Genomic DNA, 57671 nt, shown 5'->3' on the forward strand with positions numbered 1-57671 from the left:
AGTGCTTTGAATTCCTCGTGCATCATCTCGAGTTGCTTTAATCTTCTCGGGCCGGGATCTCTTGGATTGCCAGAAAGATGAAATTCACCCTGATGCATGATGGTAACTCCCAGTTCCCTCATCACTCTAACGTGACCTGGAATATCCGGCAGCGGTCTATGATTGATAATATCGGTAATATGCTCGGTATGAAAATGGCTGGCCATTGTTTTATGTCCGTCAAGAGGCCGGTATGAATCACCATTCGTAAATTCTTTCACCTCTTCAAGCACCTGACCATCTTTTTCGGTGCTAAGAACTGTGAAGAAACTCAATCGCTGGTCTGTGTCGGGCGGAGCGTTAAACCAAGGCACATGACGCATGTCGCCCATCAGGTCATGCCGAATGCCGATTCCGTATCCAGGAACCAAATCTCGATAATTACTGCCATACCAGGTAAAGTTGAGATTGAAGGCGTTATCGAGTGGATAAAAGTACTGGTGCGGGGGTGGAAATACGGCAATACTTCCTTCCTCGCTTTCACCAATGACGGTCCGGTATTTTACTTTCAGGTTTTTGCTTTTATCACCGGCATCAACTTTAGCAGACCTGATATGATCTTCGGTATCTGCCCAATAAATTTCATTCCAGATAGGATTTTCGGGATCACTACTTACCAAGCCTGCATCATAAATAATAGCCGTCGAATCTTTTTGCGTACTCATTACCGCTTCGGTCTTCATCAAGGGACTGCCGTTATACAGTGTTATTTCCAAATTCCCGGAAAACTGTCCCGCCTCAGCCTGAGAAATTTCAATTTTAGTTCGGGATCCGCCAGTACTCACTTTAGCATCCCGTCTATCCAATTTCACGGTATTTGCTTCATAAGGCCGGTAAGCAGTCCTGTCGAAAAAGGTATTCCAGCCATTTCTATCCAAATTTCTTTGTCCCTCGGTTAGCACAAAAACCGGATCCAGGTTTGATGCTATCTCAGCAGATTTCTCTCCGTTGCTTAATTTAATACTGCTAAACAACGGACTTCCATTATCAAGATTGATCTTGATTTTCCCCTGCTGATTGTTTCCGGCAGGCCAGGTAATATCAAGTACGTTTCCACTGACAACAGCCGAGGCTTCACCGTTTTTATCAAAATCAGAAAAATCTACTGGTATCTGGGCATTCACGGTGCTACCTATCAACAACAATATAAGAATAGACTTAACAAGCCCTGTCCCCCACTTTGAGCTCTTTATTACTGATTGATATAAAATATTTTTCCTCATTTCCATCGGTTACAAGATCTATTCTTGTTCAATTGCTGCCGGAGCCTGGAAAATTTCGCGCAGACGTTCGGCATCAAATTTCAATTCGCGGTCGTAGGTATAAATTCCGTTAACCTCCTGCTCGATATCGGTAAGCTGGGTGTATGTGAAACCGGAGATATTGGGATTATTAACCAACACTTGGGTCAAATCTTCAATTAGATCTTCAACTTCGTCGGCCGTCTTACCGTATCCCCAGAAGGGACGACGTTCGCCAAATTTTTCAGGCTGATCGGTATGTTCCTTGGTCCAGTACGTCCCCCCGTACTCATCCACCATGTACGGTTCTCCCGAATATGGCACAGCCAGTTCCGGCGCTTGGTTGGGATAACCCCGCCAGGCCTCTTCGGGATTTTCAAGCGATACACTCTCGTAACGCTCCCGAAATTGATCAGGATCCTGCTCGTAATCGTGAATCGTGTAGATGTCCGTGTTAACATGCACGTATCCGCTCACATCATTAACCGGACGCGTGGGGTCCAGGGACTTCGTAATATTATAGAGGCTTTTGGCCACTTCCCTGTAATTGTTGAGATCTTCTTCAGCCGCATTATGAGTCTCGTTGAGCGGCGTCCAGGCGATAATGGAAGGATGATTGCGATCGCGCTTCACGATCTCCGCCCACTCACGCTCCATACGAACGACCCCCAGCTGATTAGTGAACTCGAGAAAGTCAAAATGTCCCCAGTCATAGAATTCGCCCCATGTGAGGTAGCCAAGCTTATCTGCCCAGTAATGAAACCGCTCTTCAAATACTTTTTGGTGCAGACGAGCCCCGTCAAATCCAACTTTCTGTGCCAGCTCAATATCACGCTTCAAGGCTTCATCGGATGGAGCTGTCCATATGCCTTCGGGATAAAACCCCTGATCTAATACCAATCGAAGAAAAATCGGGTCATTATTCAGATAAAATTTATTGCCTTCAATATGAAATTTTCGAAGTCCGGCATAGCTATTCACATGATCTACAGGTTCCCCATTTTCGAGCAGCTCAAAATCAATGTCATAGAGATACGGATTCTCCGGACTCCAGGCTTGGGGATCGGTCAACTCTACTGTAACAGGTCCTCCATTTTCGGCGGGTACTGTTTTGGATGTAACCTGATCTCCTTCAGGGGATTTGAGCGTAATTCTGAATTCATGGTCACGGGTGGCACTTTTAAATTCCGGTGTAAAGACAAAAGAGTCGGAATCAAACTTGGGAACAATGTGTACCGATTTGATATGGCTCTCAGGACGGGCTTCTAGCCAAACAGTTTGCCAGATACCGGTTACGCGGCTATAACTGCAGCAACGAAAATGATCATAAGTTGGACTTTGCTTGCCCATGGGCTGCTTTCCTTCCCGCATCTCATCAACCACATGCAGCGTTAGGGAATTTGATCCATCTGAAAGATGATCGGTGATATCAAAACTGAACGAGCTGCTGCCTCCAACGTGTCGGCCCGCTCGCTCACCGTTGATCCAAACTGTTGCTTCATAGTCCACGGCTCCGAAATGTAAAAATACACGTTCTTCATCCCATTCAGCCGGCACTTCAAATTCGCGTCGGTACCAGACCGATTCCATAAAGTCCTTGTGTTCGATACCCGACATCTTGCTTTCGGGTGGAAATGGAACCGTAATCTCCTTATCGAACGGTTTCTTCTTCTGATGCCAATCCCGCTCTGCACCCGACTTCCCATGGTCGAATGTAAAAGCCCAATGACCATTTAGATTTTTCCAGTTCTCGCGCTCAAACTGTGGTTTTGGATGCTCGGACCTCGGAATGTCACCTTCTGTTCTTACTTGGGATTTAAGTTCTGCCGTTGATCCGAGTACAAGAACAAAAGCTAATACTGCTGCAATGTTATTATAAACACTTGATTTCATATCAGTCTTCTTTTAATGTGATTTACTCCTTTTCCCAGTATTTGGCCTCGGCCGATGAATTAGCAATCGTCTCATCAAACCAATTCAGTACTTTATTAGTTAGATCTTCTGTTATTTCAGGAAGATCTCCTGCCAGATTGATCGTTTCTCCGGGATTCTCATCCAGGTTATAAAGTTCAGGCTCACTGCCATCCGTTTCGACCAATAGTTTCCATTTGCCATTTCTTATTGCAAGATCTTTGCGTTCAGTAAGATCCTTCCAGTTTCCGTTGGGATTAAAATCGGGGGGACGAATCCACATAACGGGTTCAGACCGCTGACTTTCGGATCGACCGAGCATCTCTTCGCTCATATCCAGCCCGTCAAACTGTATTGAATCCGGTGCCTCAATCCCTGCAATTGAAAGTAATGTCGGAGGCAAATCCATGCCCGCCATAATGGTATTATCATTGGTCATATTTTCGTGAGATTCCTCAATAAATCCAGGTCCCCACACGATAAACGGTTCGCGAATACCGCCTTCGTAAAGACTGCCTTTATGAGCTCGTAAACCTCCGGTCATACCAATTTCCTGACTCGGTCCGTTATCGCTGGCAAAAACAATCAGCGTATTATATCTCAGCTCCGGATCATTCCGGATATGATCTAACAATCGCCCTATTTGGGTGTCCAGATCGCTGATTACGCCAAAATAATTTGCTCGCTGTGATCCATCGCCTCTTAACTCGGGCGGAGCTTCCAGCGGAGTATGCACGGCATCGGTCCATAAGTTAATATAGAAAGGCTGATCATTTTCTCCTGCTCTTTGTATCTCTTCGATCGTCCGATCGACATAAATTCTGGGCTGATTATGTCGCTTTACCCAGCGAATATCACCGCGACCGAGGTTAGCCTGTTTTACACTGTGGAAAAACCGATTGCTACCGTTCCACTGTTTTGTTTCAAATTCTATTCCGAGTCGTTCCCCCAATCCCTCAAAAGAGGTGAGCGAAGTATCGAAACCGAATTCGGTAATCAATGGAGCACCTTCCACTTCACGCTGTCCGCCCATATGCCATTTTCCAACATGGGCAGTATAATAGCCGGAATCTTGAAAAAATCGCGCAAGACTGGGAGCATTTACATCCAGATAATGATCCATTCCGCGATTTATATTTCGCGCGCTATCGGCCAGGAAAGAGGTGATATTCCACCGCAGCGGATATTGTCCTGTGGTAACGGCTACACGAGATGGTGAGCAGATAGGAGAATTTACATAGAAATTGGTGAAACGAATTCCCTCTTCTGCCATTCTATCAATATTCGGTGTACTTACCCCGGCGTTTCCATACTGGGGCAGATCGCCATATCCCATATCATCAACAAATACGAAAATGATATTAGGGGCATCTGAGTTATTCTGATCTCCAGCGGCTCTTTCACAACTGCCGGTGAAGAGCATTAGCAGGCTGACCAATATTATGAGAATAATCCTGTACATGGAGATTGTATTAGTTTTAGAAATCCGTCTAGTTTTAGTCACTGTCATCCCCCTTTCACGGAAAAGCATCGTGATTTCCCCCTTCGAAGGGGGACAGGGAGATGATTGCCCTTTACTAGTATCTATTTAATTTATCCGAAATTTTAGAATAAGAATTTTATTGAAGTTAATTTCTCCTCTGGGCCTCAAACCAGTTTGAGAGATCCGCATCAGGATTTTTTTTCGGCATCGGTGCATCAACCTCCTTCAGCATCTGTTTAAGATTGTTAAGCATTTCATCAGCTAACTGAGGTCGTTTTTCTGAAAGATCATATTGTTCGTGCGGATCATTATTTAAATCAAAAAGCTCAACCCGTTCACCGAGCCTTAATTCACCATACGGCTCGCCGCGTAGCGGCAAATGCTCCTGTGTTTCCAGATAGTCACCGTAATAGTATATGAGTTTGTAGTCTCCTTTGCGGATAGCACTGCTCGGAGTTTTTCCATAATCGGGGATGTAATGCGGATGGTGCCAATATATGGCTCTGCTGTTATCCGGATTCTCCTGTCCTGTTAACAACGGCATCAGATTCGCTCCATCGAGTTTCTTGTCTTCGGGGATGTCGCCACCCGCAAGCTCTTTGAAGGTGGCAAACATATCGACGATATGGACAGGGACATCAGACTTGCTTTCCAACTCTACTTCTCCGGGCCAGCTGACAATCAAAGGCACACGAATTCCACCTTCATATAGCATTCCCTTCGCACCGCGCAGCGGGTAATTATCCCATGCCCGGTTTAGTCCGCCGTTGTCAGACATGAAAACAATCATTGTTTCATCGGATAATCCTTTTTCATCCAGATCATTCAGCAATTTACCAATGGAATGATCCAAAAATTTAACCATAGCCGCATAATTTGCGGTGGGCTTTACCGCAGCATCACCAAAAAGTTCTGTGGATGTTGGGAATCCATTCTCCGAATAATTTTCAACCAGCGAATCGGGGGCTACAATCGGTGTATGGGGACTAAAAAACGACAGATAAGCAAACAGCGGTTTATCTTCATTTTGCCCGGCAAAACGGAAGAAATCATTTATAATATCCAGATTTGCTTTTTCTTTATCCTCTTCCTTATAGACTTCATGATCTCGCGACCACTCCCGTTCTACCGCATCGCCCGCAAAATCAAAGCCGTACTGCTCGAAAAATTCCATGCCTCGATTTTCTTTTATATCGGCAACACGTCCCCCGCCCAGATGCCACTTTCCGCTAACCATGGTAGCATAGCCGGCATCCTTGAGCATGTTAGCGATGGTATAATTATCCTCCGGCAGTTTACCGGTTACTTCCGGCTCTGTCATTGGTGCATTTGGATACGTACGCCTTATATGCACCTGAGTTATACCAGTTCGGGCGGTAAACTGACCTGAAATTAATTCACCGCGGGTAGGAGTGCATTCGGGAGATACATAGGCGTTGGTAAATTTCATCCCCTGGTCAGCCAGTCGATCAATATTGGGAGTTTCAACATGCCGGTTTCCATAGCTGCTTATCCCGTTCCATCCCATATCATCAACCAGAATGAAAATGATATTTGGTTTTTCCGACTGCTGTTTCTGTCCGTTTGATTCAAAAGTCAGCAAAAAACAAATTCCCAATAACAGCAATAATCCCTTGAATACTAAACGAGAGAGAGCTTTCCACAAAATCTTTATGTAACTCCTGCTATTAGTTAGGATCATAGTAGCTATTCCTTTAGCCAATTATGCACTAAGTGATGCCGTGGACTTCTGTATTTTTTGCTGATTCTGCTTTATCCCGTCCCCTTAAACGTTATTCGGGAAAACATCTAAAAATAATGTTATCGATAACATTCTGAAATATAATAGATTAGTAAGCATTATCAAGTACCATCATTAAATTATTCTTCTATTCCTCTGGTTTTGGGAAAATATCTTGATTATTCATACAACGGTCCAAAATTCTTACATGCCCGGTAATCAGCATCCTCTAAATTTTTGGTACCGAACCCCGCCCAGGCGCTGGGGCGGAAAATCCGCTCCCGGGGCACGTTGTGCATGTTTACCGGAATGCGCAGCATCGAAGCCAGCGTAATAAAATCGTCGCCAACATGGCCGTAGCTAAGCACGCCGTGGTTGGCGCCCCAGTTATTCATTACCGAATACACATCCTTAAAGACATCTTCGTCCGTAAGTCTCGGGACAAACCACGTGGTCGGCCAGGTCGGATCGGTCCGCCGATTCAAGGTTTCATGGACCTCTCCGGGAAGCGCTACGGTATGTCCTTCAGCGATTTGAAGCACCGGCCCCAGTCCTTTGATAATATTGATGCGGGTCATCGTCACCGGCATGCCGCCTTTCGTTAAAAACTGCGAAGAAAATCCGCCGCCGCGGAAATATTCCAGGTTGGCCGGACACCAGTTGGTAGCTTCAAGACATGCCTCAGCCTCCTCAGGCTGAATCTCCCAGAATGGTTTCATGACCGGCTCCCCGTCCTCGGATTGCTGGCCGGTTCCATCCAGAGCCGCCGAACCTGAATTCAGGAAATGGATAATCCCGTTTTCGGCCCTGCCGGAAAGGGTGTGTCCGGTCACCCGCTCCACAGACTCCGGACTCCAATACGTACGAATATCCCCAAACACCTGGGCCGTATTGGTCAACTGTTGACCAAACAGCATACAGGCAGCATTCAACGTGTCATTTTCGGTGGCCACGACATACGGTTCTCGAATGCCGTTCCAATCAAACGAGGAGTTCAGTATCGCCTCCGAAAAATCGCCATTGGGAAAATGGTCGGTCCACTGCCGCTGTCCCTGGAATCCGCCGGCAATGGCGTTGCGGCCGAGAGCTTCCTCTCCGTACCCGATCTCCTCCAGTTTCGGATTGCCGACCATCAGGTCGCGGATGATCAGCGTCATCTTCACCACCGTCTCCCAGTTCCGGTCTTTCTCTTCCCGGCTCAGCTGCTTGTTCTTGGGATTGATGTCTTCGCCTTCGGTGCAGTAATTACGGACCCACTGCATCGCCCGTTCAAACTCTTCCTTATCGTAAATCTCCTCTTCGATTCGGCGGGTCAGCTCAGACATATCAACCGCCTCGCAGCGCATGCCCAGGTAATCCTCGAAAAAATCCTCCTGAATCATCGAGCCGGCAATGCCCATCGACACGGACCCGACCGACAGATATGACTTGCCGCGCATCTCGGCTACGGCCAGTCCGGCCCGTACAAACCGCAGGATCTTTTCCCGGACATCCTCCGGAATACCTTCATAATCCTTATCTCGTACTTCGCTGCCGTAAATACTGAAGACCGGCAGTCCCTTCTGGTCATGGGCCGCTTTCGTGGCCGCCAGATACACCGCTCCGGGACGTTCGCTCCCGTTGAATCCCCAGATCGCTTTGGGATACCAAGGGTTCATATCCATCGTCTCCGACCCGTAACACCAGCAGGGCGTGACGGTCAGAGAGAGCCCGACCCCCTCCTGCTCAAACTTTTCGGCAGCTTGTGCGGCTTCTGCCACCCCGCCGATACAGCTGTCAGCAATCACGCATTCGACCGGCTGCCCATTGGTGTCTCGCACGTTTTCTGAGATAAACTCAGCGGCCCGTCGGGCCATGGCCATCGTTTGATCTTCAAGGGATTCCCGAACGCCTTCGCGGCGGCCGTCAATTGCCGGTCGGATGCCCACTTTCGGGACTCTTCCAATCAATCGTCGTTCTTGGTCTTGTGGCGCAACCGCCTCAAATACATCTTGGTCACTCATATTCAATATCGTTTGGTTTAAAAATTAGTTCCTAATTAATGCTTAATTCATACATCCTATGAAACGCCGCTGTCTTCCATTATGTCAAAGTATGAGATCTCATCCTGATACATCTTGTGAAAGATCCTGTATTTGGCATCATGATATTCTGCCAACCGCCCGTTCTGCGGCTCGATTATGTCGCCGGCATGATTCATGTTCTCCATCGCCTCCAGCACCGTCGGATACTGCCCGCCGGCCACGGCGCCCAGTACGGCGCTGCCCAGTAGCACCGCCTCGTCTTCGCGGGGCAGGACGATCTCGCACCCGCAGATATCGGCGTGTTCTTTCAGAAACAGTGCGTTTTTGGTACCTCCGCCCGTCGCCATAATCTGCTGGATCCGATAGCCTTCTTCATTCAGCGTTTCGATGATATGACGCGTGCCGTAGGCGACAGATTGAATAGTGGCCAAATACAACAGAGCCAAATCATCCAGCGTCGAGGAGAGCGTGAGTCCGCAGATGCTGCCGACCAGCGAGGGATTGGCCCGCGGAGACCGGTTGCCGTGAAAGTAAGGAAGCACGTGCAGGTCTCTCGTCAACAGGCTCACATCAGCAAGACCTTGATCTTCGGCCAGTTGATGAACCCGTTCATTGAGGATATCATACACTGTCCGGTTTTCCTGTTCGGCCTGCTGCTCCAGTTCTACCGACTGTTTCGAAGAAAAAATAACGTGATCGATCAGGGCTCCTGTCGCCGACTGCCCTCCTTCGGTCAGCCACATATTGGGGACCATCGCCGAATAGTACGGCCCCCAGACGCCGTCGATAAATCTAGGCTCTTCGGAGACCGCCATATGGCAACTCGATGTGCCGCCGATCAGCGCAATACGATTTTCGAGTTTCTTTGCTTCCTCTGATTCTGTTCCCATTCCCAGCAGACCGAGGCCGCCGGCATGCGCATCAATAATGGATACAGCCACCGGCGTGCCCGGATTCAAATCTAATTCTCCAGCGGCTTCCTCGGTTAATCCCTGGCCCACCGGTTCGCCGACCGGGCGTACGATCCGGCCAATTCGGGCGAAATTTTCATCCACCAGATCACCGAGGCCGATCTCTTCAAAGTAAGAGCTCTCCCACCGCCCAACACTTTTCTCTGTCGTGCTGGTCTCATGGGCCAGATAGGTCCACTTGCAGGTCGTCGTGCAGACTGATCGCACGTCGGTGCCGGTGGCGCGGTAGACCAGAAAGTCCGGCAGGTCGAACAATTTGGCAGCGCGCTTCCAGGTTTCCGGTTTATTCCTTTTCAACCAGAGCAGCTTTGGCGTTTCCATCTCCGGGCTGATTTTCCCGCCGACATATTGAAGTACCTCGTGCCCCTTCTCGTTAATCTCCTCGGCTTCCCCTATCGAACGATGATCCATCCAGACAATGATATTTTGCTCGGCGGAATCATCGGGACTAACCGTAACCGGCTTATCGTCTTCATCCAACACCACCAGTGAGCAGGTTGCATCGAAACCAATGCCTTGAACCTGGTCGGGGCTTATACCTGCCTCACCAATCACTTGTTTGATAGACCTGCAGCAGGCCTGCCAGATATCCTCGGAGGATTGCTCTACGAAATCCGGCTTGGGCTTCCACATTTTAATCGGATGAGTTTGCATCGACAACATCTTTCCATGCGGGTCAAACACACCCGCTCGTGCCGACCCGGTACCTACGTCACAGCCGATATAATATTGATCATCCATGGTTAAAAAGTCAGTATAGATTCTAAAAAGCTGATTTAATCTCTTCGATCTCCACCCCCAACACATCCCGGGAGATCTGATTGAGCGCCTGATCATCACCCGTAAAATGGAAAACCCGGTGGTGGTGAGTCAGCGACTCATTCGGCTCGAGAAAAGCAGCCGGAGACGAACTCTCCAGCTCATAAAAAGGTCCCAGCTGACTGCCATCTTCGAGCGGCCCGTCGTTATAGGCAAACACAGCATTCCCGCCGTAAGGCTCGTCCTGGTGCTCCCAAAGCTGATTCACATAGTCGGTGTTATTTCCGGGGAACGAATAATGGATGAGGGTCAGGATCTGGTTGGTCTCATCGTAACTTCCGGCCACCGGCAGGGCTCGTCGTGGCGATACGCCCAATTTGCGACGCTGCTCGCCGTCCACCTTGAAATAGATAATGCCTTCATCGGTTTTTAGCCGCTCGGAACTGATTTCCCCGAAGTAGTCGGTCGTTACCCCCGGTCCCAGCTCATCCTCGGGTCCTTCTTTGTAGGGAATAGCAACCGTAATACCGGGTGCGGGCGTAAACATGCTTAGGATCCAGATTGCCGGAGCGCCGGTCTGCCTCGTCCACCGGTTGTCCCCGCTATTTTCGATGGTATTCTCCGTTTCAAATGCCACCTGTTGAATCCCCTCAGGCAGCTGTATTTCAAGAAGATCTTCGGTTTGGCCTTGATCCAAAAGATTTACCGATCTCGTCACGTGTATATCATATTCTGTATTGGAATAGTTGGTCAATGCCAGGTCGGTCTCGACGATCACCTGGTTTTCGCTGGACTCCACCAGCTCCCATGGGTCGGTATTGATGCCGGATGGCACAAACCAATTCTCGAAGACCATCTCCTCACCGGGGGTGATAAACACCGAATACTGGCCGCCTTCCGGGCCGATCCAGAAGCGGTCTTCACCGCCATAAGCCGTAAAATGTTCATCAATTTCTCCCGATTCTATAATATCACGGTTGATCCACCCCAGGCTTTTGCCTTCGTCCCCTGCTACCGAACTGGTCATCACCCGGCCCTGCATCTGCGGGGTGACAAGCACCTTGCCCTGTCCGTCATTGCCTTCCAGCACAACTACATCGGTATATTCTTTTAAAAATTCTACATTATAGCCGAACGTTTCTTCTTCTGTCATTGATTTATCCTGTTTTGATGAACCGTCGGAATTACAAGCTATCATCAACAAAGTTATCAGCAGTATAAAGCCTGCTGATATTAATTTTTGAATAGCCATTTTCGATTGTCTGTAAACATTTTGCCTTTTAGCTTCCATTGTATCAGATCTAATTTCAGTTAATATCATTTACTGTTTTTGTACCCATACGAAATCAAGGCCGACATCTGCTTGATCCCTGTTACTATCGTCATCATATCTGACGTTTATTATATGTTTTCCCGGCTCCAGGGATAAATTTTCAGATCGGTAGTTCCTCAACAACTTCCGATCTTCATTATTCAAATCTATTAGCCCATCAGGACCACCAAAACCTGCTTCACGATTGTTTATCTGTATCGAAATTGCACCGGAATTTTTAAAATGGGCAGCTGTCAACCAGATAGCATAGGTGCCTTCCTCATCTATCTCTACCGGAATCTCAAGTTCCTCTCCCTTTGTTTTTGGATTCCAGACAAACAGTTCACCCTCTGCCCATAGATTATCCTCTTTTAAATCATAATTGTCTTCATTTATATCAATAAGACCTTCTACCTGATAAAAAACAGAGTTGCTGGCAGCACCTTTGGCCTTGGGTGACCAGTAGTTATGCTCAAGATGACGAATGTCATCATGAGAAATCGGTACATGATCATCGATAAGCCCGGGACGAGAATAAAAATAGCTCATACGTGCATAAGAAAATCCTTTTACCCCGTTATGCGGGAAGAACTCCATATAAAAATGCAGATCACTATTAAACGGCAGAGGATCTACAACATGCCACCGGTGATTGGTTACAAATCCACGTGTGGCGGGACCGTCATTCCTGGGCTGACCCGAATAAGGCGTCTGAAAGATATCGGAGGATGACCAGGAGTAGTTATAGTAATCTTCCGAACCGGTTCCAAACGTGGAGGGAAATTCTTCATCATCGACAAATATTTTTTCATCCCCTTCGCCCCACCAGTTGCCTCCGGCAGTAGGTATTTCTATAGGGTTAAAAAGAAGTGAAGACGTCCCGACATAAACGCCTTCCCCCCTTGCAATTACAAAGGGCAGATCGTACGGAGTCTGTTCATTCATATTATGATCCACTCTCCAGCGCGCCCGCAGGTGCATCGACCGATCCGGATTCCAATCATAATCGGAATGAGTAATTGATCCATCTATTTTAATCTGCTGATCTCCCATGTTACGGATTTTTATCCGTACAGAATTTTCAAAAGGCATCAAAAAGCGGGAGATCATCGTACCGTCCGATTTCACGGTAAATGGCAGCGAGACATATGGATTGATTCCCGGGGCAGCTCCGAAGAAATCACCAACCGGCGCCTGTATCTGTCCCCGGGGAGCATCATCAAAATGAATAGTAAGTATTGTCTGCCGGAGAGCTCTGTCCATATCCTCAGCATTCAGCTTCAAAACCAGCCGGCGGATTGCCCCCTCATCTTCAAGTGTAAATACCTCCTCTTCGTCCCCGGCCGCCAGATCAGCAGAAATTGCTTCCTCAGTACCTTGACGGGATTGAGCATAGTTATCCGGGTTATTCAATACCTCGGCTGTATGTTTTATCTCATCCCGATATGTCTGCAGGTCTTCCGGTTGAAATGTTTGCACCCTTGCTTCTTCGTTGTATTTCCGGACCTGTAATTCATAAAAATGAAGTTTATCCAGGTTGCCGGTCCACTCTACTCGCAGATGATCGGAAAACGGGATGGGGAAATAGCCGGCATCGCGCTGGCTGAACGCTTCTTCAAAAATATTAGCATCGAGGTCCGTAGCTTCTAAAAAAGAATCATAGCTGTTACGAAAAAAAGATTCGGCGGGTCCGTCATAAATGGGAGTTTCCGACTTATCCAGATAAACCTTCAACGAACCATTAATTCTGGCCGTCCATCCGCGGACAATCGCACCAGGACCATCCAAATCGCAGAGCAAATAGGTGCCAATTCCATCTTCTCCGGGTTCTTCTATTACATCTTGAAAATTAGGAATCGGCTCTCCACCGAAACCGTCGGAGTTCTCCAGCCAACCCGGTCCGTCGGGCTGATCACTGCGGCGATCGTAGGAGGAAAATTGTATGGTCCGGTAAAACGGTTCCGGATGTTCTGTCAAATGCTCTAGGCTAGCCATCTCTTCTATGAGCGTACCCGTAGTTATATTTTGACTGATTCCGGCAGATGAGAAAAATAATAGCAACAAAATTCCCACTGCCACATTAGATGTTAATTTTTTGAGAAAACTATTCATATCAAGAGTAATTATTTGTTCGTATTCATCAAGCGGTCACGAGACTCTCTTTCTTATGGTAGAGGCCGTATAACATTACAACGATAAAGCAAAGCAGCGGTACCCAGTAAGCTATATGTATGCTGCCGGTATAATCTGAAATTAATCCCATAACAGCGGGCAGGGCAGCCCCGCCGCCGATTGCCATAATCAAACCGGAACTACCCAACTTGGTGTCTTTCCCGAGACCTTCCGAGGCAAGACCGAAAATAGTGGGAAACATCAGTGACATAAATCCGGAAATAGCCACCAAGGCTATAACTCCGACATACCCGCTTCCCGTGATGACCAGGAATGTACTCACTATTCCAAGCAGGGATGACAACGCCAGTAAATCAGCCGGTTTGAACCAGCTCATCAAACTTGTATTGATAAACCTGAACAGGGTGAATAAAATCAACGATGCTATATAGTAGCTGGATGCTTCGGCCTCAACAACATTCAGCTCTTCCATCACATAGCGGATGATAAACGACCAGACGCAAATTTGGGCTCCCACATAGAAGAACTGGGCAACAACACCGAATACATAATTTTTATTTTTCACCAGCCTTTTTACCGTAGACCAAAAATTGATTTTAGTTTCTTCAGTAGAGACCTTAGGCATTTTGGTAAAGTAGATGACTATCCCCAATACCAGCAGCAGAATTCCAACGGCTACATAAGGTCCCATTACAGCATCGAGCTCGGCTTCCTGAATTTTACTCAGTTCCTGGGCCGTCATTTCTGCTCTTTCTTTGGCGCTTGACAAATCGAGCTGAGAAAGGATATAAAATTTACTGATAACAACACCCGATATAGAACCAAGCGGATTGAATGACTGTGCCAGATTCAACCTCCTTGTGCCGGTAGCCTCATCTCCCATCGCAATGATATAGGGATTAGCGGTAGTTTCCAGCACAGTCAACCCACCGGCCAGGATATAAAGTGCAATCAGGAAAAAACCGTATTGCAGACTGATACTTGCCGGGTAAAAAAGCAGAGCCCCTGTGGCATACATCCCCAGCCCGAGAAGTACTCCTGATTTATAGGAGAATTTTTTAATGAAAATAGCCGCTGGTATAGCCAGCGAAAAATATGACCCGTAAAACGCGATCTGAATCCAGGAAGTTTGGAAGTCAGTAAGGCTCATTATTCTCTTGAAAGCCGCTAACAGGGTATCGGTCAAATTATGAGCAAGTCCCCATAGAAAAAACAGACTAGTAATGAGCACAAAAGCCAACAGGGGGGCTTTTAAGCCTGATTTTGTTGATTTATTCTGCGATGTTTCAAAATTCTCCATATGTCAGCATTTACGGTTTAATTTTCGCTTCTAATTCATTCTTCAACTTCAAATTCCGGCATGATATAGCTGTAGACTTCATAGCCGAGCTCGCTCCATGCACTTTCTTTAGGATAAGGATGACCGGGATAGAGATCACGACTTACAGGCACATGCTCTACCTTGATCCGCAGAGCCGATCGCTCTTGCGTTAATTCAGCTGGAATCAGGAACTCCTCATCGCGAAAACGGCGGTTGGAATTTTTAACCTGGTATTTACGTTCTCCCAGTTCACCGTCGGCCGGTGAGTAGACATAGGTATTAGATCCTGCTGTGTACCAATTCCCTACATATTCCCACTCCGGTTCTTCGGGATTAAAATCATCACTGGCATCCGCCACATAAACTTCCGCCTTTTGATTGGGAAAGCTCCAGTCAAATGTCCTCCGCAACATAACCCCGTGATTATCGGGCTCTAAATGCACTGAAAATTCCGAGCTGCTTCTGGTATATCTGCCATCCTCTCTATGGGCCGGAAATACTTCATTCCCGATTAACCTTTCATACTCAGGACCTATGCGTCGATCATCAGGAAAAGTGTCTATTCCGAGTCCATCGAAACGAGAGACAATCTCCTGAACTTCAGAAGCGTCCGGCGATTCATACTCATGATTTTCTTCACTTTCCGTCTTTCCGATATCTATTTCATCCGTTTTAACCAAGGATGGGGCGGGCAGTCCATACCAATAGGTAACCGTCTCATAATGCTCTTGCAGCAGATTCCATCCGCCATGCTCAAGATTTATGACCGCACGATTTCCGAATGGCATGGCATCAGCCAATAAAAAGCGGTAAGCGGAGTGTATTTGGTCTTTTTCATTTTTGATCTCTTCTTTATTCGGGGCTCCAACCGGGTGACCGGCAAAAGGCAATGTCATAGTTTCTCCACCCCAGTAATCGCCTCCCCCGCCCCACTCTTCACTGCCGGTTCCGTGAGCCTGAGGATTTTGACTTCCATCAAAGAAAAAGCGGGGATCTCCTTCCAGGGTTCGAAAGAAATTTCGCTGGGTAAAAATATACGTTGTTCCGACAAAGCTGCCCGACCACTCATCCTGACCTTCGATACCTTTCGTATCCAACAAGCTTAAGTTTTTGCCGAATTCTGGCTCAGGGAAATCTTTATAGGTTGCGTGAAAGTAGCTGCTCTGGTTGGGAGATCCTTCAAAAGGTTCATAACGCAGTTCATAATCAATTTCAGTATCACCGGGCTCGATACCTGCTATCTCAAACCGTGCAGATCGGAAAAAAGGCATCGGATAGTAACAGGCCAATTCGACCTGTTCTTTTTTATAATCAAATCGAATATTCATAGGGAAACCTTTAACCAAGTATTCACTCTGATCGCGATTATATAATGTTCCGGCGCCGAAGAATAAACTCAACGGTGCGTTAACAGAGGGATAATTTCGATCATCCCAGGTTACTTGCAGTCGCAGACGCTCCAACTCTTCTGCTTCTTCAAGAGGCAGGGTAATTTTGAAAGCTCGGATCACCGAAGGTGCGTCATCGATTTCGGCAAGAACCTTTCTTTTTTCATCGAGATTAAGGCTGCCTTTTTGTGTTTCTATGTTCTTTGGGGCAATATCGGTTCCTGCCCGGTTAATCAGATCAAGCACATCCTGATCAGGCGTATCTTCGATACTCCATGACTCTATAGGCTGTGACAAATTATCTTCATTGGCATACTTTTTATAGATATAATAGCCTGTTCCATAAAAAGTACGAGAGTAAGCCAGCTGAAACGATTCCTCAAAACCGATGGGAGTCCACATCAGGTCGGCACCCTTGGTTGTGGTCCAGATATAAGTCAGCGGTTCGGGAAATGCCTCCTCCGGCATAAAAGTAGCTTCTTCAACTGTTTCTTTAGCATTTACAGGATCTTCAGTTCCGGTTTCCCTAATGATGTGGTCGGTGCCGTCCACTACATAATGCCACGGACTGCCATGCCAGTGATTGGTCCTCTTGAAATAAAGCACTCCCTTTCCCTCTACATCCAGTGTAACATTAAAATCCTCATCTTCTCCCATCCAAAGAAAATTGCGGGAATCGGCCATTCTGTTGCCCCCTTCGCGCATGTAGGTACTTCGCATGTACGCCCGCGATCCTATTCGCTGATTGGGCCAGTGATCCCACATCCGATAGGCATCGAGACCTACAGGAATAACAGGCGGATTCTCTGCCGATACTTCTTCTTTATTTTTATTTGTATCCTGAGCTCCGGATGAAATTCCCCATAACAGTAGCGGAATCATCAGTAACAATATCTTTGAAAATAGATCCTTCATAACTGATTGTTTATTTACTTTCCAAGTTTTAGTTGTAATCATTTCCTGCTAATAAAATCCATACCGTAGTGATCCACTATACGGTTGTAGGCTTCGGATGCCGCACCATTTCCCCAGTCGTATATCGTGAAACTACCGATTCCCACGCCGCCGGGATCGGTGGTACCCCCATGCCCGTAATTCTCCATCATAAATCCGTAATCCTCTTTGCCGAAAAATTCCCATTTCTTCTCCCACTGCTCTTTTGTTTTGGGATTTTCAGGAGCATACATCATCACAAATGAGGCCCGCAGAGCGGCAAGTCCCCGCTGGATATATTCTTCGCTGTCCAACTGCTCACCATAGCGAATAATCAGTTCCGCAAAGAGACTTTGACGGGAGTCGTTCCACTCCCCGTCGGCATTCATCACGCCAAAACCGCCCAGGGTATTGACATACATATACGGCGGCTGCCACGTCGCCTGGGTCATCAGCAGCTCATCGAGTGTTCGCCGGCCATAGTCAAGATACTTCTCTTCGCCGGTCAGCAGATACGATTCAAGCAGCGCTTTGGCCGTCCAGTACATAGACAAATTATTCTGCTTGTACATATTATTTCGCTCCACCTTTTTATTGATGAGATCTTCCGTACCGTACCGGTTACACGACCAGTAAGTCTCATAATCCTCCCACCGTCCTTTCGGAATGATCTCATCCGTCACTGCTTCCATCGCCCGGATAGCCGAATCATAATAGATCTTGTCACCTGTCAGCTCATGCATCTTTAGCAGAAATGTTACCGACATGGCCGTTTCAGGTGACCGGTTCAGGTGCTCCATCGGTTCCAGGTTCTCTTTGGATAGCCAGCCCGGAAAGAATCCCTCCTCGTCCTGCAGCTCGATCAGGGAATTAGCAAAGCGGGTCGCGTATTTGAGCAAACGTTCATCCTTTTCCAGCTCATCATACCAGCGAAGCATCTGATAGGCCGTCCAGCTCATATCTACAATATGATAGGGCGCCTCCCGTGGATCACGTGTATAGGGGTTGCGGTTGGAGTTGCCGAAATAGTAGGTATTCCATCCTTTGGAACGATTATAGGTCTCGCCATCTATTTCGATCTCCTCCATTTCCGTGGCAATAAGACCCGGGAAAAAACCTTCTTTCTGTGGAAAAGCAAGCGCCAGTTCTTTGGTTAATTTCGCCCTCTCCATCAGTTCTCCGTCGCCCGTACGCCGTGCATAACGAAATACACCCTGTGCTGAACGCAGCGAACTGAACCAGGTTTGATTCCATATCGATCGGAATTCCCGTTCATCGACTTCACCGGGATAATTGGGGCTTTGCGTCATATTGATAATAAAAGCCGGGGCGCCTACTTTTTGGCCTTCCAACTCAAACTCCTGCCAGACATTTTCTTCCCAGCTGTTAAAAGCCCAGTTGTAGGTATGCTCTACGTAAGGCTCCAGATTCCCTTCCATTGGCTCCCCTTCATTGTAGGCGGGACTGCCCCATCGCTCCCACATAAACTCCAGCGGTCTTCTCCATGGATTAGACAGAGCAGAATCATCAGAATTGGCCATGACATAGAATCCGAACTTAAATTCACCGGGCGGAAAGACTGTCTCCTCTTCTCTTTTGAACAGCACGTGCTCTTCAACTTTCTGATCGGCCGCTCCCAATGTTAGTTTATTATCCGGGGCATTCATATCCATATACCACGGAACGGAATTTTCATTTTGCAGTAAATCAAGATCGGGAATGATTGTTAACTGCTTCTGTTCCGGCTCCGAAGCCACAATCAGGGCAGGTGCACGAAATACGTGCTGCCCAATGATATGCTCATCCATGGGAGTCAGATGGGGCGACCAGTGAAAATCCGGTGTGAAATCAGGATGAATATTCAACTGCCAGTCATCAACATGCAGCGTATCGGAAAGTCGCCATGTCAAGGTGATCTTTGCAAGATTATCCGACAATTGCATATATGAAAACTCTGGTTCATCTGTACCCAAAGAATCATAATTAATTTCCGCGATAAAATTATCGAATCCGGAAGGGATTCCTTTTTCTATTTCCTGGGATATGCCAGACCGTGGCTCCTCCAATAGCACATTATTTGTGCAAGCTACAGAGAGGAGTAGAAATATCACTCCCAGCACTTTAAAAATTATAAAACGTGTGCTTATCTCCTTACTTACCATGCAATTATATAAATTACTTAATCATTTTCTGAGTGGGGTATATTCGCACCCACTTCATCAGCAAACTGCTGCATTTTTTGTTGTATTTGTTTAACAATATCCGGCTTTTCATCCGCCCGATTATACCGCTCGGAAGGATCTTTCTGTAAGTTATACAATTGAGCTTTGTCATTGGCAAAACTCAACTTCCATTCTCCACTGCGCATTGCTTCAAGCTCATTGCCATTGAAATAGGCGTATTCTTTTCGGGGTGACTCCTCTGACTGGCCCGTAAGAAACGGCATCAGATCATATCCGTCTATTTCATGTTCCGGCAGTTCAGCTCCCGCCAGCTCCAGCAGTGTCCTGTAAATATCGGGACTGGCAACAAGTTCATCCGTAACCCGGCCGGATTCAATTTGCTCCGGCCATCGAATCATAGCCGGCGTTCTGTGTCCACCCTCATAGGTTGTACCTTTCGCTCCGCGGAGGTGTCCCGGCGAACCGGCATGCCAGGGTTTATTCCCCTCCTGCTTCATTCGATCCGGCATATTTGTCCAGGGACCATTGTCTGAAGCGAAAAAGACGATTGTATTTTCAGCTACTCCGTTCTGATCAAGGGACTTGAGCACCTCTTTTACACTCCAGTCGATTGTTTCGATCACATCACCGTAAAGCCCGCTGGCTGATTGGCCTCTAAATTGCTCCGTCGTATGAAGCGGCAGATGCGGCATATTATAAGCCAGATAAAAGAAAAACGGCCGATCTTCTACAGACTGATTACGAATGAATTGAATGGCTTCTTCAGTATATCGAACCGTCAGCGAATCTTGATTAATGGGATGCTCCACCATTTCAGTGCCACGGAAAAGTCCCAGCGGCCGGTCAGTCCGCACCCATGGTTTTCTAAAATCATTGGAATAAGGCATTCCAAACCATGAGTCGAATCCCTGGTTAGGCGGAAGGTATTGATCTTCATAATGACCAAGATGCCATTTTCCGGCCATCCCGGTGACATATCCCGCTTCCTTAAGTCCTTCAGCAAGCGTCAATTCACTGTCCGGCATTCCTCCACGCCCGTTAGCCCCTGTTGCACCGCCAAAATTGACCCGGGGCATATAACGACCAGTAATCAACTGAGTACGAGACGGTACGCACCAATTACCCGTCACAAAGGAAGTGAAACGGGCCCCCTGATCGGCCAATTTATCTATATTAGGTGTTTTGATAGACGGATGCCCATAACTGCTCAGATCTCCATACCCCATATCATCGGTAAAAAGAATAATGATATTGGGTTTTTCCGAAATGGTCTCTTGTTTATCCTGACATGCCACTCCGAATGAAAGGAGTAGAATGCAAATGATCGAATTTTTAAGGTGAAAATTCATTCGAGGCTATCAATTACCAAGGTTAAAACTATTTATGTATTTATAGCTTTTAAGTATCTCATCTAATTCTTCCACAACTTCAGGATATTCGTTATAGAGATTTTTCTTTTGGCTGAGATCTGACTCTAAATTATAGAGCTGGGCCGAGGGAGCATCATCCTTAATCCTACCATTTTGTACGTCGCTGTTTTCCTGGCCCGTGAGTTTATGTGCTGCAGCGCCCGCAAAGGTGTGTTCGCCAATTTCTGTACCGCCAAATCCTCCTTCTCCCTGTGCAGGTATATACATCCACTTTCCTTTTCGGACAGAAAGATGAGACTTACGACTGGGACTGATAATAAGATGATCTCTGATGGGCTCTTCCGGTGAGCCGGTAAAGGCAGGTAGCATGTTATAACTGTCAGGTCCCTCATCATCATCGAGCGGATAATCTACAAGCGCCGCTAACGTGGCAAGGATATCCACGTTTGAAATCAGTTCATCCGATTCGGTTCCTGCAGGTACTCTGTCCGGCCAATGAACTATAAAAGGAACTCTGTGGCCTCCTTCCCAGGCGCCGAATTTAAATCCGAGCAGTTCACCATTCAGCCGGTGACCCGCTTCCCAGGCATTCTGCCCGCCGCGGTTAAGCATTCCACCATTGTCGCTGGTCAGTACTATGAGTGTTTGATCTAAAAGTTCCTCCTCTTCAAGAGCATTTATGACTTCACCCACCATCCAATCAAGTTCATGGATAAAATCACCATATCGTCCTGCATTACTTGAAGCGATAAAACGAGGCGCCGGCGTAAACGGATGGTGGATTTGCGGAGGAGAAAAGTTCAGATAAAAAGGTTCATCCTTATGACCTTTGATCCAGTCGGCGGCCTTATTAGCAAGTGTAGTGCCTACTTCTCTGTCCTTATATAACTCATGAGCTTTTTCAGCACCACCAATCGCATCAAGACGAAATTTTTCATCAAATTCCCGGGTTTTTGCCTCTTCTCCATACACCAACGGATCATCCGGCTCCAATCCCAATACACTGCTGTTTTCTACATATACAAACGGAGGATGGCTGTTTAACACGGGAATACCGAAATAATAATCAAACCCCACCTCCAGCGGACCTGGTTTTAACTCTTTATTCCAGTCCACCGGCTGTTCATTTCCCCAGCCCAGGTGCCATTTGCCAATCATCCCGGTAGCATAGCCAGCTTTCTTCATCATGCTTGCTACAGTTGTACGAGCAGTATCGATTTGAAGCGGAGCTCTCATAAATAACGGGCCACGAAGATTTTTGCGGAAAGGATATCGGCCTGTCATCAAAGCATATCTGGAGGGGGAGCAGACAGCTGAAGCAGAGTGAGCATCGGTGAATTTTCGTCCCTCATCAGCAAGTCTGTCAATATTGGGCGTCTGGACCTTCGTGGCGCCATAAGCGCCTACATCTCCATAACCAAGATCATCAGCATTAATAATAATAACATTAGGTCTGTCATGTAATTCCCCGACGTTGTTTTCTGAACATCCCATTACAACTGCAAATAAAACGATCCCGAAAACAAGTTTTAAATCCATTTTGTCAGGATAAATTGAGTTTTTGACTCCCGGTTATTTACTTCTGTTTAATTTTTTCCAGTAAACTCTTCATCTCCTCCAGCTTGTCAGGATGTTCATCAGCTAAATTTTTAGTTTCCTCAGGATCCTCCTCCAAATTATACAGGTGCTCTGTTGCATCCAGAGGTTCAACATTGAGTGGGGTATCGCCCAGATTATGGCGGTTGTAGGCCCATTCCGACCGCTCACCTTCCGCTATATATTTCCACGGGCCCATCCGCAGTGCCAGTCCATCGCTGGATTGCTGTACCAGATGCTCCCTGCCATCTGATGATTCGCCCAATAATGCTGGTAACACATTTTCAGAGTCTAACTTATCTAGATCAGAGATTTCACCGCCCACGAGCTCACCCAGAGAAGCCAATAAATCTACTTGGCTGATCAAAGCATCTGAAGTTGTCCCCTGCTCTATTCGATTGGGCCAGCTTATAATGGTTGGCATGCGTGTACCACCTTCATAGGCTACATATTTTCCACCCTGGTAGATTCCGCTGGGATCGTGCCCGTTATGATCCTTAAGGGCTCCGTCTTCATATCCGTCATGGAAAACAGGTCCGTTATCACTAGTAAATATGATCATAGTTTGATCACGAATACCCAGACCCTCAAGTTTACTGATCACCTGCCCTACAACCCAGTCAAGCTCGTGAACCGAGTCACCGCGCAGACCGGTATCACTGGTTCCGACAAAATCAGGATGAGGGATTCGAGCCACATGGTTTTCATGCATGGATAAAAACAGGAAGAAAGGGTTGTTTGCGTTTTCTGTCATAAACTCTTTTGATCTCTCTGTAAAGACCGAAGCCATTTGTTCGTCATCCCACCATGCTGATTGTCCGCCGGCCTGGTAACCGATGCGGCTTACGCCATTGACAATTGTCCCCGAATGCTGGGCATCAGCAGGATAACGTAGATCCTCGGGATGCGTATGGCCAGAAGGCAGATCACCTACCAAAGGCTGTGGAACTTTTGAAGAAGATTGTTCCTCCTCTTCGCCAAACTGCTCTTCCTGATAATCATGGTGTCCCTCTTCCGGATACGCAACTTGCAAGGAATCATCATTATCGCTCAGCTGATAAACCTCGTGTCCATCCACAAAAACAGTCGGCACGCGGTCATTGGTCACCGGCAGAATAAATGATTCACCAAAGCCGACCTCCAAAGGTCCGGGTTTAATTTCGCCATTCCAGTTTATCGACTTGCCTTCACTTCCCAATCCGAGATGCCATTTACCAACGATTGCAGTTTGGTATCCGGCATTTTGCAGCATTGATGGCAGTGTTGTCATACCCGGTTCTATAATGAGGGGATCTTCTGCTGAAAGAATACCCGCGCTGGGATGCCGGAATGCATATCGCCCCGTCAACATTGAATAGCGACTGGGTGTACACATAGCCGATGTGGCATAGGCATTTGTAAATTGGGTTCCTTCTTCAGCCAATTGATCAATATTGGGCGTTTCAATTTTCTCAGCGCCATAAACACCTATATCCCCATAGCCAACATCATCAGTATAAATAATAATTATGTTAGGGGTACTGGTTTCTTCGGCATTTATTGAACACCCTGCCAATGCACAAACACCTGCAAATAATAAAAGTCCAAACAGCTTATTGGATAAGCAATACTTACAAAATGAAATCATGTCTATCCAAATATTAATTAGTTTTCAGAATCTTCCTGGATCGCGGCAAAATCTTTAATCCAGGCGTAATTAAATTGGTGCTGACCCGTTTCGGGATCAGTTTCCACCGTTCTGTTAGCAAAGAGACCATTTAAAATCCAAGGATCAATACTGGCTGTAAAGTCTTTGTTAAAGGGAAAGCTTTGCCGTAATGCATAATTTGCAATATGAAATTTATCGTAGTTCTTGAACCGCTTGTATGCATTCCACAGGTAATTTTTACGATTTTCGAACCAATAGCTGCTACTTAAAAAATCTACCCACTCTTCTCGCGGAACTTGATTTTTCAGTGCATAATCAAGGTATTCATAGTTTTGTGTGTCAGGATCATATCCGTATTCACTTGCAAAATCTTCCGGAATATTTTCGTCTGTTTTAGTTCTAAAATGATCTTTCAATGAAAATTCACTAATTAAAATCCGCTGATCACTACGAATACGAAGGTCGGCATAATTGATAAATTCGTCGAGCTGTTCGATGCTGGCATGGTGGATGTGCAAGTCAACACCGGCTATCCAGGAATTGCTATTGGCAAACGAAAATAAATCATTTACAGCCTGTGTTCGCCATCCATCCAGATAGAGATTATTAAAGGCACCTACAAAGATGGGAATATCACGGTCGGATGACTCACGATAACTGTTAACATAATTAGCCACTTTTTTATAAAAAGCTATCAGCTTATCCCCTCTTTCATCGCGTTTTGACTCGATGAACGGCTCATTGCCCACAACGATGATATCAGTATACTTCCAGGTTTTATCCAGCAGTTTATCCAGGTAGGATAAATAGTCCTGCATTTCGCTGCTGGAAGGATCCGGAAAACTCTTGTTGCTGAAATTCCATTTTATGCTGAGGATATTCTTGTATCCTTCTTCGCTTACCCTGATATAATTTTGAACTCGCTGATCCTCTTCAATTTGAGATTCATCGGGATAGAGCTGAAAAAAATCCAGAAAACCCCTGACCCACGTTGTACCGGAACGGTCAATATTCTCGAATTTCATCAGGTTATATTGCCCGTTTACATTTATTCCCACTTCCTGAGCAGGTGGTTCTATCTCCTCTTCAGGGAGAGGTTCTTCCCCAGGTGAGGAATCACTGACGCTTTCGCTACAGCCTGTAAGAATCCCCAATCCAATTGCTAAAAAAAAGACTATATATGTGAATCTTTGTTGCATGCTTAAAATATTCGCGACTATTCAGATATGGCTTTTGAATAAGATTAAAAAAAGAAAAGAGCCGGAAGTAAATTATCCTTACCGGCTCTTTATCTTTTCTACCAGGGCATCTGTTTTATTTACTTTCGATTAATAACCCGGATTTTGCTCTAACTCGGGATTGGAATCCAACGCCGGCTGCGGCAACGGATAGAGAACCCGGTGCTCAGCAGCTCCCGGAACACCACGTTCCTCAGCATTTTCGACATATTGATTATGTCTTACAAGATCCTGTCGCCTTGTGCCTTCGTTATAAAACTCCCACTTTCGTTCATCAAGAATATGATTTCGCAGTTCTTCTGTGCTACCAAAGTCACCCAATGACAGATCATCCAAACCAGCTCGGTTTCTGACCTGATTAATAAGGTCAATGGATTCCTGATTAGGACCATTAAGCTCATTTAGAGCCTCGGCGCGTGCGAGCAGGATATCCGCATAACGGATCTCAGGTGCATCATTACCATGCAGGTTTCCATTGGCATTTGGGTCTGGCCAATATTTAAATGCACGGGTTGCATCGTCATAATCCTCCATCAGGTTAACCGTGTCACCTTGCATATTCACATATTCTACTAGAATAAGCTCACGTCTTTCATCTCCTTCTTCAAAAGAATTATAGAAAGAGTCGAGGAGTCGATACTGGGATGCCCAGTTATTCCAGTTCGGTTGCATCTCCAGATCCTTTTCTGGCCACTCCTTGAAACCCCACGGGAAAGTAGCGTTCATGACATTCATTCCGTCAAATCCCCCCGGACCTTCGGGATGAGCAGTATTGACAAGCATATATTCAGGATGACTTGGTCCATTATTCTCGACTTTGAATAAGTCTTCATATTCGGGGAACAAACTATAATAATCTGAATCAATCACATCCTGTGCCATATCATCAGTCTTTTGCCACTGTCGGGTATTCAGGTAGAACTTCGTTAGAAGCCCCATTGCCCCGCCACGTGTTATGCGGCCGTAATTTGGCTCATTCCCCGGTTCGGGAAGATTTGGAATAGCTGCCGTCAACTCATCTTCGATAAATTGTCTAAACTCATCCTCACTGGCTCTTGGCATCTCAAATTCATCCTGAGTGCTTGTACGTATCGGTGTTGGTCCAAAATATATATACAAACGATAATAGGCCCAGGCACGAAGTGCTCGGGCTTCTGCCGTAAGGGCATTAACCCGATCTGCGGGAATCCCTTCGATTTCCTCCACATTTTCCAGGATAATATTTGCATCCCGGATCGTACTGTAGTGGCGGTTGTAAATAATATTGAAAAGCGGCATTGATGCATCCCACTCCCAATTTAACATGGGTTGAGCCGCTCTGTTTTCTCCACCGCCTGTTTGCCAGGATATATCGGTCGGCCATTCTTCAAGATTATTCCATCTTGCTCTGCCCGGCCAGGTAATCGTTTGATAAGCAGAAGCCAAGACAGATTCAATTCCCTCTTCGGATGATAATACATTCTCTGGTGCTAACTCTGAATGTACTTCCTCATCAAGAGGATTATCACTGCATCCCTGAAGCGTAAAGAAGCCAAGTAACAACAGTACTGATAAATATTTGGTCGTTTTCATAACTAATTCCTCTTTTTCTTTAAGAATATTCATAATACCTGTCATTAAAATTACAGTCCCAGCTTAATGCCCAGCTGAAATTTTCTGGCCAGCGGATAAGCATTGTAATCTATCCGCGCATTAGGATCACCACCAGGGTTTTGTGCAGGATTAAATCCTGTGTAATCGCTCCAAGTTTTCAGATTTGTACCCGTAACATATATTTGGGCAGAACGCATAAACCTCGATATAAGCTCATTAGGCAGGTTATAACTTATTTGAACATTCTTTAACCGGATATATGAAGCGTCTTCGACTGTACGTGAATTCACCACATTTTGTCCCTGTGAACCCGGATTTACAAAAGAAGGATATTTATCTGATGGATTATCTGGCGTCCAGCGATTCAAATATGGTTCCGCTAACTTGTTTCTTCGCAGCTGAACGGGAAAGTAAGTATCAACCAGATTGTTATTCAGCATTTTAACACCTTGGCTTCCTTCCACCAACACCCTTAAACCGAAATTGCCGTAATTAAAAGTGTTATCAATTGAATATGTGAAGTCAGGAAATGAATTACCAAGGACAACACGATCATCAGCATTAATTTGTCCATCCCCGTTTTGGTCGGTGAATTTCAAGTCGCCTGGCTGTACATTTTCCTGAATTTGAGAGAAGTCATCATCTGTCTGCCAAATTCCTTCAATTTCATAACCATAATAGGAACGAAGTGGCACTCCCTCTCGTATCAGGAAAAATTGATTCGTAAAACCGGAACTACCAGTAATAATTTCCTCAACGGGCCCCAAGTCAGTCACTTCATTATTAACAGTAGACAGACTAACATTTGAAGTCCACTGCAGTTCATTAGTCGTGACATTTCTGGTTTCCAGCTCAACTTCAAAACCATTATTTGCAATACTACCTACATTTTGGATTTGAGAATTAAATCCAGTCTCTTGTGGTAATGGCATGGCCATTAGCATATCACGAGTAGTTTGCTCGAAATAATCAAAGCTACCGTTGATGCGGCCATCATAAAGCGAGATATCAAATCCAATATCAAACTGTTCAGTAGTCTCCCATTTTATATCCGGATTAGCCAGTCTGGCAGGAGATAAACCAACAATTTGTTGATCATCCCATATTGCCCTTCCACCCGGATTAAATGTGGTTGTTGACAACAGGTTCCCAATAGATTGGTTACCAGTCTGCCCCCAACTCACTCTAGGTTTAAGTTCGCTGATGAAATCCAGACCCTGCATGAACTCTTCATCGCCCATTTGCCAAGCCAATGCGAAAGATGGGAAGTACCCAAACTTATTGTTTTCACCAAAACGTGTGGACCCATCGGCACGCAATGTAGCAGTTACTAAATACTTGTTATTAAAGGTATAGTTAACTCTTCCAAAAGCTGAAAGAAGTCTGTTACTGGATCTGCTACTATTGATGTCATACGTTTCAGGATCTCCTAAAGCCATATTATCAGTACCCGTCGCATCGGTAGTAAAGTTTTGAGCCGACAGGAATGTTCCCGAATTCATGAAACGCTGGGTTTCAACCCCACCCAATAAATTTAAATCATGATCTCCGAACGTATTTTCATAACGGATTGTGCCGTCGAGAAAATAATTCTGACTTTGATTCGGATTAATAATTGCATTACCGCCTGTCGTTCTTCCGATCTGTGTCAGGCGGCTGATATAAATATCATTGCGGACATTCATAAAATCGAAACCAGCATTCAACCGTACACTTAAACTAGGTGTGAATAAATATTCCCCGTAAACAGAGCCGGCAAAAGCATTTCTTTCAGTTGTTCTATCTTCACCCTCTATAATAGCAAGGGGGTTATTTATTGTGAGATCATCATGTTCAAAAAAGGTGCCGTCGTCGTTATAGACAGGCTTTGTCGGATCAAAAAACATAGCAGAATAAACCGCTCCTGCATTTTCATTTAATCCGAATCCTACACGAGGCATATTATCTTTGATATAATTAATGTTAAGTCTCGTTCCGAATTCAAAGTTGTCGACCTCTGAATAATCCAGATTTATTCGCCCGCCGTATCTCTCGAATTCAGAAGTATGGATTATACCATCTTCGTTCGTCAGGTTCATCGATACATAATAATTTAACCCTTCGCTATCACCGCTAAAAGAAAGGGAATGATATTGTTCTAAAGCTCCTGGATTAAAAATCTGTTCCTGCCAATCTGTTTCTGCACCTGTGCTTTCAACACGATCTTCCGGATTACCGCCTCCATCATCAATAATACCATTGATAACTTGTTGATACTCGGTAGGTTCAAGCAGATCCAGGTTAGAAACCGGATAGTTCATACTGGTGTAATTGTGATAGTTCACCTGCATTTGTCCTCCGGAGCCCTGTTTGGTGGTAACCATTACTACTCCACCGGCAGCACGTGCTCCGTATATAGCAGTTGCAGAAGCATCCTTAAGTACCTCAATAGATTCAATATCGTCCGGATTGAAGGTTCTTAGCCCCCCAGGCATAGGAGAACCATCGACTACCCATAAAGGACTTGTTCCTGCATTAATAGAAGAAGCTCCACGAATACTCACCGACAAAGCACCACCGGGTTCACCGGAATTCTCTACTACGCGAACACCGGGCATCTTAGCTTGAATAAGTGATTGTATAGAACCACTTTCACCCGGATTGAGGTCTTCAGAAGAAACAGACGATACAGAACCTGTTAGATCACGTCTTTCAACCTCACCATATCCAATAACTACAACCTCGTCCCCTCTTAAAGTTGAAGGTGACATTTGAACATCGAGCTGGGTTTGTCCTTCAATAGGAACTTCCAACTCCTCATAACCTACAAAGGTAAAAACCAATGTATCTTGTAGGCTGGGAACTGACAGGCTGTATGTCCCTTCGGCATCAGTAGTAGTACCCTGGGTGGTACCCTTTACCAAGATATTGACACCGGCCATCGGCTCTTGTTGAACGTTAGTTACCGTACCCGAAACTTCTTGCGCTTCAACAGTGCTGAAACCGGTTACAAATAGCAGAGCAATTACCAAACAATAAGTGTAGCAGTTTTTCATAATGCTATATCCCCTTTTGTTTATATTCAATTAATATAGATCCCGTTGAATTGATCCTTTTCCCACCAGCAATAGATTAATATCTATGTTGATAGACGTGTTACGGACTATCGTTTTATGTTAACGATAACATCTAATAGCAATATAAAAGAATAAAAAAAATTGTCAAGCTTTTTCTTAAATAAGCGTAATGTTTGAAGTTTAGTCTCTAATTAACCTCATTGTAACATAATGATAATTATGTAGTTAAAGATAAATATTAATACATGATAAATGAAGGAAATTGGTTTTGATCATTCATCAGAACATAAGGATTTGTTATCGCTATCTATTGAGATCTGATGAAGTTTCTTGGAGCTTACTTATATTAGACTTACCTAACTCATAGTCTAGTAACTTAAAATTCTTTTGATATGGGGAAATCTGCAAAATGTTGCACAGCTGGCAGGAATGGCAGTAAAAAGGTACATAAACAGCAACATATTAAATCCAACAACACAAACAACTCTACAGATGGCATGACAAAGCTTTCCGGGGGTAGCTTTCTAATGGGAACGGATACGGAAGAAGGGTTCCCCGAGGATGGTGAAGGACCTGTTCGGGAAGTTCAGGTAGACCCTTTTTGGATTGATGAAACTACTGTAACGAATATTGAATTTGCCAGATTTATTCGCGCTACAGGATATAAAACTGATGCTGAGCAGTACGGCTGGTCATTCGTATTTAAAAATTTCTTGCCTGATAGATTTAAAAAGAAAGATCTCCCCTCTCCAGATGATACTCCATGGTGGAAAGGAATTGAAGGGGCTTATTGGAAACAACCTGAAGGTCCTAAAAGCAGTATCAGTAACCGAATGGATCACCCGGTTGTCCATGTCTCATGGAATGATGCAATAGCCTTTTGCGAGTGGACCGGAAAACGCTTGCCTACAGAAGCCGAATGGGAGTATGCGGCACGCGGCGGATTGGAGCAAAAGAAATTCCCCTGGGGTAACGAAATAACGCCGGAAGGAGAACATCGATGTAACATCTGGCAAGGGGATTTCCCGGATCGTAATACCAAAAATGACGGCTATGCTGGTACAGCTCCAGTGGATTCATTCAAACCTAATAACTATGGATTATATAATATATCCGGTAATGTCTGGGAATGGACTCAGGACTGGTTTAGCCCCAGCTATCCTCTGCTACGGATAAGTGATAATCCACAAGGACCTGGTAAGGGCGAAGCCAAAGTTATTCGCGGCGGTTCCTACCTGTGCCATAAATCTTATTGTAATCGATATCGTGTGGCTGCCCGATCTGGTAATACGCCAGACAGTTCGACTGGAAACATGGGATTCCGCTGTGTTAGAGATGCATAAATAAAGTGCTACCTTAAAATTAACTGTTCTAGTTATTTTCTTTTCCCATATCCCATCTGGCCTCTTTATTTCTCATAAAACTGGGTTTTTGTTTTGCTCTTTGGGAATTGAAGCCAGGCAAATTTTTCCAATAAGGCCCCTCTTCAATAATTCCCTTAAATATATTTTGAGATTTCCTCGTCAGTGAATCAAGCAATATCGATCTTTTTTTCGATATGTCATTTTTCTGCAGGGGATCTTCTTCAATATTGTAGAGCTTAAATTCTTTCAGTTGTATCTGATTAATAAAAGACATGTCTTTCTCAGAAAAATAATGTGTGCGAGCCACCGTGTCCCGGGCAGAAGCGTTAAGTACGTATTTACCATCGCGCAAACCCAGTTCAGGTTGAGCTCTGTAGAAAAACCACAATAATGGTTTTTGTCGGTTTAACTTTTGTCCTTCAAAGATGGAGGCTAAACTTACTCCATCTATTGTCCGGTCATCAGGCTGTGAAGTATCTGTTAATTCAGAAATTGTTGGAAGTAAATCAATGAGTCCCGCGGGTGTAGAGACAGTACGAGCCGATTTTATCTTTTTAGGCCAGTAAATGATTCCTGGTACCCGTACTCCCCCTTCGAAAGATTCCCCTTTGTATCCCCGTAAATTACCATTGGAGCCATATCGATACGAGCCATTATCGGAGGAGAAAATGATGAGCGTATTTTGAAGTTCACCCTTTTCCTCAATTTTTTGAATGACTTTCCCTACAGCTGCATCCAAATTTTCAACATTTGCCAGGTATTTATCATCCTCATATTTGTTATACTTCTCAATCAGAGAATCAGGTGAGGCTATTTTTTTATGAACTTCATGGAAAGGAACATATAAAAAGAAGGGGCTACTACTGGTTTTCTGCTCTATCCATTTGTTTGCTTCCCGGGCAACAATATGAGCTGAATAACCTTCCAAAGTATCTTCAGGAACCCCATTTCTAACGAAATTTCCCGGATTGTAATGTGAAGGCTGAGCATTATTTTCTGTAGCCAGCCAGTAATCAAATCCCTGATCGCCCGGCGTAGGTTGATCGTTGGCTTCCTCCGGACTGTGCAGATCACTTAAATGCCACTTTCCAAACATGGCTGTTTGATATCCCTCCTGTTTCAAAAGCTCAGCAATAGTTATCTCTTCATCCTTAAGATGCATGTTACTGCCGGGCGGACGGTAACTGTAAACTCCAACGCGGTTAGGATTTCGTCCGGTAAGCAGTCCCGCCCGGGAGGGTGAGCAGTTTGGAGCAGGGGCATAAAAATCAGTAAATGTTAGTCCCTGCTGGGATAACTTATCAAGATTGGGAGTATCGGCTATTCCTCCATAAGGATTTAAGTCACCGTAGCCTAAATCATCAGCCAAAAAAATTACAATATTGGGCTGTAATTCGTTTGAAGTTTGCTGGTCACTACACGTACTCACAGCAATGACCAAAGCAAGAATACCAATTATGCCGGCAGAATATTTTCTCATTGGGATATTCAAATTATTACGCTAGAAACTAACACGTATCGAAACTCTTAGTTATTTCCACGAACAGGCCAGGAAAGCACTCCAACTCTATCAGCCCATTTGTCGTAGCTGTTTTTAAGACGAGAAGCCTTTTCAGGAAATCGTTCGGACAAATCCTCTGTCTCGGTGCGATCGGTCTCCATTTCAAATAGCTCCCATTGCTTTTTGTGACGTTTCACTAATTTCCATTTGCCATCACGGATAGCACAATTCCCCTCGTGCTCCCAATAGAGTGTTCTATCGTTCTCCTTCTGCTTGCCTTCAAAAAGCGGAACAAGACTTTCTCCTTCTAAAGGATGAATCTTTTTTCCATCATAGCTCTCCGGATATTCGGCATCCGCTACATCTACACAGGTAGCCATAATATCTATCAGGTGCGACGGCCGCCTCTTCCAATCTTCTTGTTTATTAATCTTAGAAGGCCAATGAGCAATTAAAGGAGATGCGATACCACCTTCGTGGACATAATGCTTGTATAAACGAAAAGGAGTATCTGAAACATTTGCCCATCCAATACCATAACTTTGATATGTATCGGCAGGACCGGGCATAATATGAGGTTTGTTCCCTACCCTTACATTTTTACCATTTCTCGTTTTGTCAGGAAAAGCATGTAAATGTTTCCATCTTTCCGTTAAAATTTCAGCAGCCCCTCCATTATCGCACAAAAACAGGATCAACGTATTATCGAGCTGATCATTTTGATCAAGTGTATTTACGATGCGACCAACTCCCTGATCCATACGATCAATCTGCGCTGCATAAACAGCCATCCGCCGCGCTTCCCATTCTTTATTTTCGGCTTTTTCCCATTCCGACACTTTTGGATCTCGTTCACTTAATGACCAACGGCTATCAATCAGGCCAATTTCTTGCATCTTCTCCATTCGCTGATTCCGTACCTTATCCCATCCTCGGTCATAATATCCTTTATACTTTTTTATATCCTCCTCTAAGGCATGTAAAGGCCAATGTGGAGCCGTATAAGCTGCATAACTGAAAAAGGGTTTATCTTCATCCGCCTGGGCATGTTCATTGATATGTTTTACAACATTATCGGTTATAGCATTGGTATAATAGTAATCCTCAACTTCAGGCTGGATTGCTGTATTATCCCTAACTAAAGAGATAGGATTATAATAGCTGCCGGCTCCGATTATGGTACCATAAAAACGATCAAATCCTCTTTGCAACGGCCAGTTGTGTTTAGATGTTAGTTTTTCTTCACCGCTCCACTGACCAATATGTTTTGTCAGATGCCATTTTCCACTCATGTAGGTAGAATACCCGGCATCGCTAAGCACTTCAGGAATCGTCAGGCAATGTTGATTTAAATCACCACGGTATCCTTCAGCACCTCGATCTTTCATCATATGCCCTATGCCCGACTGGTGCGGATAAAGACCGGTCATAAGGCTGGCACGAGTGGGACAACATCGGGCGGCATTGTAAAACTGGCTAAACTTAGCACCCCCTTCAGCTAAACCGTCCAAATTGGGTGTTTGAATCTCTGAGCCATAACAGCCCAGGTCGGAGATCCCCATATCATCCGACATAATAACGATGATATTGGGCCGTCCTTGGTTTTGTGCAGCTCCCTTTAAAATATTAAAAGGATTTACTGCAGAATCAGCTACTAAACCGGCAGATCCGAATCCAGCATATTTCAGAAATGATTTTCGATCCATAAAAGAATTACAGGCTAATTTAAGATAAAGAGATTTAAAGTATTCACTTGGCCCACTCGTAGCAGAGAAAGCAAAGATGCGGTAATGTAAGCTTACATAAAACGTCTGGTTTTATGCGAATGTTAGTAGTTGACTAAATTAAACTCTTTAATATTTACTGACTGAGATGAGTTGCCTTTAGCAGTCATTCCCAGGCGAAGACCCATCCCCCAGGGAACTAGTTTCGAAACATCTTTATTTTCACTTAGTATTTTCCAATCATTGTCTTTCTTTACAGAGAAACTAAGAAGATGTCCATTGGAGACTTCTATTTTTAAATCTACAGATCTATTGGGCTGGTTAACAGGTAATTCCTCTATAATTTGTGTTTCCTTTTTCACCGTTTTCCACACTTTCAATGAGTTATGTCCGGCAGAAATACCCATACCTGCAACGGGAGCACCAAAACCATTACTCGCTGCACCTATTAAAGCAATACCTCCTTCAACGTCATCTCCGGTATCTCTTAGATCAACTGTGGCAGATATTTCATAATCAGGTGAGGTAGTGGGTTGTACGAGCACCGTCCCCAACTTTTCATTTTCTGTTGATGCCTGTAACATCAAACCATCAGAGCCGGTTTGGTAGTTAATATCCTGCGTCACACGCCACTGCCAAAGAGGATTTAATCCTGAACTAAAATCATCCGAAAAATCCCAGGCCGCACGATCACGATTATATTCAGCATTATTTTCAAATATTGGCCAACCGTCTTCGGTCCATTGAATTTTTTCCAACACTGCCTCGCGTCCTACATAAACAGAGCCCTCTCTGCTGTAAGCATGATAAAGGAAATAAAATTCGTCGCCGCGCTTTACGACGGAACCATGTCCCGTGCATTTCCAACCTTCATTATCTGTAAGGACCGGATTTTCGTCATATTTTTCCCACGGTCCCAAGAGGCTTTCTGAGCGAGCAACACCTGTTGTATAATCACAGGCTTTATTACAACAAGCACCAGCCGAATAGGTAGCGTAGAAATAACCATTTTTTTGAAAAATACTGATTCCTTCTACCAATTGATCTTCCCATGGCTCGTCATTCCGAAACAATTCATGTTTTTTCCCGATAAGCTCAGTACGATCTTCAGTAATTTCTTGTGCCCACATCGGCGTTGGTTCTCTTCTGCTGTTTCCATCTTCTTTCCACAACAAATACAGCGTACCGTCTTTGTCACGAGCTTCATAAGCATCAATAGATCCGAGTTTCTGTGCCACGAGTGGACCGTGATCAGTATACTTTCCATCGGGATTATCGGCACTGGCCACTGCTACGCTCAAGCGTCTTGATTTCTTATCTCGTGCTGTATAATAAGCATATACTTTATCCTGTTCCTGATCGTAAGCAAGTTCGGGCGCCCAAAAATTCTTTTCCGCCCACTCAGGTGCACCGTCAGGAAAAACATAGGTCGCCAATTCCCAGTTAACCAAATCTTCTGATTTGAATATGGGAAATAAAGGTGCCCATTCATTGGATGTTGCCGATGCCCAATAGGTATCGTCAATTTTTATAACAGTGGGATCTGGCCGATCTCCGGGTAAGACGGGATTAACAATTTCATGGGGCTGCTCCGATTTTTTCTGATTGCTGATACAACCAGTAACCAATAAGACTGTAAGAATAGCTAAAAGCCAACTACAAACGACACCACTAATTCCTTTCATAATTTTAAAAATTATATTTTCTATGCTTCATTAATATCCAGAACCTAGTTAGTCTTGAGACGCGAATACTGTCCTCTTATTTGCCGATACAGTATCACACAATTAGGGTGGGATATCGTCCCACCCTAAACCACCTTTTTAAGGCTTAATCTCAGTTAGTTGGCGCAGGTTCTGCTTCTTCTTTGGTTTCAGGAACCCAGACAGCCATGTTATCCGCTCCCCTGTTATTCCATGCATAATAAGGTATGGCGGTAAAAGAAGATTCTTTGACTTCCTGCCCACGAGAAGTTTTCCAAACACTTTTTGCAGGTCCTTCTAACGTATAGATACCCTTTAAGAGATCGGGTTTGTGCGAAACGGAAATCTCTGCATCCCTGTCAATAACAAGATTAGCTACATGCCCATTGTTATCTTTTCCTTCCAAAGCATAAACCAACGGACCACGCTGCAGAGCCAGGCGATTGCGATCGGCTTCTACTTTTTCGTTTGCCTTCACTTTTCGAACAGGCATGGGCAAATCAACTGAGACTTTATCTCCCTGTTCCCATTCTTTGGAGATAACAGCATATCCATTTTCCATATCAGGTTCAATTGTTTCTCCATTCACGCGAAATTCAGGAGCTTCTTCGACTTCTTTGCTGAAGTGATAGAGATCTCCGGGTACAGCTTCGTTTCGCGCCCATCCGGGAACGCGAACCAACACTTCAAATGTACCGGTTTGCTCTGGATTAATTTCCATCTCAACATCTCCGCTCCACGGATAATCGGTATTCTGTACTACTTGTACCTTGTGATTCTCGAGATTGATTTCTGCTTCGTTAGCCATAAAAAGATTCACGTAGAGTCGATTGTTTTTCTTGGCATAAACATATCCTGGTACAGAGGGCGTAAATCGAGAAGTGTTGGAGGGACAACATGCCACGCCGAACCATTCTTTCCGTTGATGGTCGCCATCGGAAGCAAGTGGATTAGGGTAAAAGAATCGATCACCTTCAAGCGAGACCCCTGAAATCACACCATTGTAAAGCGTTCGCTCGAGCACATCGTAATATTTGGCATCACCCTTCAGCAGAAACATACGATGATTCCAAAACACGTTGGCAATTGAGGCGCATGTTTCGGCATAAGCCGACATATTGGGCAGCTGGTAACTTTCGCCAAAAGCTTCCCCTTTGCTTGTTGCTCCAACACCGCCTGTGATATACATCTTAGTATTCACTACGTCATCCCAAAGTTTATCCAGCGCGGCTTCGTAATCATCAGCATTTTTAAGTGCGGCAATGTCCACCATCGATGAGAACATATAACCGGCCCTTACGGCATGGCCCACAGCCTCTTCCTGCTCAACGACAGGCTTAAGATCCTGTGCATAGCTTCGCCCCTCTTCTTCGGGATCCTCAAACTTACCCCGTTGATCCAGGAAAAATTTAGACAAATCCAGGTACTTTTCGTCGCCGGTTACTCGGTAAAGTTTTACAAGCCCGATTTCTATTTCCTGGTGCCCCGGCACTTCCTTAAGCTTATCAGGACCAAACTCTTTTGCGACCAGATCAGCAGCTTTTGTTGCAACATTCAGCAGATCTTTCTTGCCCGTGGCCCGGTAATGCGCCACTGCAGCTTCAAACATATGTCCAAGATTATACAGTTCATGGCTACCCTCACGGACCATCTCCCATCGCTCGTCGCCCACTTTTCGTATATGATCAACTTTTGTAGCACTGTCTCCGAGTATGGTACGAACGGTATATAAATATCCATCTTCCTCCTGTGCCGCACTAATATAATGAACCAGCGTATCCAGCTGCGCCTCGAGCTTTTCATCGGGATAGGTCTGCAAGCTGTAAGAAGCACCTTCAATGATTTTGAAGACGTCACTGTCATCAAATCTGAATCGGGAATTAAAAGTACCCTCTTCTAAGCCTCCGGCCACTTTAAAATTTTTAATTCGTCCGGTTTCTCTGGATTTTTTGATGGCGATGGGGATTGTTTTCTTATAATTTCTTTTTATCCGGGGTCCCCAAAAATCGTCGGTCACTTTTACCGAGGTAAATTCCACCGGTTCTACAGGATAGTCATCATCTTCTGTGTCACCGCATCCGGTTAGAAGCACCAAGCTGATCATCAATCCAACTAGAGAGACACTCATAAAACTTATATATCTGTTCATGATTGGGCTTGGTTGGTGTATATTTTTTAAATCTTTCATTGTTTATTTAATAAGAAAGTTAGCTTGTCGTTTAAATTTACTGAGATAAAATCAGGAAATTACCAGTTCTTGATTCTTCTCTTTGAAATAATCGTAATGATCAGTCAGCTGAATACCCCAGCCAGACTCTTCGGGCGGAATCCACTGCCCATCTCTGAACAAGTATCCGGAAGAATCCACGCCAAAATTATCGTAGCGATCATCTTCGGCAAAGGTAATATTCCGGTCAATCGTAGCTGCATGAATACTCATCAGCTTACCTATTTCGCTCTGCCAGTTATGCGGCACTACTGAAATTTGATGCGGCTTAGCACGCTTTGAAGCCCGTAAAATATTTGTAAATCCTCCAGTGCGCATATCCGGCTGAATAATATTATAGACTTTTTTATCCAGAAACGGCTCAAACTTATCTATATCCGGCATGCTTTCGCCCTCGGCAACGCGAACTTTCAGATTTTTTTCGTTCAACGCTGAATGCAGACGCCGATACTGCTCTACTGAATCAGGAAATATTTCCTCAATCCAGTACATGTCGTGAGGCAGACATTGCGATAAAAATTCTATCGCCCAATCAAACTGATCTTTATAACCGTTATTGGCATCCGCCATCAAATTGAAGTTATTTCCCACTGCCTCTCTAACAGCGATAAAAGCATCTATATCACGCTGTACGCCTGCTTCACCCCTCATCCATTTTGAGGGACGGCCTACTTTCATCTTTATGGCTTTATATCCATCCTCCTGGATGCGCTTGGCAAGGTCGGCCAAAACAGAAACCCCAGTATCAAATTCAACATCTTTGAAATAGAGAGTTCCGTCATAGCAATCAACGGCATTTCTTAACTTTGTACCGAATAACTGCCAAACCGGTTTTTCCTTAATTTTTCCCATCGCATCAAGGATGGGAGATTCTATAAAAGCAAAATTAGGGTCGGTTAGCAGAGGGCGAAATTCATCGGCAAAGCCGGTTATTTGCTCTCCCTCCCACTGGTAAATCTCAGAAGGTGTTATGCCGACTAATTGCTTGATCTTTTCAATCTTATCATCATTAATGCGTCGATACCCGAGAATGCCAATACCTTCGGTTCCATCATCCAAAACTACACGTAGAATAGTCGTTTTACCACCTATACCTTTGGGGGCCCGGTCGTAGGCATTCATTGCTATAGGCCGATAAAACTCACCCTGAACCGGCAAAGCCGTGATTTTTTCTATAGCCGGTCCTTTCCGGAACGATGAGGATAAAATATTAAAAGGAGTAACCAGCGATAAAGCCGTGCCGGCTCCCATTTTCAGAAAACTACCGCGTGAAATATTGTTCTCCATATTAACTGTCAATTATTCTACTGTTGGTCTTGTTCCAGTGGCCAGTCGCGCACGTCGTTACTCTCTGCCCACTGTTGGTAAGCCGCTTTTAAATCTTCAGCAGTACCGGGACGTTCACTAATGACATTATTTGTTTCGGAAGGATCTTTCTGCAGGTTGTACAACTCCCATTCTTTTCCTTCTTCGGCTACAAGTTTCCATTCTCCTTTTCTTACCGCCCTGTTTCCGATATGCTCCCAAAACAGGTACTCATGCGGCTCCTGTTCTTCTCCTTTGAAAAACGGAATCAGGCTTTTGCCTTCCAAAGGCTGGATCTCATTACCGTTGTATTCTGTAGGATATTCGGCCTCGGACACCTCTATGAGTGTAGGCATCAGATCCATAAGGTGACCTACACTTCGGTTGAATCCGCCTTCATTCTGGATTTTGTCAGGCCAGTGGGCAATGAAAGGCGTAGCTATCCCGCCCTCGTGCACCCACCGCTTGTACTTGCGAAAAGGCACATTACTATAATTGGCCCAAGCTTTACCCTGACTTGATGATCGTCTCCCGTCTTCTTTCCAGTTGGGATAGTTATCAATAGTATTTTCTCCCCATTTGAAACCGAATGCTTCTTCTGCCGGCTCACCGGAAGAACCATTATCAGACAAAAACATAATCAGGGTATTTTCATACTCACCTATTTCTTTAAGATGATCAACCAGCCTCCCGATATTCTGATCCAGACGATCAATTTGGGCTGCGTAAATCGCCCTTCTGAAATCTAGTTCTTCTTTTGTCTCTGTACTCAAGGTATCCCACTTCGGATTTCCGGAAGACGGAAGCTCAGTTGATTCCTCAATAACACCCATTTCTTTCATCTTTTTGATCTTTTCTTCTCTGAGCTGATTCCAACCCTCCATATATTCGCCACGATACGTTTCAATGTCTTCATCGGGGGCTTCCAGCGGCCAGTGGGGCGCATTATACGCCATATAAAGAAAAAAGGGCTGATCTGATTTGGAACCTTGCACTTCTTCATCCAGGAAGCGAATGCCGTAATCGGTAAATGCATCCGTGGTATACCAATCTTTATCCAGATGCAGGTCATTTTCGGGATCATCTGTCGGAGCAATATGTTCCTTCCCGTCCAGATAGACTGAGCAGCAATTTAATACGGTATAATAACTGTCCACATGTTCATGGATACCATAAAAGCGATCAAAGCCTCGATTAACCGGCCATTGTTCTTCTTTTTTATGACCAACATGCCATTTGCCGGACATCATAGTTTTGTACCCGGCTTCTTTGAGTACTTCTGCCAGAGTAACCGATTCCCGGTTCAAATAGCCTTGGTATGCTCCGCCATAATCCCGGTAAACCAACCTTGCGACTCCCGCCTGGTGTGAGTAGAGACCGGTGAGCATGCTTGCCCTCGATGGACTGCATCGGGCGGTATTATAGAAATTAGTAAAGCGTAAACCATTTTCGGCCAGTCCGTCTAAATTCGGCGTCCTAATTTCTCCCCCATAACTGCCGAGATCTGAATATCCCATATCATCAGCCAGAATAAGCACAATGTTAGGACGCTCACCTTTCAGCTCCTGGACAGATCCATCCTCTGCATCGGTACAAGCGATAGCAGTTGCCATCAATAGAAAGCAAAAAAGTGTTAGTTTTTTCATTATAAAGGTTATGATTCGCAGTTCGTTTTTATTTGAGGATAATTAATTATCCCTGATCTGCGGAATTTCCGATATCCGGAGTATGGTAGCCCCATAGGGAATAAGCGTAATTTCTTCTGTTTTTTCATCCGACTTAACCTTGCTGTGCGGAATCGGGCCATGGTTTCCGTTGTATTCAGTCCATTTAGGTATTTGTTTCCCCTTGGCCGTTACTTCCAGGGGAACCGATTCGGAATTCCAGGGATAATCGGGCATCTCCGTTTCCGTCAACTCCAAATCATCAGAGGGGTTCTGCGGATTTATCAACAGACCGTAATTCCAGGGTGTTGTAGGCTGAAATCCCCATGTCGGAATTCCATGTTCTTCATCAATTTTTTCTCGCTTTCCATCTACTTTAAGAGCATATACAAGCGGACCTCGTTCTATGCCCAGAGAATTTTCATGCCAGCGGCTGGTGGTAAACTCCATCGGTAAGTTCAATTCTACTGTGTCCCCTTCTCTCCATTGTCGACGGATTTTTGCTATGCCTCCGTTTTCAGGATACTGTTCAACCTCTCCATTTACCTTAACCTTAGCCCCGGAAGCCCATGAAGGTATTCGTAAATGAAGTGGGAATTCCACAATTTCATCGGCTGAAATTTCGAACCGAATGGTATTTTCAAAAGGATAGTTGGTCTGTTCGTTGATTTTTACCTGGACCCCGTTCACTTCGGTATCCACCGAGTTAGGACCATAAACCATCGCTGCAAGTCCCCCGTCATTGGTTTTCATCCAAAGACTTTTAACAAACTTGGGCCAACCCTGGTGCATATTTGTGGTACAGCAAGGATAGCCGTTGTTTAAGCCAAAGCAGGTTTCCGTAAGAGAATGCTGCGTAATAAAATTTCTTTTGCGCCCTACTCCTTCATCAACAATAATCTGGTTTGGCTGCTGATAATATTGTCGTCCCATAAAATTATCAGTAGTCTGTGCCGGAAGAGCATTGAAAGCCACCTTTTCCAGGCGGTCGGCATAATCTACGCGACCAGTAATTTCAACCAGATTTTCCAGGCTATACATAAATTCTACGATAGCACATAACTCGGTGCCATGGGTGGGATTTGTGCCGTGCAATATTTCATCCCCAGAAAACATCCCCTGAACCTGACCATGCTCTTCCATTAAATGCTTCAATCCTATATCGATGGCATCTAAATGACGCTCATCTTTGGTTTGCAAATATTGAATGGCAGGCTGTTTGATACCCATAGCCGTGTTTACTACATGCCGACGATTGGGCTCACCGGATAAAACGCGCGTCCAATCTGTAGTTTGTGCATTAACAATTTGAGCCAGATCCAGCAGAAACTCATCACCGGTTTTATTGTAAAGCCAATAAATACTGGCTTGATTTTCACCGCCGCGGCGCTCCGACCACCACGTCCAGTGCCCTATCGGCTTCTTTGCCAACTGCTCCTGCTGGTATCGGAAGTAATTGGTCATAAATTTAATAACCCGCTCATCGCCAGTTGCTTCATAATAATTTTGAAGTGCTTTGAGCATTACCATGCGCGGCCACCAGTCTTCCACGTTTCCCGTTTGAAAGCCGCGCTTATCTGTGTACTCATCATCGGCAGAAGGACCAAAAAAGCCATCCTCTCGCTGGCTATTCAACGTCCATTCAATAAATGGTTTTGCCTTATCGATCAACTCCTGATCATCCAGTGTATATGCCAGCGGCACCAGACCATCCAACCAGTACGGACCGCGTTCCCAAACATCGCCATTTCCACCACGCCAGGCATTTGATTCGCCCACGTTAGGATATATTTCCCCCAGATTTCCGGTCAGTCCGTCGGCCATTCGGTTGAGCTGCTCTTTAAGCCAACCCTCTGGCTGAACACTACCCAACGGTAAAATTTGGTATGGCACCTGCTTCAACGGAGGCCGATTGAGGTGATTGGAATTTGGGCTGTCATCCTGGCTGTATGCAGAACGAGCAGTGAAGCCCATCAATGCAAAAAGAACAATAACAATTTTAATTTTATTCACAAGTCCGCGCGGTTAAGAGTTGATATTTAAGTATTCAGTTTGACAGAATTTGAGAGGTCCATCCCCTACAGTGTTGGGGAACACCATGATTTAGCATTAAATGAATTAAGGGATGGACCAATAAGGATTACCTTTTAAACTATTTTCATATATATGTTACATAAAACCAGCGGTTACTGCACAACCGGAAACTGGGATATCCGCAATGTTGTTGCTCCGTACGGTATCAATGTTATTTTTTCAGCGGGGACATTTTTAGTACCCGGATCCTGACCATACCTTTTTTGATCACTTACCGGAAGCGGACCTGCAGAATGTTTGTACATTTTCCAATCTTTGACGGGTTTACCATCCACTTTTAATTTTACCGGCACATTTTCAAGATTCCAGGGATATTTTCTGGATTTATTTTCGTCATAGACAAGTTCGAAATCCCGGTTTTTAATCTTTTCTTCGGGAATTCCATAATTCCAGGAATCTTTTGCATAAACCTCTTTATAAGGATGCTGAATACGCCAGTTACCTTTTTCAGCAGGTTTTTCCTCCCACTGTTCATCAATTTTAAGGGCATAAACCAGCGGGCCCCGTTCAATGCCGGCTGACATTTCTGCCCAGCGGCTTATCCTGATTTCCATAGGAAGCTGTAGCGTAACCGTATCTCCATTCGACCACGTTCGGTCGATAGAAACCATTTGATTCTCACTGTTTTCTTCAATTTTGTTCCAGTTCCTGCCATTGATTTTGATATTCGCTTCATCAGCCCATTCCGGGATGCGCAGCTTCAAAGGAAATTTCACGCGGTCCGGGGTCTGTATCGTAAAGCTAATCGTATCATCAAACGGATAGTCAGTCTCTTCAATCACTGTGACTTCTGTTCCATCGGCTACCTTGGCCGTCACTTCACTGGAAGAATAGATCATTGCCGCAAGTCCATTGTCATCAGTAGCATACCACATATTCTGAACCAGCTTGGGCCACCCCTGATGCATATTCGTAGTACAGCATGGATAACCTGTCAACACGCCAAAACAAAGTTGAGCATTGGCATCATTAAAGAAGTTGCGAATTTTGTGGGATACTTCAACCTGATTGGGCTGCTGGAAATACTGGCGGGTTGTGTACTCATCATCATGCTGAGTTGGCAATGCATTAAATGCCACCTTCTCAAGATAATCGGCAAAGTAGGTATCGCCGGTAATTCGTGTTATTTGTTCAAAAGAGTACATCATCTCAACAACGGTACAGAGTTCTGTCCCCTGCGTAGGATTATTCCCGTGCAGGTTCTCATCCGCCCCATAAAGTCCGGTGACAAAACCATGCACATCTCTGAGATCATTCAACCCTTCCTTTACCGCCTGAATTGAATCTTTATCGTGATTCTTTTGATGATAAATTACCGGTGCTTTGAGTCCCATTGCCAGATTTACCGTATGTAATTCCGGCACGGGGTTGAGTTTTGCAATCGTTCCACTTTTGAAAATTTCTTCCCAATCATAGGTTTGAGAGTGGATCAGATCCCCCAGCTCCAGCAAAAATTCATCTCCCGTATGGTTATAAAGCCAATAGACAATCATCAGGTTGTCGGCACCGCGTCGATTGCCCCAGTACGACCAGTTGTCGAGCGGCTGATCGGGTAAATGCTTTAGCTGATATCGAAAATAGTTCGTCATGAGGTCGAGCACACGCTCATCCCCGGTAGCCATATAATACTGCTTCAGCACCTTCAGCATCACCATTTTCGGCCACCAGTCTCTGCGCGGACCTTCCTGCACCCCCTGTCGATCTTTCGGCGGACCATCCTCAAAAGGGACAGGGCCAAAATATCCGTCCTCTCGCTGGTTGTTAAGACTCCATTCGATCCATTCCTGGGCTTTGTCTTTTAGCCTCTGATCATCAAGAATATACGCCAATGGTACGAGTCCGTCTAACCAATACGGACCACGCTCCCAGCCATCGCCGTCACCGCCGAGCCAACCATTGGTCGGACCAACAACTTTTGTATATACCTCATCAAGGTTCCCTGTTAATCCCTCACGTTGCCGATTCAGCTGTTCGCGCAGCCATCCCCTGGGTTGAATGGCCCCAATGGGCAACTCTGTAAAAGGTTCAGCTTTGAGAGGAGCTCTGTTGGATATGTAATGATCATTTGAGTTTCGGGGCCTCGAAATGTTAAGTGAATTGGTGCTTGAATCACTCTCATTCAATAAGGATAACCCGCTCATCAAACCAAATCCTGATCCGGCAAGACTTTCTATAAATTTTTTCCTGTCCATGATATTTAAACTTGGGAAAAGTTATTGGGTAATGAAGTATCAGATCTATATAATCTGACAGTTCATTATCTAATTTTTCCATCGGCTTGACTGACGTTCAAGCGCATTTAATTCTGTTTCAGCCCCTTTGTCACCCTGCTGCTCCATCCATTCATCAAGTTCTTTTTTTAGACGTTTGCGAACAGATTCATAGGCTGGATCATCAGCTACATTATGGAGCTCATAAGGATCCTTGCGCAAATCGTAGAGTTCAAATTCGGGTCGTTTTTTATACATTCGAACTCGCTTCTTGGCAAAAGGATCTCCCTCCTCGGCTTTACGCTCCCACGATTCAAACGGCCCGTATCCACCGGTGACGAGGTTAGAAAATTCGTTCTCGTGATTCACATTCCAAATAAGTCGATAGTTTTCTGATCGCACCGTCCGAATTCCATAGGCCTCGGGTCCGTTATAAATTCCCTTGGACGTCTGAATACTAAAAGCATACTTGTTGTGCTCTTTTTTATCACCCTTTAAAACAGGCAAAAAGCTTGACCCATCAAAGTCATACTCCCCGGGAGAACCTCCCAGTGCATCAATTAATGTGGGCAGAATATCTACATACTGTATAATAGCCTCTGATGACTGACCCGGGGAAACAACGTCCGGCCATCGAATGACAGCCCCTGATCGAACACCCGTATCATAGACGGTCCATTTACTGTGGGGTAAATGAGATCCCTGTTCAGTGAGATATATGACGATTGTATTTTCCTCTTGCCCCGTTTCCTTCAGATGTTGAAGCACAGTCCCCACTTGTTTATCCATATAGGATATTTCAGCGTAGTATTTTGTCATGGCCACCCTGGTTTCGGGCGTATCCACAAGATAGGGTGGCAAATCAATCTCATCGGGATCGTAGGAATAAGAATTCCCCCTGTTCCATGGCCCGTGCGGCTGATTTGAGGAGACAATCAGGCTCCACGGCTCTGATTTATTTTCTTCCATGAAAGATCTGACTTTGCTGAGATCCATATCAACGCCCTTTCCACCATCGTGGTGACGTCCGCCCAAAAATTCAAACGGGAAATTTTCTTTGGGGGCTTCATGTCGTTTACCAATCAGGGCTGTACGGTAACCGAACTCTTCTAAATATTGGGGCCAGCTCTGAATATGAGGATAAACTTTACTGTGATTCGGATGAGCCCCAGTGCGTACTGGATGTATACCTGTATATAAGCTCATGCGAGTGGGAGCACACATCGGCGACGAATTGAATGTTTTCTTAAGTTGCATCCCCTCTGTTTTCAGCTGATCCAGATTCGGGGTGTTTATTTGATCATTATTCAAATCATGATAAGTCATGTCATCAGCCATAAACAACAAGATGTTTGGAGTATCCTCGTTAGTAGATTCGCCCTCAGAAACATCTGAAAAAGGATATGATAAAGCCGCCAGTAAAGAAAATAACAGCAGTGGCAAAGATAGAAATTTTGAAAACGAGGTATTCATCATATAAGCCGGATTTTGTCTTGCCTACTATGAATATATAAGACAATATCTAGTTAATAATGATCGAATGACCCGAAACCATGCAGTTCCGGGCCAATCAAACCATCTAAATTGTGAAACTTTTCACCAATCGTACAACAATTAAATGCTTGAAGTTACCATCCCGAATTTTGCTCAAGATTGTTGTTTTTGTAGAGTTCTGACTGAGGGATCGGATACAAATACATATTATCGTTCCAAACTCGGCTTTCGATTTGTTCCTTTTCATAATTAAAGGAACCGTCTCCGTTTTCAGTAATTTCCATTCCATAGATATCCGTTGTGGATGGTCCTATCTCCCACCGACGGATATCCCAGAAGCGGTGATCTTCGAAAGCCAACTCGACCCGTCTTTCGTTCCGCAGCTTTTCGCGGAATTCATTCTGACTCATTCCGGCTGGAAAGTCCGGCATATTGGCCCGATCACGTACTTGGTTAACAGCTTGGCGTGCTGACATTCCAAATCCTGCAGGATTATCTGGTCCATAAGCTTCATTCATGGCCTCAGCATAATTAAGCAACACTTCTCCATAACGGAAGAACACCCAAGTATGATATGCCCGAGTAGTATTACCTGGCGCCAGACTAACATTCTCTATTACATATTTCTTGAGATAATAACCCGTCTCACTGGCTCTTTCTTCGGGCGGCGCATCTCGCCCCCCATTCCAGAGTTCAACGGAACGACCTTTCCAGTCAGAGTTATTATAAATTACCGTTGCACCTAGTCGCGGGTCCCGATCTTCATAAGGATTAGATTCATCGTATCCAGAACCAGGTTCGTCAATAGCTAAACCAGTTGTCTGCATTTCATAGGAATCTACCAGATTCTGCGTGGGAGCAGTACCCGGACTTGCCCCTTCATAGCCGACAGGAAAGTTTGAGCGCTCAAAAGAATTTGACTGTCCCATCCGTCGTTCAAAGATCAGTTCGCTGCTGGTTCTGTTGTTCACAACATTCGAATAATTATTCTCCAGCGAATAATAAGCCGAGTCAATAATAGCCTTGGAAGCCTCGGCTGCATCTACCCATGCCTGCTGATCATTAGACTCATTATGCAGTGGACTAGCGGCATAGAGTAGCGTACGAGCTTTAAGCGCCATAGCGGCACCTCGTGTGGCGCGTCCTGTCTCACTGCTCGAAATAGACTGGTACTCCACTGGAAGTTCGGGAATAATAGCATTGGTTTCGCTAACAATAAAATCCACTACTTCGTCAAAAGAAGAAGATTCAACCTCATTAGCTTCTTCAACAGTAAGAACTTCTGTAACAATAGGAGCCTGACCATAGCGTTTCAGAAGCTCAAAGTAGAAGAAAGCTCGAAGAAAACGAGCCTGTGGAGAATAATATTGGTATTCTTCCATTAAATCCTCGTAGTTGTAATTATACTGCAGGTCTTCAAAATTCTGACCTTCTGTTTTTGCAAGGAATTTGTTAACGGCACGGATTCCGTCAAACATTTGTCCCCACTTGTCATCCAGGGTGTTAATCGCGCTCCAGCTGCCATCATTATATTGTTGCACAGGCTCCAATTCATAAACTTCTTCGGCGTCGTCAGCACCGGAAGCTCTCATAGCACCGCCTACACTGTTTAACCCTTCGGGCAGTTTGGCATAAATGTTTGTCAGGAAGTCTTTCGTACGGTTAAATTCAGTAAAGACATCTTCTTCGCTGTAGTTTGTGGTCTCGTCATATTCGAGAAAATCACATCCGCTAATACCAACAATCAGTACTGCTAATAAAGATAAACGTAAAGATTTCATAGTTCGTTACTTTTAGATGATTAAAATGCTATCTCTAAGCCCACGTTGTATGAGCGCATGATCGGATATCCGGTAGAAATATGTTCCGGATCGAGTACGGGGACATTATCCAGAGAAAACAGATTCATTCCCCGGCCGAGAATTTTCACTTCGCTCAAATTCCACGATTCTGTTACTGAAGCCGGAAGCGTGTAAGAAACTTCAAGATTTCTCAGTTTTATATACGACCGGTCTTCAAGCCAGATGCTGTTTGGCCTGAAGTTATTGTCATTGCTTTCGGTCGTCAGTCGTGGATAGGCTGCATTATTACCCGTTTCGGCCGTCCAGCGATTATCATAGTAATGTTCTGAGATAGTATTGTTATTTCTGATGGGCCAGAATACACTCTGGGTATTCAGATAAGCTGTATAATTGGCTGTTCCCTGGAACAATGCGGAGATACTGAATCCCTTATAATCAGCTCCCAAAGTAGCAGAGAAATACATTTCCGGATGCTGGCTGGAGTGCCCAAGTGGAACCTCATCGTATTCATTAATGATGCCGTCGCCATTTTGATCTTTGTATTTAATATCTCCAGGCTGTACTTCTGAGAATACCTGTCGGGGACTATTTTCAATATCGTCCTGACTCTCAAAAAACCCGATAGCTTCCATGCCGAACACCTGGTCAACAGATTTCCCTGTACGTTGCAGATATTCTTCCGGACGAAAGGTTTCATTCATCTCCAGGATTTTATTTTTGGCAAACGTTAACTGTCCCCCAATATGGTACCCCAGTTCGCCGGCATTATCCTGCCAGATTAAGGAGGTTTCAATTCCTTTGTTTTCGACCTTACCATTGCTTTCCAGAGGTGGTGTAACACCAGTTATCTCAGAGACCTGACCTCCGGATCCGGTCAGAATATTTGTGCGGCGTTCATAAAAGAGATCTGATGCCAGTGAAAGTTTGCCAAACATCTCAGCTTCGAAACCGACGTTTGACTTATACGAGGTTTCGGCAACAAAATTAGAACTGGGCAAGCGTCCTTCGGAAAATCCACTTTGGTAATTGTTTCCATTTTGGAACCAATAGCCAGAAGAACGGCTGTAGGCTTGCTCGTGTGGATTATCAGAGGGCAATCGATCGCTGCCTGTAACGCCCCATGACGCCTGTAACTTCAGACGATCGAGAAAAGCAGCATCCTGTAGGAATTCTTCCTGTGAAACCAACCATCCGAACGAGACAGCAGGTAACAGGCTGTACTTATCATCATCGGGGAGCAAATTATTACCACTGTATGATGCTGTGAGATCAACAAAGTATTTCTGGGAGAACCCCATGTGTACATTTCCTACCAGGTTGCGACGGTGATAGGTATTGTCTTGTCCGTCAAAATTCCGGGCAGATTGGTGAAGGAGAACATTCCCCTCAACAGTATTATTAGCTCCGAAGGTGCTTTCATAGTTTAATTTGGCCATGAAATCTGTGAATTCGCGCTTATTGCTAAAAAAGGAACTATAGTCCAAATCAGTGTTTTCACCATACGTGGTAGTGTTAATTCCCGTAATGTTTCCTTCACTGTCTCTTTCTGGTGACAGTGCCTGATAACTGAAATCTTTTGTCTTTGATTCTGCGAAGTTGTTGTAGTTATTGTATCTGATAACTCCTTCCGCGCTAAGGCCTTCGAGGATATCATCCATATTTCGGCGCAGATTAACAGTCATGGAATATTCCCTCCGGTTAGGCTGACCAAAACCGGTTGACGTTAAAAGTGCTACCGGATTATTATCATAATTTTGGGTACCTCCCCAGCTGCCATCAGGTGTTTTTACAGGGAAAGCAGCTGACGGAATAGAATAAAGAGCATCGAAAATCCGAGCTGTACCTATTCCTCCTCCCGGTAGATTATTTTCCTCTATATTACCTGATACATCCAGCTTAAGAAGCAGATTAGGAGTAAGATCGATATCCAGATTGGTTCTGAAATTGAAACGACTGTATTTCGCCTGGGTACTATAATCTTCATTTTGACTAACAGGCCCGAATAATCCGTTTTCAAAGGCGACATTCATCATAGAAAAGTAGCGTACAGTTTTACCACCGCCTCTGAAGCTAACGTTGTAGTTTGAATTAGTACCACTATTACGCAGTACTTCGTCAAACCAGTCTACATTGGGATATAAGTAAGGATTGTTACCTGAATTAAAAGCGTTCACTTCATCAGAACTGTAGCGGGGATCCAAACCGTCATTGGCTCGTGCTTCATTAATAGCTTGTGCATAGGAATAAGCATCTAAAAATTCAGGCTGATGAGTTGGCTGCGTAAACGCTTGCTCAACGGAAGCATTTACTTCAAGTCCACCTTCACTGCCCCGTTTCGTATTCACTAGTATAACTCCATTCGCACCTCGCTGACCATACTGGGCCAGTGCACCAGCATCCTTCAACACAGAAACACTTTGGATCTCTTCTGTTGAGATTGCTGACAACGGCTGCTCGAAACCATCAACCAAAACGAGAGGCTCCGAACTGGTAAAAGTACCCTGACCGCGAATGTACATGTCAGGACTCGAGAGTGGTAACCCTCCGTTTTCCAGTACCATTAAGCCAGGAATTTGTCCGTACAAGGTATTTTCCGGATTAATTGCCATACTCTTCGAAAGATCGGAGATGTGGGCGGTGCTGACGGCGCCGGTAAGTTCATCCGGATTTCTGGTAATACCGTATCCCACCGGTGTTTCCCCCGAGGGGATTCCTGTAAGTGTTATATTTAGCTGCTGCTCGTTTATTTGAACAACTTTACTGCCACTTCCCTCTCGCTTGACTTGCAGGTGCTGACCTTGTTCAGCCTCAATAGAGAACCGCCCTTTTTCATCACTGCGGGTTTGCAGGTCAGGTTTTTCAGTTACGGTTATAATTGCCTCCTGGAGGGGATCGCCGGAACTGTCAAAAACAGTTCCTTCTATTGTTGATTGTTGGCCAACTGCGCAGTAAACCGGCAACAGTAACCATCCCATCAATATTAGCATGTTTCTGTTAAAACGTTTCATAACGAAGTAGTTTTATATATTTGAAATTTTTTAATGTATGCCTGGAAAATTACCATCCCGGATTTTGTATTAGGTAACCTTTGAGCATCTCACTTCGGGAGAACGGGCTTAAATACCACTTCGGAGAAAAGTCATTTGCCCATTGTCGTGTCGGCAGCTCCCAACGATCATAGTTGAAAGAGCCGTCGTCATTTCGAGTGATATCCATCCCGTGAAGCGTTTTCTTGAAAACTTCCTCTTTTTTCCATCGAATAACATCATACCAGCGTACCTCTTCGAATCCGAATTCTAACGCACGTTCACGCAGTACTGCTTCACGAAACTCTTCCTGAGAAAGTCCTGTGGGCAGATCTCCCAGATCTACACGATTGCGGACCTTATTCACATATTCATAAGCTTCGGAAGTAGGTCCTCCGTTGATTTCATTAAGTGCCTCGGCATACGAGAGATAGATCTCAGGCAGACGCAGATAAGGCCATTGCTTGGGGACACCCTGTGCAGAAGTAATATCGAGAACAAATTTTCTGCCTATATACCCTGTTCCTGACTGATTCGTCTGTTGCGTTAAACGTTCACGACCGCCGATCCATAATTCCGCAGTACGACCCTGATAGTCATCCCCATTAACAACCACAGTTTCGTACAGGCGGGGATCGCGATTTTCATAGGGATTATTGGGATCATAACCCGAACCAGGCTCATCAATCTGCATTCCATTGGCCATCGGGAACATTTGCACATAATTATGCGTGGGCGTAAGTCTGCCGCTATCGATATAGTGTTGATTTGGCAAGACTTCATCCTGATGGTCTTGACGAGTCGAAATTAATAGTTCGGAACTTTCCCGGTCAAAATAGGCATTCTGAAAATCCTGTCGAGGATTACCCGTATCAACCAGTTCATAAGCTCCTGTCTGTTCCACCTTGTCAATCAGCTCTTTTGCAGCATCGGCGGCTTCTTGCCAGAGACCGGGATCATATCCGCCAAACCAAACCATCTCTTTGTCCGCGGCCTCACCTTCCATATAAGGTTGATCGGAGTTAAATAAAGGACTGGCAGCAAACAACAGCAGACGTGCTTTTAAACCTAATGCCCCTGCCTCAGTAAAACGACCGGCCTCAGTTGAAGGATTATCAAGAGCAAATGGTAAGTTGGAAGCTGCTTCATCAATAAGCGCAACCGTTGAGTCTACAGTTGCCCTGGCTGTCAGCCTTTCTTTTTTCAGCTCATCGTTGGGATATAAAGCCTTTCCAATCCAGGGTACTCCGCCGTAATAGCGCAAGAGCTGGGTATAATGGACAGCAATAATCATCTTGGCTTCGGCTTTTAACCGCTCCTTGGTAGCACTGTCCATATCCGGCACTTGATCGACATTCTCAATAAAGATATTAGCCTTCCTGACACCTTCCCAGACCGAACCGTGATAATAGTTATATATCCCCCATCTTCTTATGGATTCCGGGGAAAGATCACCATTATAGTATCTGCTGGGCGCCGCAGAACCTCCGGTTAATACATGGTTTATATCAGTGATAGAGGCTAAAGGATCTTTGATAAACCGCGGGCCATATGGAAGTGTTCTATAGGTATTCCACAGGAACCGCTTCGCCTTATTGGGCTGGGAGAAAACAGTATCTTTAGTAATACCTTCACTGGGCGGCTTTTCCAGAAAGTCGCCTCCGACCTTTACAGGATCTGTACATCCTTGAATTCCTGCTAAAAGAACTACAAAAGCAGAAAACAAGAAGACGTTAAGTAATGATTTGTTTCTTCGCATTATGGATAACTGCTTATTAAAAATATTCTTCATAACCATAGACTTATAAGTCGAGTTTTAAACCAAAGTTGTAAACCTTCATGAGTGGATACTGCTGACGAAAGGAGTTTGCCGTCTGTTCCGGATCAATGGATAATTCATCCATCATACTAGAAAAGGTCAATAAGTTATAACCATTCGCATACACCCTCATACTTTTCAGTCCAAAACGTTCTAACATACTTGAACCAAAGGTGTAGCCAACCTCTATATTTTTGAGGCGGATGTAAGATGCATCCCGCATCCAGAAATCCGAAAGGGTATTATTCCTTCTTCCACGAGAATCCAGAGAAAATCGTGGATAAGTAGCATCTTGTCCCCTTTCCGGTGTCCAGCGGTTTTCCCACTGCCATAAGGGCAGTGATCTGGCTCCCCGGGGACCAAAAGCAGTTCTAAAGGGAACATAACCTAAGGTACGGGAAGTATTTGTTGCCGCCGCCCAGGTTGTTGACAAGTCAAAGTTTTTATAACGGAATCCAATGTCCGCTCCAAAGGTATATTCCGGACGTTCGGGATGACCAATTGCTTTTTGATCGTCGCCGTTGACCACGCCGTCTCCGTTCAGATCCTTGAACTTGAGATCACCGGGTCTGGGACTCCAGGGATGCTCCGGATAATCTCCCTCATCAATGTCTTCTTGTGTAAAGAAGCGTTCAAAGATGTAACCAAACCTCTGTCCGACTCTACGCCCAGTACGCTCTTGGTAGGGTTCATTTCTTTGTACCTCATCCATAAAAAGAATTTTATTGCGAGCAAATGTGACATGTCCGCCAATATTGTACTGGAAGTCGCCCACCTGATGCTGCCAGTCGAGATCAACCTCATATCCCCTGTTCTGGACTTCTCCAACATTAACAGCGGGAAGATCAGCAGCCACATATTCGGGCACTGTGTTAAGGGTGGTAAGGATGTCTGATCGGTGTTCATGAAAATATTCGGCGGTCAAACTTAACTTGTCGTCGAACATTCGCATATCCAGTCCGTAATTTTGTTTCACAGACTTCTCCCACTTTACACCGGGATTACCGAGAGCACCTTCCGTAACACCGGGACGATCCTGTGGAATATCATATCCGAAGTTATAACCGTCCGCACCTTCATTATACTGATCCGGCAGGTACAAAAACCGGCCAATGCCTGAATCGTTACCTACGATACCATAAGAGGCCCGGAGTTTGAAATGGTCCAAAAAAGGTATCTCGGGCATATAAGGTTCGTTGGTAAGGATCCATCCTGCAGAAGCGGCCGGAAAGAATCCAAAGCGGTTTCCTTTGGCGAAGTTTTCTGACCCATTATAGCCCGTGCTTACCTCTGCCATGTATCGGTCATCAAAATTATAGTTAATACGAGCTACAGAGCTTACGAGTCCACGGGGAATTTCAGTGTAGCTGCGTGGATAGTATCTTCTTCGCTGACTGTACAGCAGCAGTCCCCTTACATTATGCCGCCCAAAATCTCGATTATAGTTCAATCGTCCTTCTACATACCAGTCGCGGTCCCGATCGTATCTCTCCGAGTAATTTAGGATGTCATCGGAACCTAATTTTTGGTAAACGATCGAGGAATCTCCCGAAGCTGATTGATCCACATCGGTCCGGTAAAAAGGTCGATAGGTAGCAATTGAAGAATTTCGGCGTTTATGTTCGGTAAAATAAATGTTATAAGCCCCCTTAACCTGCATAGAGAGACCTTCGGTAAATTGATCCAGCTGCTGTTCGACAGAAAGGTCAAGATTGTAAGCATTTTTAATGTGATCATTATAGCCGTTGCCATAATAACGTTCCACCACTCCCTCTTTAGGACCTGGTATATATCTTCTGCCTGAAACAACTACTTTACCATCAACTAAACCCGGGCCGGCAAAGGGTACAGCACGATAAACATTCGTCCAGTTTAAGCCTCGAAGCTCTCTCTGAGTCTCAACACGACCCGCAGCAGTTAATGCAATATGCGTGGTGGGAGTGACATCAATATCCAGATTCGATCGCAGGTTAAAACGATCAAAAGAAGGATTCACGTCATAGGTTGGATTATTAAAAGATTTAAAAAATCCATCCTGTTTGAGATATCCACCCGCAATAAAATATTGTACGTTTTCACTGCCGCCTGAAATGTTCAGATTAGTTTTACTCTGAAAGGCGCGGTCTTTAGTCAGGTAATCGATCCAGTTTACATCAGGATATATCATAGGATTGGCCCCGGTCCTGAAAGCTTCTACAACCTCGGGCGGATAGCGAACTCTGTCAGGATCTACACCGTCATTTATTTGGGCTTCGTTGAACCCCCGAACATGGGTATAACTGTCAGCATATTCATGCTGAACCGTAGGCGTTTGAAAACCGGAAGAGGTATTTAATGAAATTTGCACATCCCCCTGTTTGCCCCGCTTAGTTTCAACAACAACAGCTCCATTAGCTCCTTCAACACCGTATACAGCAGTTGCAGCAGCATCTTTCAATACACTGACATTAGCGATGTTATCAGGATCCAGCTGAGTGATAGACCGGGCATCACGGACAACAACCCCATCAAGCACATATATAGGCTGGGAACGACCCGGTGATAGTGATCCAAATCCACGAATGTATATTTCAGGAGAGTCACCGCCCGGTTGACCGGTGCGCTGAATAGTTTCGAGTCCCGGCGTTTGTCCCGACAAAGCATTACCCAAGTTCGATGAAGGAACTTTAGCAATATCTTCGGAATTCACTGAACTCACCGAATTGGTCATCGATTTTCGTGACTGCTCGGAAAATGCAACAACGACCATCTCCTCCCCGGTTACTGCTTGAGGCGTCAACTCAACATCAAGTTGTGTACGCCCCTGAAGAGGAATCTGATTTGTCTCGAAACCTACAAAAGAAAAGATAAGCGTATCGGAAGGCAGTGCCGATAGTGAATATTCCCCATCTACATCAGTGGATGTACCCCGAGAAGTACCTTTCACGGCAATATTTACTCCCGCTAACGCTTGTTCAGTTTCAGAATTCGTTATTGTACCCGAAACTTCAATCCTTTCCTGTGCAAAAGAAGAAGTGGGCGCTATTACCATGGCTATGATAAAAGCACCAATTAGAGCAACATTTTTCCTTAACATAATAACCCCATATTTACACCCCATTAATTGGTAGTATTAATATTTCAACTAATGTGAATTCAACTATTTTGGTAACAGTTAATGTTATCGCTAACAAATTGTGCTTTTTAAATAAAGTGTATTATTATCTTTGTCAAATATTTTATCACATATTATTTCCATTCTATTACAAAAAGCATTAACAATGTTGTTTATATAAATTTTTCGTCCACATAATAGTTTTTGCCTACCATTGAAAAATATTTACCTATATCACCTTTTATTCATCATAAAAGGTGTTTTATTGCATTCTTTATCTGATAAAATTCTTAATATCGGCTTCTGTATCAGCACCTGTATCGGGACATGTAAATTTATGTTAATGAATTGAAATAAAGCTAATTTGTGAACCTCTTCTCACCAAACTGTTGTACTAAGAGAAAATTAATTTTTGCAAATTTACTTTTTAAGAGCTTATTTCATCCACTAATATACGTTATCGCTAACATATATCAGGAACCGATAACAAATAAGCTGTTTAATTTTTAATTAATGGAAAATATTATGGCCGATGATAAATCATGGAATCGACGTAAATTCTTGAAATCAATCCCTGCAGCTCTTAGCGCCCCATATTTATTCACGACGCAAAGTGAATCAAAAAATAAATCGAGTAGAAATCTACCTCATGAAGGCAGTGTTGAAGAACTTTTGCAAAAAGTACCTGAACCAGTCATCCCGGG

Annotated in this window: 33 protein-coding genes (2 of these 33 cut by a window edge); 3 read left to right on the plus strand and 30 right to left on the minus strand. The window is 44.8% G+C overall.

Features of this window, described 5'->3' with window-relative positions:
• The 17 genes from ACT3ID_RS06520 to ACT3ID_RS06600 all read right to left on the minus strand — a co-directional run.
• On the minus strand, positions 1-1262 hold the 5' portion of the coding sequence (locus ACT3ID_RS06520; protein WP_491541196.1) for a CehA/McbA family metallohydrolase domain-containing protein. 874 nt of this gene lie to the left of the window's left edge; 1262 of the gene's 2136 nt are visible here — the first part of the coding sequence; its start codon is at positions 1260-1262; its stop codon lies beyond the left edge, outside the window.
• Positions 1263-1280: 18 nt separating this feature from the next.
• Positions 1281-3173, minus strand: a complete 1893-nt coding sequence (locus ACT3ID_RS06525) for a glycoside hydrolase family 2 protein (protein ID WP_491541197.1) — start codon at positions 3171-3173, stop codon at positions 1281-1283.
• Between the two features lie 22 nt (positions 3174-3195).
• Entirely contained in the window at positions 3196-4653 is a 1458-nt protein-coding gene (locus ACT3ID_RS06530; RefSeq protein ID WP_491541198.1) for a sulfatase-like hydrolase/transferase, read from the minus strand.
• A 166-nt stretch (positions 4654-4819) separates the two neighbouring features.
• Positions 4820-6277, minus strand: a complete 1458-nt coding sequence (locus ACT3ID_RS06535) for a sulfatase (protein ID WP_491541199.1) — start codon at positions 6275-6277, stop codon at positions 4820-4822.
• 317 nt (positions 6278-6594) lie between these two features.
• Positions 6595-8418, minus strand: coding sequence for an L-fucose isomerase (locus ACT3ID_RS06540; protein ID WP_491541200.1), 1824 nt, complete (start codon positions 8416-8418; stop codon positions 6595-6597).
• A 56-nt stretch (positions 8419-8474) separates the two neighbouring features.
• Positions 8475-10151: an FGGY-family carbohydrate kinase gene (locus tag ACT3ID_RS06545; RefSeq protein ID WP_491541201.1), complete on the minus strand. Its 1677-nt coding sequence runs from the start codon at positions 10149-10151 to the stop codon at positions 8475-8477.
• Between the two features lie 22 nt (positions 10152-10173).
• Complete coding sequence (locus ACT3ID_RS06550; RefSeq protein WP_491541202.1) at positions 10174-11421, minus strand: DUF6786 family protein; 1248 nt, start codon at positions 11419-11421, stop codon at positions 10174-10176.
• Between the two features lie 69 nt (positions 11422-11490).
• Entirely contained in the window at positions 11491-13593 is a 2103-nt protein-coding gene (locus tag ACT3ID_RS06555) for a glycoside hydrolase family 172 protein (RefSeq protein ID WP_491541203.1), read from the minus strand.
• Positions 13594-13621: 28 nt separating this feature from the next.
• Positions 13622-14914 (minus strand): L-fucose:H+ symporter permease, encoded by a 1293-nt coding sequence (fucP, locus tag ACT3ID_RS06560; RefSeq protein WP_491541204.1) that lies wholly within the window; start codon positions 14912-14914, stop codon positions 13622-13624.
• A 35-nt stretch (positions 14915-14949) separates the two neighbouring features.
• A complete protein-coding gene (locus tag ACT3ID_RS06565) occupies positions 14950-17238 on the minus strand; it encodes a DUF2961 domain-containing protein (RefSeq protein WP_491541205.1) in 2289 nt (762 codons plus the stop codon).
• Positions 17239-17276: 38 nt separating this feature from the next.
• Positions 17277-19367, minus strand: coding sequence for a hypothetical protein (locus ACT3ID_RS06570; RefSeq protein ID WP_491541206.1), 2091 nt, complete (start codon positions 19365-19367; stop codon positions 17277-17279).
• A 68-nt stretch (positions 19368-19435) separates the two neighbouring features.
• Positions 19436-20788, minus strand: coding sequence for a sulfatase family protein (locus ACT3ID_RS06575; RefSeq protein ID WP_491541207.1), 1353 nt, complete (start codon positions 20786-20788; stop codon positions 19436-19438).
• A gap of 9 nt (positions 20789-20797) precedes the next feature.
• Positions 20798-22348, minus strand: coding sequence for a sulfatase family protein (locus tag ACT3ID_RS06580; RefSeq protein WP_491541208.1), 1551 nt, complete (start codon positions 22346-22348; stop codon positions 20798-20800).
• A gap of 37 nt (positions 22349-22385) precedes the next feature.
• A complete protein-coding gene (locus ACT3ID_RS06585) occupies positions 22386-24032 on the minus strand; it encodes a sulfatase family protein (protein WP_491541209.1) in 1647 nt (548 codons plus the stop codon).
• A 17-nt stretch (positions 24033-24049) separates the two neighbouring features.
• Entirely contained in the window at positions 24050-25252 is a 1203-nt protein-coding gene (locus ACT3ID_RS06590; protein WP_491541210.1) for a hypothetical protein, read from the minus strand.
• A 129-nt stretch (positions 25253-25381) separates the two neighbouring features.
• A complete protein-coding gene (locus tag ACT3ID_RS06595; protein WP_491541211.1) occupies positions 25382-26896 on the minus strand; it encodes a RagB/SusD family nutrient uptake outer membrane protein in 1515 nt (504 codons plus the stop codon).
• Positions 26897-26913: 17 nt separating this feature from the next.
• Entirely contained in the window at positions 26914-29919 is a 3006-nt protein-coding gene (locus tag ACT3ID_RS06600; protein WP_491541212.1) for a SusC/RagA family TonB-linked outer membrane protein, read from the minus strand.
• Between the two features lie 413 nt (positions 29920-30332).
• Here ACT3ID_RS06600 and ACT3ID_RS06605 point away from each other — a divergent pair, with 413 nt between their 5' ends.
• Positions 30333-31283, plus strand: a complete 951-nt coding sequence (locus tag ACT3ID_RS06605) for a formylglycine-generating enzyme family protein (protein ID WP_491541213.1) — start codon at positions 30333-30335, stop codon at positions 31281-31283.
• A 28-nt stretch (positions 31284-31311) separates the two neighbouring features.
• Here ACT3ID_RS06605 and ACT3ID_RS06610 read toward each other — a convergent pair whose 3' ends face one another.
• The 9 genes from ACT3ID_RS06610 to ACT3ID_RS06650 all read right to left on the minus strand — a co-directional run bounded on the left by ACT3ID_RS06610 (position 31312) and on the right by ACT3ID_RS06650 (position 47070).
• The gene (locus ACT3ID_RS06610) at positions 31312-32784 is read right to left on the minus strand and encodes a sulfatase-like hydrolase/transferase (RefSeq protein WP_491541214.1); all 1473 of its coding nucleotides are present in this window, start codon (positions 32782-32784) and stop codon (positions 31312-31314) included.
• A gap of 47 nt (positions 32785-32831) precedes the next feature.
• Entirely contained in the window at positions 32832-34511 is a 1680-nt protein-coding gene (locus ACT3ID_RS06615; RefSeq protein ID WP_491541215.1) for an arylsulfatase, read from the minus strand.
• Positions 34512-34633: 122 nt separating this feature from the next.
• Entirely contained in the window at positions 34634-36214 is a 1581-nt protein-coding gene (locus ACT3ID_RS06620; protein WP_491541216.1) for a glycoside hydrolase family 43 protein, read from the minus strand.
• Positions 36215-36365: 151 nt separating this feature from the next.
• On the minus strand, positions 36366-38381 hold the full coding sequence (locus ACT3ID_RS06625) for a glycoside hydrolase family 127 protein (protein ID WP_491541217.1): 2016 nt from the start codon (positions 38379-38381) through the stop codon (positions 36366-36368).
• A gap of 90 nt (positions 38382-38471) precedes the next feature.
• Positions 38472-39746 carry a mandelate racemase/muconate lactonizing enzyme family protein gene (locus tag ACT3ID_RS06630; protein ID WP_491541218.1) on the minus strand — a complete coding sequence of 425 codons (1275 nt, stop codon included), beginning with the start codon at positions 39744-39746 and terminating at the stop codon, positions 38472-38474.
• A gap of 17 nt (positions 39747-39763) precedes the next feature.
• A complete protein-coding gene (locus ACT3ID_RS06635) occupies positions 39764-41410 on the minus strand; it encodes an arylsulfatase (protein WP_491541219.1) in 1647 nt (548 codons plus the stop codon).
• A 42-nt stretch (positions 41411-41452) separates the two neighbouring features.
• Positions 41453-43402 (minus strand): beta-L-arabinofuranosidase domain-containing protein, encoded by a 1950-nt coding sequence (locus ACT3ID_RS06640; RefSeq protein WP_491541475.1) that lies wholly within the window; start codon positions 43400-43402, stop codon positions 41453-41455.
• A gap of 212 nt (positions 43403-43614) precedes the next feature.
• Complete coding sequence (locus ACT3ID_RS06645) at positions 43615-45663, minus strand: beta-L-arabinofuranosidase domain-containing protein (RefSeq protein ID WP_491541476.1); 2049 nt, start codon at positions 45661-45663, stop codon at positions 43615-43617.
• A gap of 120 nt (positions 45664-45783) precedes the next feature.
• The gene (locus tag ACT3ID_RS06650; RefSeq protein WP_491541220.1) at positions 45784-47070 is read right to left on the minus strand and encodes a sulfatase family protein; all 1287 of its coding nucleotides are present in this window, start codon (positions 47068-47070) and stop codon (positions 45784-45786) included.
• Between ACT3ID_RS06650 and ACT3ID_RS06655 the strand changes: the two genes are divergently transcribed.
• Positions 47057-47212, plus strand: a complete 156-nt coding sequence (locus tag ACT3ID_RS06655; RefSeq protein WP_491541221.1) for a hypothetical protein — start codon at positions 47057-47059, stop codon at positions 47210-47212. The two genes, ACT3ID_RS06650 and ACT3ID_RS06655, sit on opposite strands and share 14 nt — an antisense overlap.
• 148 nt (positions 47213-47360) lie before the next feature.
• Here the strand turns inward: ACT3ID_RS06655 and ACT3ID_RS06660 are convergent, their stop codons facing one another.
• Genes ACT3ID_RS06660 through ACT3ID_RS06675 form a run of 4 tightly spaced genes read right to left on the minus strand, consistent with a single transcriptional unit; the run spans position 47361 to position 56949 of the window.
• Positions 47361-49007, minus strand: a complete 1647-nt coding sequence (locus ACT3ID_RS06660; protein ID WP_491541222.1) for a RagB/SusD family nutrient uptake outer membrane protein — start codon at positions 49005-49007, stop codon at positions 47361-47363.
• A 20-nt stretch (positions 49008-49027) separates the two neighbouring features.
• Entirely contained in the window at positions 49028-52036 is a 3009-nt protein-coding gene (locus ACT3ID_RS06665; RefSeq protein ID WP_491541223.1) for a SusC/RagA family TonB-linked outer membrane protein, read from the minus strand.
• Between the two features lie 49 nt (positions 52037-52085).
• Positions 52086-53813 carry a RagB/SusD family nutrient uptake outer membrane protein gene (locus ACT3ID_RS06670; protein ID WP_491541224.1) on the minus strand — a complete coding sequence of 576 codons (1728 nt, stop codon included), beginning with the start codon at positions 53811-53813 and terminating at the stop codon, positions 52086-52088.
• A gap of 43 nt (positions 53814-53856) precedes the next feature.
• On the minus strand, positions 53857-56949 hold the full coding sequence (locus tag ACT3ID_RS06675) for a SusC/RagA family TonB-linked outer membrane protein (protein ID WP_491541225.1): 3093 nt from the start codon (positions 56947-56949) through the stop codon (positions 53857-53859).
• A gap of 543 nt (positions 56950-57492) precedes the next feature.
• Between ACT3ID_RS06675 and ACT3ID_RS06680 the strand changes: the two genes are divergently transcribed.
• Positions 57493-57671: the 5' end (the start) of an MGH1-like glycoside hydrolase domain-containing protein gene (locus ACT3ID_RS06680; protein WP_491541226.1), read on the plus strand. The gene runs 1372 nt beyond the window's last position; the window shows 179 of its 1551 coding nt (coding positions 1-179); the start codon lies at positions 57493-57495; its stop codon lies off the right edge, out of view.

It is taken from the genome of Fodinibius sp. GM108 (assembly GCF_058386985.1).

Coding starts and splice junctions, on each gene's coding strand:
- ACT3ID_RS06525 (WP_491541197.1), bottom strand. CDS start 3,173: ATGAAATCAAGTGTTTATAATAACATTGCAGCAGTATTAGCTTTTGTT.
- ACT3ID_RS06530 (WP_491541198.1), bottom strand. CDS start 4,653: ATGTACAGGATTATTCTCATAATATTGGTCAGCCTGCTAATGCTCTTC.
- ACT3ID_RS06540 (WP_491541200.1), bottom strand. CDS start 8,418: ATGAGTGACCAAGATGTATTTGAGGCGGTTGCGCCACAAGACCAAGAA.
- ACT3ID_RS06545 (WP_491541201.1), bottom strand. CDS start 10,151: ATGGATGATCAATATTATATCGGCTGTGACGTAGGTACCGGGTCGGCA.
- ACT3ID_RS06550 (WP_491541202.1), bottom strand. CDS start 11,421: ATGGCTATTCAAAAATTAATATCAGCAGGCTTTATACTGCTGATAACT.
- ACT3ID_RS06555 (WP_491541203.1), bottom strand. CDS start 13,593: ATGAATAGTTTTCTCAAAAAATTAACATCTAATGTGGCAGTGGGAATT.
- fucP (WP_491541204.1), bottom strand. CDS start 14,914: ATGGAGAATTTTGAAACATCGCAGAATAAATCAACAAAATCAGGCTTA.
- ACT3ID_RS06565 (WP_491541205.1), bottom strand. CDS start 17,238: ATGAAGGATCTATTTTCAAAGATATTGTTACTGATGATTCCGCTACTG.
- ACT3ID_RS06575 (WP_491541207.1), bottom strand. CDS start 20,788: ATGAATTTTCACCTTAAAAATTCGATCATTTGCATTCTACTCCTTTCA.
- ACT3ID_RS06580 (WP_491541208.1), bottom strand. CDS start 22,348: ATGGATTTAAAACTTGTTTTCGGGATCGTTTTATTTGCAGTTGTAATG.
- ACT3ID_RS06585 (WP_491541209.1), bottom strand. CDS start 24,032: ATGATTTCATTTTGTAAGTATTGCTTATCCAATAAGCTGTTTGGACTT.
- ACT3ID_RS06590 (WP_491541210.1), bottom strand. CDS start 25,252: ATGCAACAAAGATTCACATATATAGTCTTTTTTTTAGCAATTGGATTG.
- ACT3ID_RS06595 (WP_491541211.1), bottom strand. CDS start 26,896: ATGAATATTCTTAAAGAAAAAGAGGAATTAGTTATGAAAACGACCAAA.
- ACT3ID_RS06600 (WP_491541212.1), bottom strand. CDS start 29,919: ATGAAAAACTGCTACACTTATTGTTTGGTAATTGCTCTGCTATTTGTA.
- ACT3ID_RS06605 (WP_491541213.1), top strand. CDS start 30,333: ATGGGGAAATCTGCAAAATGTTGCACAGCTGGCAGGAATGGCAGTAAA.
- ACT3ID_RS06610 (WP_491541214.1), bottom strand. CDS start 32,784: ATGAGAAAATATTCTGCCGGCATAATTGGTATTCTTGCTTTGGTCATT.
- ACT3ID_RS06615 (WP_491541215.1), bottom strand. CDS start 34,511: ATGGATCGAAAATCATTTCTGAAATATGCTGGATTCGGATCTGCCGGT.
- ACT3ID_RS06620 (WP_491541216.1), bottom strand. CDS start 36,214: ATGAAAGGAATTAGTGGTGTCGTTTGTAGTTGGCTTTTAGCTATTCTT.
- ACT3ID_RS06625 (WP_491541217.1), bottom strand. CDS start 38,381: ATGAACAGATATATAAGTTTTATGAGTGTCTCTCTAGTTGGATTGATG.
- ACT3ID_RS06630 (WP_491541218.1), bottom strand. CDS start 39,746: ATGGAGAACAATATTTCACGCGGTAGTTTTCTGAAAATGGGAGCCGGC.
- ACT3ID_RS06635 (WP_491541219.1), bottom strand. CDS start 41,410: ATGAAAAAACTAACACTTTTTTGCTTTCTATTGATGGCAACTGCTATC.
- ACT3ID_RS06640 (WP_491541475.1), bottom strand. CDS start 43,402: ATGGGCTTCACTGCTCGTTCTGCATACAGCCAGGATGACAGCCCAAAT.
- ACT3ID_RS06645 (WP_491541476.1), bottom strand. CDS start 45,663: ATGAGCGGGTTATCCTTATTGAATGAGAGTGATTCAAGCACCAATTCA.
- ACT3ID_RS06655 (WP_491541221.1), top strand. CDS start 47,057: ATGTCATCAGCCATAAACAACAAGATGTTTGGAGTATCCTCGTTAGTA.
- ACT3ID_RS06650 (WP_491541220.1), bottom strand. CDS start 47,070: ATGGCTGATGACATGACTTATCATGATTTGAATAATGATCAAATAAAC.
- ACT3ID_RS06660 (WP_491541222.1), bottom strand. CDS start 49,007: ATGAAATCTTTACGTTTATCTTTATTAGCAGTACTGATTGTTGGTATT.
- ACT3ID_RS06665 (WP_491541223.1), bottom strand. CDS start 52,036: ATGAAACGTTTTAACAGAAACATGCTAATATTGATGGGATGGTTACTG.
- ACT3ID_RS06670 (WP_491541224.1), bottom strand. CDS start 53,813: ATGCGAAGAAACAAATCATTACTTAACGTCTTCTTGTTTTCTGCTTTT.
- ACT3ID_RS06675 (WP_491541225.1), bottom strand. CDS start 56,949: ATGTTAAGGAAAAATGTTGCTCTAATTGGTGCTTTTATCATAGCCATG.